A 56333-nucleotide genomic window follows, 5' to 3' on the forward strand; every position below is an offset into this window, starting at 1 on the left:
TGGAGATCGAGTGGGCCACGATGTCGTGCATCTCCCGGGCGATCCTGGCCCGCTCGGCGGCGGCCGCCTGCACCGCCGCCTGCTCCCGCAGGGCCTCCAGGCCGTCGGCCCGGACCTCCTCGATCTCCGTGCGGCTGCGCCGTACGTCGGACAGGAGCGCGGTGGCGAGCACCGCGCCCAGCAGGGCCGTGAAGAGGAGGAGGGCGTCGCCGCCGAGCGGGGAGTACCCGGAGAAGGGGGCGGGCAGGGAGGAGAGGGGGCCGAGGACCCCCACGGCGGCGAGCAGCCCGCCGACGCAGGCCGTGAGCGCCCACGCGGCAGGACGGCGGAGCACGCGGAGGACCGTGTAGAAGGAGAGCAGCCCCGACAGGCCGATCGAGATCGGGGGCGGGAACAGCGTCCCGGTGAGCGCCAGTCCCACGGCGCCGAAGAAGGTGAGGATGACGGCGAGCCACGGCTGGGAGCGGCGGATCGCCAGGGGGGCGGTGGCCAGCAGGGCGGCCCCGGTGGGCAGGATCCCCTCGCGTGCGACCTCCAGGAACGCGAGCAAGGCGAGGGCGCCGGCCGCGGCGAGATCGGCGAGCGGTGAGGCCAGGGCCCGCCTGACGTCGAAGGCGGCCACCCGTTCCTCCGCTCTGACCAGTTTGGCGGTGATGTCCATGGTGGGCGATTCTTCCGGCCGGCGTGCCGCGTGTCGTCAATCTCAGGAGCGACCTTGCAGCAGGCGCAGGGCCTTCTCCTTCTCGAAGTCCAGGGCCCGGCGCGGGGCCTGCAGCCGTCCGATCCGCAGCCCGAACTCCCGTACGGCCTGCGCCACGGCGGGCTCGGCCAGCACCCGCAGCGCGAAGGCCAGCTCGCCCGGGGAGACGTCGAACCGCTTCTCCAGCTCCACGCCCTGCGCCACGGCGGACAGCTCCTCCGGGCCGAAGCGCCGGTGCGCGCCCCGCTCCCTGACCGGCGGGAGCAGGCCCAGCGCCTCGCGGTAGCGGAGCATCCGGGGGGACATGCCCAGTCGCCGGGCGGCCTCGGTGATTCGCATCTTGACAATCTTATGTCAGTTTCGGGCCGGACGGTGTGCATCCGGTGAGCGGGCGCGTCTACACTCGCAGGCGTCGACTATCCGCAGAGGGGTAAACAGCACATGGACTTCAAGGTCGCCGACCTCTCCCTCGCCGCCTTCGGGCGCAGGGAGATCCAGCTCGCCGAGCACGAGATGCCCGGTCTGATGGCCGTCCGCAAGGAGTACGCCCAGAGCAAGCCGCTGGCCGGCGCCAAGATCATGGGCTCGCTGCACATGACCATCCAGACCGCCGTGCTCATCGAGACGCTGGTCGCGCTCGGCGCCGAGGTCCGCTGGGTCAGCTGCAACATCTTCTCCACCCAGGACCACGCCGCCGCGGCCGTCGTCGTCGGCCCCGACGGCACCGTCGACGACCCCAAGGGCGTTCCGGTCTTCGCCTGGAAGGGCGAGACCCTGGAGGAGTACTGGTGGTGCACCGAGCAGGCCCTCACCTGGCCCGGCGGCGACGGCCCCAACATGATCCTCGACGACGGCGGCGACGCCACCCTGCTCGTGCACAAGGGCGCCGAGTACGAGAAGGCGGGTGCCGTGCCCAGCGCCGCCGAGGACGACCCGGAGGAGTGGAAGATCATCCTTGATCTGCTCCGCCGCACCGTCTCCGACGAGAAGAAGTGGACCACGATCGCCTCGCGGATCAAGGGCGTCACCGAGGAGACGACCACCGGCGTCCACCGCCTCTACGAGATGTACAAGGCCGGCACGCTGCTCTTCCCGGCGATCAACGTCAACGACTCGGTGACCAAGTCGAAGTTCGACAACAAGTACGGCTGCCGCCACTCCGTCATCGACGGCCTCAACCGCGCCACCGACGTGCTGATCGGCGGCAAGGTCGCGGTCGTCTGCGGCTACGGCGACGTCGGCAAGGGCTGCGCCGACGCGCTGCGCGGCCAGGGCGCCCGCGTGATCGTCACCGAGATCGACCCGATCTGCGCGCTCCAGGCGGCCATGGACGGCTTCCAGGTCACCGTGCTGGAGGACGTCGTCGAGACCGCCGACATCTTCGTCACCACGACCGGCAACTTCAACATCATCACGGCCGAGCACATGGCCCGGATGAAGCACAACGCGATCGTCTCCAACATCGGCCACTTCGACAACGAGATCGACATGGCCGGGCTGGCGAAGATCCCCGGCATCGTGAAGCAGGAGGTCAAGCCGCAGGTCCACACCTGGACCTTCCCCGACGGCCACTCCATCATCGTGCTCGCCGAGGGCCGCCTGATGAACCTGGGCTGCGCCACCGGCCACCCCTCGTTCGTCATGTCCAACTCGTTCACCAACCAGGTGATCGCCCAGATCGAGCTCTTCACCAAGACCGAGGAGTACCCGATCGGCGTCTACGTGCTGCCCAAGCACCTCGACGAGAAGGTCGCCCGCCTCCACCTCGACGCCCTGGGCGTCAAGCTCACCCAGCTGACCAAGGCCCAGGCCGACTACATCGGCGTGCCGGTCGAGGGCCCCTACAAGCCCGACCACTACCGCTACTAGACCCCTCGCGGTCCGCGCCGCGGGCCACGAGGACGGCTCCATCCGGGCCCCCGCGACGGTCGCGGGGGCCCTCGGGCTACCAGGGGAGAGTGACGTGGACAGGGCGCTGGCGGAGGCCGGGGAGCGGCGGATCGGCTGGGCGGCGCGGGCGATGCCGGTGCTGACCGCGCTCGGGGAGCGCTTCGCGGCGGAGCGCCCGCTGGAGGGCTGGCGGATCGCCGCGTGCCTGCACGTCACCGCCGAGACCGCGGTGCTGGTGGGGGCGCTGCGGGCCGGCGGCGCCGAGATCGCGCTGGCCGCCTCCAACCCGCTGTCCACCCAGGACGACGTCGCGCAGGCGCTGGGCGAGTACGGCATCGCGGTCCACGCGCGGGCCGGGGTGGACCGGGAGACCTACTACCGGCACATCCACCGGGCGCTCGACATCGCCCCCGGGCTCGTCCTCGACGACGGCTGCGACCTGGTGAACACCCTGCACACCGAGCGGACCGAGCTGCTCGACGGGGTCCGCGGCGGCTGCGAGGAGACCACGACCGGGATCATCCGCCTGCGGCAGATGACCGCGGAGGCGGCTCTGCGCTTCCCGGTGGTCGCGGTCAACGACACCCGGACCAAGCGGATGTTCGACAACCGGTACGGCACCGGCCAGTCCACCGTCGACGGCATCATGCGGGCCACCAACACCCTGCTGGCGGGCAAGACCGTGGTGGTCGCCGGCTTCGGCTACTGCGGCCGGGGCGTGGCCGAGCGGGCCCGGGGCCTCGGCGCGCGGGTGGTGGTCACCGAGATCGACCCGGTCAAGGCGCTGGACGCCTCGCTGCAGGGCTACGAGGTGCGGCCGATGGCCGCCGCGGCGCGGGAGGGGGACGTGTTCGTCACGGTCACCGGGAACCGCGACGTGATCAGGGGCGAGCACCTGGCCGTGATGAAGGACGGCGCGATCCTGGCCAACGCGGGCCACTTCGACGTCGAGATCGACGTGCGGGCCCTGGACGAGCTGGCGCAGGCCGTACACCGGGGGGTGCGGGCGAACACCGACGAGTACGTCCTCGCCGACGGCCGCCGCCTGCTGCTGCTCGCCGAGGGCCGCCTGGTCAACCTCACGGCCGCGGAGGGGCATCCGGCGGCCGTCATGGACATGTCCTTCTCCGCGCAGGCGCTCGCGCTCGCCTGGCTGGTCCGGGAGCACGCGCTGCTGGCGCCCGGCGTCTACGACGTGCCCGAGGAGGTCGACGTGGAGGTCGCGCGGCTCAAGCTGGCCGCAGCGGGCATCGAGGTGGACGAGCTGACGGCCGAGCAGGAGCGGTACCTGCACTCCTGGCGGAGCGGCTCGTAGCCGTGCCCGCCGCGGGACCGGCCGGGGCGCGCGGGCCACGGCCCGGCAACGGGCGCGGCCAGGTCCCGGGAACGCGCGCGTGGGCCGTGCGGACAGGCGTGGGCCCGCCGGCCGGGGCGGGGGTGGCGCGGAGGGGCGGGCGCTCGTCCCGCCGGGGCCGTCACCCGGCCTGCAGCTCCCGCATGCGGCGGATCTCCGCGCTCTGGGTCGCGATCACGTCGGTGGCGAGCTCCTCGATCCTGATGTGCGACCCGCCGGTCAGCACCTGCTCGGACATCGTGAGCGCGCCCTGGTGGTGGGCGATCATGAGCTGGAGGAAGAGCCGGTCGAACTCCTCGCCGGAGGCGGCCTTCAGGGCCTCCAGCTGCTCCGGCGTGGCCATGCCCGGCATGCCGTCGTGGCGGGCGTGGTGGTCGGGGACCCGCTGCCCCTGCTGCTGGAGCCAGGAGGTCATGAACTGGATCTCCGGCTTCTGGGCGTCCTCGATGCGCGAGGCCAGGCCCTTCAGCGTGGCCGAGCGGGCGCGGGCCGGGGCCAGCGCCGCCATGTCGATCGCCTGCCGGTGGTGGACGATCATGTCCTGGACGTACGTCACGTCCGCGGCGTTGGCGGTCGGGGAGGGCACGAGCGTGGCGGCCTCGTCCGGGCCGACCGTCCGGGCGGCCTCGCCGGGTCTGCCGGGCACGATGACCGGGGCGGTCGGGCCGGCCGCGCGCGGCTCGGACGGCTCGTCGCCGCTGCAGGCGGTGAGGGAAAGGGTCAGGGCGGCCAGAAGGGCGAGCGCGGCGCGCACCCGTTCTCCTCTCGGAATGGGCTCGTGGCGGAAGACTCTAGTCGCGCTCCGGCTCACCAGTAAAGACGGCAAGTCGGAAATATCTACTGACACTGTGACACCTTGTACGGCCGACCGTTCGGGATGAACGATTCAGTCATTTATGCGCCCCTTATGGGGAGCGTGGCAAGGAGGTTCACGAGTGTTCACCCCCTACGGAAGACGCCTCACCCGGCGCCTCCTGATCGCGACCGGGGTCGCCGCGCTGACCGCGCTGTCCACGGTGCCCGCCCAGGCGGCCGACATCCCGGCGCCCGGCGAGATCGTCAAGAGCTCCAACATCGAGCACGTCCTCAACGTGCCGAAGCCGGCGGAGCTGACGGACATCCACACCGACATGGCCTTCCAGGGCGACTACGCCTACGTCGGCAACTACAGCGGCTTCTCCATCTACGACATCCGCAAGCCGAAGAAGGCGTCCCTGGTCAGCTCGGTCGTCTGCCCCGGCGGGCAGATGGACGTGTCGGTCTACGGGAACCTGCTCTTCGGCGCGGTCGACTCCTCCCGCAGCGACGACTCCTGCAACAGCACCGGCCAGCCGGCGTCGGTGAAGGAGTCCTGGGAGGGCATCCGGATCTTCGACATCAGCGACAAGCGGAACCCCAAGTACATCAAGGCGGTCGAGACCAACTGCGGCTCGCACACGCTGACCCTGGTGCCGGGCAAGGGCCGCGACCGGCGGAACGTCTACGTCTACGTCTCCTCCTACAGCCCCTCGGCCAGCTTCCCGGACTGCCAGCCGCCGCACGACCTGATCTCGATCATCAAGGTGCCGCTGCACAGGCCGGCCGAGGCCGCGGTCGTCGCCACGCCGAACCTCTTCCCCGACGGCGGCAACCCCGGTGAGAACCTGCCGTACCCGGAGCGCACGTCGGCCACCACCGGCTGCCACGACATCACGGCCTACCCGGAGAAGGACATCGCCGCCGGAGCCTGCATGGGCGAAGGCATCCTGATGGACATCTCCGACCCGGTGAACCCCAAGGTCACCCAGACGGTCCGCGACGACGAGAACTTCGCCTTCTGGCACTCGGCGACCTTCAACAACGCGGGCACCAAGGTCGTCTTCACCGACGAGCTCGGCGGCGGCACCCAGGCCACCTGCAACGAGGCCATCGGCCCCAACCGCGGCGCCAACGCCTACTTCGACCTCGTCCACGGCAAGCTCGTCTTCAAGAGCTACTTCAAGATCGCCCGCCACCAGGCCGACACCGAGAACTGCGTCGCCCACAACGGCTCGCTGATCCCGGTCAAGGGCAAGGACATCATGGTCCAGGCCTGGTACCAGGGCGGCATCTCGGTCGTGGACTTCACCGACTCGGCCAACCCCAGGGAGATCGCCTTCTTCGAGCGCGGCCCCGACGACACCGCTCCGGCGCTGAGCGGCGGCTTCTGGTCCGCCTACTACTACAACGGCCACATCTACGGCAGCGACTTCAACCTCGGCCTCGACATCCTGAAGATCAACGACCCGCGGACGAGGTCGGCCGAGGGCGTCAGGTCCGACATCCTGAACGCGCAGACCCAGCAGTCCTACCGCGACCGCGGGCACGGGCACCACTGACCACCGGCCGGTGAGCGGTTCACGGCCGCGGCCGTGACCGATCGCCCCTGACCGCCTCCCATCGCCTCCGAGGGGGCGGCGGACTCCCGCCGCCCCCTCGGTGCGCGTCCGGCAGACGTCAGGCCGGCGGGCGCGGGCCGCCCGCCGGCCCCGTGGACACGGCGGCGGGGTGCGGTCCTGCGGATGCGGGCCCGGGCACGGCGGGATGCGGCCCTGCGGGCGCTGCGGTGGAGGAAACGGCGGTGTACGGCGCGGCGGTGTGCACCGGCGCCAGGTGCGGCGCCGCGTACGGCGGGACCTGCTGGGCGGAGGCCCGCCGGGCCTCCGCCCGCCGCGTCAGCCGCTCCAGGTGCCGGCGGCGCCGCTCGGCCAGGACCGCCGAGAGGTAGGCGTACGGCGGCACGCCGGGCGGCGGAGGCGGGGAGACGAAGGCCGCGGTCTGCGCCGCGATGCGCGTGCCCATCTCCTGCTGGACGGCCGGGGACAGCTCGGGCAGGCGGGCGAGGTACTGCCGGGCGGTGTGGATCAGATCCTCGGGCAGCCGGGACAGCTCGATCCTCGCCGCCCACGCGGCCAGCAGGGGCGGCATCTCCGGAGGCGGCGCGGTGCGCCGCGGACCGCGCTCGGAGATCACCATCGTCCCGGCGAAGACGTCGCCGAGCCGCTTGCCCTTCGCCGACAGCAGCGAGCTGATGACGGCCGGGCCGCCGGTGAGCAGGTAGATCTCGACGAAGCCGGCCAGGGCGCGGAAGAGCGACTGGCGGAACATCACGGGGCCGCCGTCCTCGCTCACCACCCGCAGGCCGAGGGCGAGCTTGCCCAGGCTCCGCCCCCGGGTCAGCGTCTCCGCCAGCACGGGGTATCCCACGAAGACCAGCACGATGAACAGGATCGTGAGCGCCGTGGCCAGCGAGTCGTCCGTGACGGTGGCGGTGCGCGCGACCAGGAGCAGGACGCCGATCACCGTCGCGGCCTGCACGGCGAGGTCGACCAGGAGGGCGGCGGCCCGGATCGGGAGCTGTGCGGGCGAGACGTCCAGGACGACGGCGTCACCGGTTACCAGATCGGACACGACTCGACCCTACCGCCCGCGGTCCCGTGCGGCTCCGCCGCGTCGCGGCCCGCCTCCTGCGCCGAATAGGCTCCCGTCTGTGGACATCGACGCCTTCGTTACCGTGCACCAGCCGACCTGGGACCGCCTGGACGAGCTGGTGCGGCGGCGCCGGTCCCTCGACGGCGCGGAGGTCGACGAGCTGGTCGAGCTCTACGAGCGGGTCTCGACGCACCTGTCCATCGTGCGCTCGTCCTCGCGCGACGCGCTGCTGATCGGGCGGCTGTCGTCCCTGGTCGCCCGGGCCCGCTCGGCCGTCACCGGGGCGCACGCCCCGGCCTGGCGGGAGTTCGCCCGGTTCTGGACGGTCTCCTTCCCGGTCGTCGCCTACCGTGCCTGGCGCTGGTGGCTGGGGGCCGCGCTCGCCTCCACGGCGGTCGCCGTGGTCGTCGGCGCGTGGGTGGCGGGCAACCCCGAGGTGCAGGCGGCGATCGGGACCCCGGAGGAGATCCGGCAGCTCGTCGAGCACGACTTCGCCGACTACTACAGCGCGAACCCCGCGGGCTCATTCGCCGCGCACGTGTGGATCAACAACGCCTGGGTGGCGGCGCAGTGCATCGCGTTCTCGATCCTGCTGGGCGTGCCGATCCTGTACGTCCTGTGGCAGAACGCGCTCAACGTCGGGCTCACCGGCGGCCTCATGGCCGCGGCGGGCAAGAGCGACGTCTTCTTCGGCCTGATCACCCCGCACGGGCTGCTGGAGCTCACCGCGGTCTTCCTGGCGGCGGGGGCGGGCATGAAGCTGGGCTGGACCGCGATCGACCCCGGGCCGCGCCCGCGCGGGCAGGCGCTGGCCGAGCAGGGCCGCGCGATCGTGAGCGTCGCGCTGGGCCTGGTCGCCGTGCTGTTCCTGTCGGGCCTGATCGAGGCGCTGGTCACGCCCTCCCCGCTGCCCACGTGGGCGCGGATCGGCATCGGTGTGCTCGCCGAGGCGGCCTTCCTCGGCTACGTGGTGTACTTCGGCCGCCGGGCCGTACGGGAGGGCGAGAGCGGCGACGTCGAGCGGCCCCCGGACGTCGCCCCGGCGGCCTGACGCCCCGCGAGGAGGCCCGGTGGCAGCCTGACGTTCCTCCCGGGCCTGTCCGCCTCCCGCTTTCCCGACCTGTCCGCCGCCCGCGCCGGTCCGGCCTTTCCGCCCGCACCGCGATCAGCTCATGAACGCGACCGTCGTCTCCACGAACCGGCGGGGGTCGTCGAGCCAGGGGAAGTGCCCGGCGCCCGGCTGCACGGCCAGCTCGGACGCGGGGAACAGGCCGGCGTACTCGGCGGCGCGCTGCGGAGGGAGGGCGACGTCGTACTCGCCCGCGACGAGCAGGACCCGCGCCGGAAGCCGGGCGAGGGCGGCCCTGACGACGTGCGGATCGGGGGCACCGGCCGAGTAGTAGACGGCTGCCGCCTCCGCGTTCCGCTGATCCGTTCCGAGGGCGTGGTGGGCCTGGCCGGCGGCGTCCCACCGGCCGTAGGTGAACGGTGCGATCGCCTCCGCGTCGGCGGCCGTGGCGCGGCCCGCCCAGATCCGCTCGAACGCCGCGAAGGCGTCCGGGAACCAGGGCTCACCCCGCCGCAGTTCCGCGACCCGTCGGCGGTCCAGATCGGTGATCTCCAAGCCGACCACCCGCGGGCTGGGATTGATCAGCACGAGACGGCCGACGCGGTCGGGATGCCGGGCGGCGTACAGGAGGGCGACGGCCGCGCCGGCCGAGTGCCCGGCCAGGTCGAGGCGGTCCAGCCCGAGGTGCAGGCGGAGCGCCTCGACGTCCTCGACCTGCCGGTCGCACCGGTAGCCCGCCGGATCCACCGGGACGGCGGACCCTCCGGTCCCGCGCGGGTCCAGCAGGACCAGCGGGTGGCGCGCGGGCAGCCCGCCCAGGTCGCCGAGGTAGACCGAGGACTGCATGGGACCGCCGGGGAAGCAGATCAGCGGGTGTCCGTCGCCGGCTCGGCGGTACGCGAGCCGCGTGCCGTCCGCGCTCTCGAAGAGTGTCATTCGGGGATCATATGCGCGCAGATCGTCAGGACCCCGGGGACGAGACATCCGCCGTGGCGGCACCGCGCGAATCCGAGGTGCGCCTCCGATGAAGGGCCGGCCGTCTCCGTGAAGCGCGGGTGCCCCGCGTGCCGGGAGGCCGTCCGCCGGGAAGTCCTCGAATCCGGGTCGGTCTTCGTCGAAGATGGCGGCATGGAGGACACGCCGCCGGGGACCGGGCCGCTCGCGCCGGGGTTCGCCGGGATCGATCCGTCGTTGATGAACGGGTTCATCGCCGAGCTGGAACGGGCCGGGCAGGTGGTGGCCGAGCACGCCGAGCAGATCCGGCGGGAGCTGGCCGCGGTCGGGCTGTCCGCCCCGGACCTGGGCGCCGTGCGGGAGATCGGCGGCTGGGCCGAGGAGCAGATCCCCCGGCTCCGCCGGCGGGTGGAGACCATCACTGCTCCCGGATCCGAGATCCCCGGGATGGCCGGCACGGGCCTGCGGCCCTACCGGGAGGCGGCGCTGCTCGCCCCCGCCGAGGCGCAGCGCCGGGGTACCGACCTGGGGAAGCGGTTCGCCGCCATCGATCCCGACGAGTTCCGGTTCACCGGACCGTACGCCTCCGACGAGATCGCCGCGGTGCTCGGGGAGCTGAAGGCGCACCAGCACGACGCCGTCTTCACCGCCGCGTTCTTCGCCGCGCTCGGCCGGGCCGGGATCCGCCGGGTGAACGCCGCGCTGCGCCGGCTGCCCGACGACGGGCGGCCCGACGCGCTCCGCGTGGCCGGTACGGCCTTCGCCACCGCGGTCGGCGGCGGAGCGAGGGTGCCCGGATTCGCCGCGGTGATGAAGGCCGTGGAGAAGGCGATGACCGGGAACGCAGGGGACGCCGAGGACCTGGAGGCGGCCGCCGCTCTGCTGAGCCGCGGAGACTACCCGGATGTGTGGCTGGCCGGACTCGCCGCGCCCGCGCTGCGCTCCGGCAGCCGGATCGGCGGTTCGACCCTGGCGGGACTGCTCAATGCCCTGGGGAACAACCCCGCCGCGGCCCGCCTGGCGATCGGCTCGGCGGCCCGTTTCGGACCCGACCCCGCTCCGCCGAGCCTCACCCTGCCCTTCGGGCGGCTCCCGCAATCCCCCGAGAAGTGGGACGGCCGGCCGGAACTGGCCGCGTTCCTGAAGGAGCTCAACGAGCGGGCGGGAAGGGTGCCCGAGGTGGCGGACGCCTTCGGACGGCTCCTGGCCGCGGCTTCCGGCGCCTACGACGAGCAGGACGGCGAGCACAGCCGCCAGGCGGCGTTCTTCGCCTACACCGTGATGACCACGGCGGACGAGTGGCCGTTGAACGACGCGACCCGGCCGCACCTGGCGGAGATCGCGGGCTCCTACGCCACGGAGATCACCATGGGCGCCAACCTCAACGACGCCGACATGGCCGAGGACAGTGCCCTGCGGACCACTCCCGGCCTGTTCGAGTGGACCCCGCCTCCAGGGCTGCGCGGCGCCTTCCGGCTGAGTCCCGAGGACACCTTCCGCTTCATGACCACCTTCGCCGGTGACGCCGAAGCACGACTCCGCTTCGACGCGGGCATGGACGGATTCGTGCACAGGGTTCTTCCGCAGGCGGTGAACGCCGCGAAGCTCAGCGGAGACACCCCTCCGCTGGACAACCTGTTCACGGCCCTGGGCAACGTCCGGGGCACCGAACTGGCGGCCGCCGTGCGGGTGCTCAAGCCCGGAGACGAGGGGTCCGAGGACGCGGAGGACGCCGAGAGCTTCCTGGCGGGCGGTGTCATGGGGGTCGTCGGGCTGCTCTCCCCCTTCTCCGCCGTCCCCAGGACCTGGACCGCCCTGTCCACCGGTGTTTCCGGCTACTACACCTACGGCCGGGAACCGGAGGAGCAGGTGAAGGAACTCCTGGAGTCGGACGAGGCGAAGACGCTGGGGCGGCGTCACGAGACGGCGCGGCTCCTCATGGAGCAGGGGTTCACCCCGCAGGTGCCTCCGGCCGGCGCCATCGCCGACTCGGACGGCGACCTCCGCGCGTTCGAAGACATCGTCAAGCGGGGTGCCGCAGGGGTGAAGGCCCTCGACCGGTGGTTGGTCGACAATGGCATGGGGAAGGGTGATCCCCTCTCGCTCGGAGAGCTGGCCGCACAGCAGTCCAACACCTTTAACGGCACCAAGGGGGATGCTTATAGCCGAGGGATGAACTATGAGGGATCGAGTCTTATGACCGACTGAGGCACTGGGTCTCACCCCGTACGGAGTATCGGCCCTTCGCGGACTCCAGCACAATCACTGTCCTTGTGGACTCATGTGCCATGCGGATTATCGTTCCCGAGCTTTCAGCGATGTTGTAGTCGGCGATTTGATCCAGCACGCTCACCATGATGGCGTTCAGCGCGTAGGGCGCCCGTTCCCGGGAGGAATCCGGTGCCGTGGCGGCGAAGGTGCGTTTTGCCTTGCCGTCCCCGCAGGGGATGTCCTTGCCTCCGGGATCGGTGACCTGGGCGTCCTGAGCGCTCACTTCGTCCAGAAGCCTCAGGACGTGCGTCTTCAGCGTCTCACCGGCCTCGGCCGCGGTGGGCTCCTGTTCACCGCAGGCGGCCGCCAGCAGGGCGAGCGCCGAGAGCGCCCCGGCGAGCCGTACGGGGAGGCTGTGGCGAGAACGGGACATTGAATATCCTCCAAGTCCGACCGTCTGAGCGCACGATCTCACGTCGTCCGGGAGGCCGCGCAAGCCGTTCCGGAGAAGGAAGAGTGAGGCATTTGACCGCCGACGCGCATGACCTGGTGCCGAACCCCCGCAAAGAGGAACTCCTGCGAGCACTGGAGAGGGTGCGCATGCACGCGGCGCGGCTGGAGGCGGCGTTCGACCCGCCGCATGCGACCCTCACCGGGAAGGCGGTCTGGACGGGGCCGACGGCACGGGCGTTCGCGGAGGAGCTGACCGCCAGGAGAGCCCGCCTGCGGACGCTCACCCGGCGGATCGTCGAGGAACTGGAGGCCGAGTTCACGGCCACGCCCGAGAAGGCGGGGCGGTCGCCGGCCGCGCGGTGAGCCGGAGAGAGCAGCGAGCCCGAGAGAATGGACGGCTTGCCTTCCCGGCCCGCCTCAGGTTCCCGCTCTCCGTGAGCGGCCGGGGTGGAACGGGCGTGAATCGTATGGCCGGAAGCGGCGTTGGATTCTTCGGCCAGGTGGAGTGGCGGCGGAGCAGAGAGGCCGCTGGGCCAGAGGCTCACTGGTAGCGAGGCGCAAGGGATCGCCGACCGGCTGTGTGACGGAGACACGCTGACCGCAGCCCTCCGTGTCGTCCCGCAGGGACACCGCGCTTTCGCGGGTGTTCCGGCCGCAGTGGCAGTTCATCGCAAATCTGATCGCTCCGTGTTGCCGTTACGTCACAACGGGCGACATGCCATCTCCCCGACACGATGCGCTCATCCGGCTCTTCCGGGGCCGCCCCCAGTTGGCGGTGGAGATCCTGCGCGATCTCCTCGGACAGGACCTGCCCACCACCCCCCTGGTCCGGCTGGAGAGCACCACCTTCAACACTCGGCCCTCCGACGCCATCGAGGCCGATCTGGTCCTCGTCATGGGGCCGCCCGCCGACCCCGCGCACGCCGTCATCGTCGAGGTCCAGCAGGACAGGTCGAAGGACCCCCGCCAACTGGCCCGCTACGCCGCCGCGCTCTGGCTGCTGCTGGGCTGCGGGGTGACGGTCCTGGTCGTCTGTCCCGACGCCCGGACCGCCGCGCACTATGCGCGGCCGATCGACTCGGGCCTGCCCGGCTACCGGCTGCGGGCCTGCGTGCTGGGGCCGGACACCATCCCCGTGATCACTGATCCGCAGCAGGCCGCCGCCCAGCCCGAGCTGGCGGCCATGGCGGTCATGGTCCACGGCCGGGACCGCAAGGTGGTGGAGGCGTTCACCGCGGGTCTCACCGAACTGCCCAAAGGTGACGCTCCGCAGTACTATGAACACGCCTACAGCATGTCCGCACCCGAGGTGCGGTGCCTCTTGGAGGAGATCATGACGTCCACGGCCTGGCCCGTCTACAGCCCCTTCGCCCGCGAGCACTACGGCCGCGGCATGGCGGAAGGCGAGATCAAGGGCAGGGCGGAGGAGGCGGCCCGGCTGGTCCTGCTGGTGCTGGCCACCCGCGGCCTGGACGTGCCGGACGACATCCGTGATCGGATCACCGCCTGCACCGACCTCGCCCGGCTGGAGTCCTGGGCGGCCCGCGCGGTGACCGCCCGGACCGTGCACGACCTGTTCAGTGAGGCGGACGGCGAGGACAGCTGACGGGCGCCCGGTGCACGGGCACGGCTCCGGTGATGAGCGTCCGGTTCGCCCCAAGGAGAGAGTTCGCCCCAAGGAGAAAGCGGTCCCCTGATCACGGGTGCGAGCGGTCTCTCCACTCCTGGCGGGACATCCTGCGGTGAGTAACCATGAGCTCCTTCCAGACGGCATGGCCGCAAGGCGGCGGCGGCCCGCCCTGCAGCGGTCCCGCACGGATCGCTTCAGCGCCGGCGAGCACAGTGGGCGGCCCGGAAGAAAGCGACTACGGTCCGCATGGGTACGCACCCGCACAGGGCGCGGGGGCGGGCCGGTGCGCAGGCCGGCGTAAAAGGGCCCGCAACCCCGCGCGCCCGCCGGAGGCGAAGACCCACCAGAGAGCAACTGCGACGGCCGGCCGGAGCACCGGCCCGTCCCCGCGTCACGGTGACCAGCCCTCCTGTGCGCTCACGGTGACCAGCCCTCCTGCGGGAACGCGGGACCAGCCTCAAGAATCAGCGGAAAGCCACCAAGCGCCTCCCCCGAGAACCGCCGTGCATGACTCTGTCGTCCAGTGCGGTTCGACGTTGTTCGGCCCGCCGATGGCGTCGACCCTGGAGAGGCACCGATCGCTCAGAGCCGGCCGGCGGCCTTCAGCGCCAGGTAGGCGTCGGCGAGGGCGGGGGCGATCCGCTCGGGCACCGCGTCCACGACCTCGACGCCGTGCCGCCGCAGCCGCGCCGTCATCCGCCGCCGCGCGCTGCGCAGGTGCTCGGCGGCGGCGGCGTCGTAGACCTCCTCCACGGTGTCCCGCCCCCGGGCCATGGCGGCGACCCGCGGGTCGGAGACCGAGGCGAGCAGGACCAGGTGGCGGGAGGCCAGTTGGGGCAGGACCGGGAGCAGGCCCTCCTCCAGCGCCGCCGGGTTGAGGTCGGTCAGCAGCACCACCAGGCAGCGGTGCCGGGCCCGGGCGAGGACCGCCGCGACCATGCCCTCGGCGTCGGCCTCGACCAGCTCGGGCTCCAGCGGCGCCATGGCGTCCACGAGGGCGGGCAGCAGTTCGGTGCGCGAGGCTCCGGACACCCAGGCGCGGACGGTGCGGTCGTGGGCGAGGAGGTCCACCCGGTCCCCGGCCCGGGCGGCGAGCGCGGCCAGCAGCAGCGCGGCGTCCATCGACCAGTCGAGCCGGGGCCAGCCGGAGGGGTCGGCGGAGGTCGGGTCCACCCCGACCCGCCCGGCCGAGGTGCGGCTGGTGTCGAGCACGATCAGCACGCGCCGGTCCCGCTCCGGGCGCCAGGTCCGCACCACGACGTCGTGGCGCCGGGCGGTCGCCCGCCAGTCGATGGAGCGCACGTCGTCACCGGGGACGTACTCCCGCAGGGAGTCGAACTCGGTGCCCTGACCACGGATCATGACGGGGGTGCGGCCCTCGAGCTCCCGCAGCCGGGAGAGCTTGGCGGGCAGGTGGCGGCGGCTCAGGAAGGGCGGCAGCACCCGCACCGTTCCCGGCACGGCGTGCGACCCCTGCCGTGCCGCCAGGCCCAGCGGCCCGACGGACCGCACGGTGACCGCGGCCGAGGCGCGGTCGCCCCGCCGGACCGGGGTGAGCGTGGTGACCACCCGGCGGCGCTCCCCGGCCGGGACGTCCAGGCGCTGGTGCCGGGGCCGCGCCCCGGCGCTGGGCGGCCAGGCGTCCCTGATGAGGCCGCGCACCCGGCGCGGGCCGGGGTTGGTCACGGTCAGGGTGACCCGCGCGGACTCGCCGAGCCGTACCCGCTGCTCGCCCGAGCGCTCCAGCCGCAGGGCGCGCACGCTCCCGGCGAGCAGCAGGTCGACCACGACCAGCGCGGCCAGCACCAGCAGCAGCCCGAGCGCGGCGGCGTCCGGCCGGGGGGCGACCAGTACGGCGATCGCGCCGAGGGCGGCGAGCAGCCCCGTGCGTCCGGTGAGCGCCATCAGCGGGGGACGGGGACGGAGGCGAGGATGCCGTCGAGGACGCCGTCGGGGGTGGCGCCCTCCAGCTCGGCCTCCGGCCGCAGCTGGATCCGGTGCCGGAGCGCGGGCAGGGACAGCGCCTTGATGTCGTCCGGGGTGACGTAGGTGCGGCCGGAGAGCCAGGCCCACGCCCGGGCGGCGCCCAGCAGCGCGGTCGCGCCGCGGGGGGAGACGCCCATGCGCAGGGCCGGCGACTGCCGGGTGGCGCGGGCGATGTCCACGGCGTATCCCAGGACCTCCGGGCCCACGTGCACGCGGGCGACCGCCGCGCGGCCGACGGCCAGGTCCTCGGCCGAGGTCACGGCCTTGATGTGGGACAGGTCCCTGGGGTCGAAGCCGAGCGCGTGCCGCTCCAGCACCGCGATCTCCTGCTCGCGGCCCGGCAGCGGCACGGTGAGCTTCAGCAGGAACCGGTCGAGCTGGGCCTCGGGCAGCTGGTAGGTGCCCTCGTACTCGATGGGGTTCTGGGTGGCGGCCACGATGAACGGGTCGGGCAGTCGGCGGGCCTCGCCCTCGACGCTCACCTGCCGCTCCTCCATGGCCTCCAGCAGGGCGGCCTGGGTCTTGGGCGGGGTCCGGTTGATCTCGTCGGCGAGCAGCAGGTTGGTGAAGACCGGCCCCGCGCGGAACTCGAACTCCGAGGTCTTCGCGTCGTAGACCAGCGAGCCGGTCACGTCGCCCGGCATCAGGTCCGGGGTGAACTGCAGGCGCTTGAAGTCCAGGGAGAGCGCGGCGGACAGCGTCCGCACCAGCAGCGTCTTGGCGACGCCGGGCACGCCCTCCAACAGCACGTGACCCCGGCAGAGCAGGGCGATCACCAGTCCGCTGACCACGGCGTCCTGGCCGACGACGGCCTTGGCGACCTCGGCGCGGAGCAGGCCCAGCGCGGCGCGGGCGCGCTCGTCCTCCGGCCGCGGGGCCGGTCCGGGCCCACCCGGCTGCGGGCGGCCGCCGGGCGGCCCGGGCGGCGGCACGGGCACAGGAGGCCCGGAGGGCGGCGGCGCGGCCTGCTGCGGCGCGGGCGCCGGGGGCCAGACCTGCTGCGGGCCGGGCGGCGGCGCGTCGGACGGCTGCGGGCCGGGCTGCTGCGGGCCGGGCTGCTGCGGGCCGGGAGGCTGGGCACCGGGAGGCTGGGCACCGGACGGCGGGAAGGGGGGCTCGGGCGTGCTCACAGGGTCCCCTCCCCGGAGGTGCTGTGCTCGGTCACAGGTCTCTTACCTGCCTTTCCAGGGTGTCCAGGTGCCTGGCCAGGGCCATGAGGCCCGCGTCGTCGGCGGGCGGCGCGCCGTACAGCACCGCGCCCGCCTCTTGGGCATTCTGCCCGGTCCGCAGCGCGACGGCGGCCACGACCTCCGCCGGGGTGGCGTCGGCGGTCAGCCCGAGCCGGGGGACGAGGCGGTCCAGGGCCGCGGTGCGCAGGGCCGCCGCCGCCCGGTCGCGGGCCCGCCGGGCACGGTAGAGGCGCCCCCGCCCCTCCGCGGTCTCGGCGGCGCGCACGACGACCGGGAGCCGCTCGGCGACCACCGGGCCGAGCCGGCGGGCCCGCCAGAGCGCGACCAGCACACCGGCCACGAGGAGCTGCAGCACGGCCCAGCGCACGCCGGACGGGATCAGCTCGTCCAGCGTCGCCTGCCCCTCGGCGCCGGCCGCCTGGGGCAGCGTGGGCGCCAGCCAGGTCACCGACGGCCGGGTCCCGGCCAGGTTCATCGCGAGGGCGGCGTCGCCGTCCTCGACCAGCCGCTCGTTGGTCATGAACTCGCCGGAGCCGACCACGATGACGTTCCGGCCGCCGGAGGAGAAGCCGACCACGGTGCCGTCGTAGCAGCTGACCGCACCGGGGGGCGGGGCGTAGGAGACGCCGCCGGTCCTGGCGCTGCCGGCGCGCACCGCGGCGGACAGGCCGCAGCCGGGCTCGCGCGACTCCACGTCCACCAGCGCCCCGGCGCCGACGCCGGGGGCCAGGGCCTGGAGCACCTGCGTCACGGGCTCGACGAGCAGCCGGTCGCCGGGGAGCGCGGCGAGGTCGCGCAGGAGCGCCTCGTCGGCGAGGAAGTGGCTCTGCGTCACCAGCAGCAGCGAGTCGGGGCCGGTCAGCGCGCGGGCCTCGGCGACGGTGCGCGCGGGCCGGACGTCGACGCCCTGGTCGCGCAGGAGCCGGGCGAGGGCGTGCGCGCCGGACGGGGTGGTGGCCTCGGGGTCGAGGCGGCCGCCGGGGGTCGGGCGGGTGACCAGCACGGTGAGCGTGGCGAGCACGATCAGGACCGCCAGGACGGCCAGCGGGCCCCGCCAGCGCGACCACAGGTCCCGCAGGCGCGGGGAGGCGGACGTGCCGGGGGCCCCGGCGGCGGACGCGCCGGGAGGGGCGCCCGTCCGGGCGGGTGCGTCCATGCTCATGCGGGGCCTCCCGCCAGGGCCGGACGGGTTTCGCGGAGCCGGTCGTCGAGCTCGGCCATGCTCCGGTAGCCCTCGGGGCTGCCGGGCAGGCCGCCGTAGGTGACGTCGTCGAAGAGCCGGGCGGCCCGGGCCAGCTCGCCGGCGAGGCCGGGCAGCGCCCGGCCCGCCTCGGCGGCCAGCTCGTCCGCGGTGCGGCCGGGCGACTCCTCGACGACGGCGCGCTCCTCCAGGTCGCGGGCGATGGCCCGCAGTCGCTCCCGGATCGCCTCGGCCCACCGCTGCCCGGCCGCGTGCCGCTCGGCCTCGGCGCGGTGCTCGGCCGCCGAGCGGGCCACGGCCCCGAACAGCTCGCCGGTACGGCCGGCGCGGGTCCGGGTCGCCCGGCGCGCCACGGACAGCACGGGCAGGGCGACCAGGAGCAGGACGAGCACCACCAGCACGACGGAGAACCACCCGCCGGGCAGGCCGGAGACGGAGTCGAACAGGTCGGTCAGCCACTCCCGGACGGCGTCCGAGAGCCGGTCCCACCACGACTCCTTCGGATAGACCGGGCGGGCCAGCTCCCGGGCGGCCGCCTCCCGGGCCGCCTCCCGGGTGATGTCGACCGGGACGTCGGAGGTCACGGTCACCTGGGCCATGCTCCGGGGTCCTGGGGCGGCTGCCCGTAACCGGGGCCCTGCCCGCCGGGGTGCCCGCCGGGCCCGTACCCGGGGTCCTGGCCGGGCGGGCCGTAGGGCGGCTGGCCGTAGCCGTGGACAGAGCCGTAGGGGGAGTGGCCCGCGGCGTGGGACGGGTGCCACAGGTCCTCGGCCGCCGGGCCGGCGAGGCCGCGCTGGCGGTCCGCGGCGGCGGTCTGCAGCACCAGGTCGAACGCCTCGGCGCGCATCCGCCGGTCGGCGTAGAGCAGGGCGGTGACGCCGGCGGAGAAGGGGTTGGTGATGGTGCCGGCGACGATGCCGCCCAGCGCGCCGAGCACGAGGGAGAACGCGGACGCCGACTGGAGGCTCTCGAGGTCCTCGACCCCGCCGGTGAAGGTGGGCACCTCACCGATGATGGAGAACGGCACGCTCACGGCCGCGGCGACCAGCCCGGTGATGACCGCGGTGAGCAGCAGGATGCCGAACACCCGCCAGAAGTCGCCCTTGACCAGCCGGAAGGAGCGGCCGATGGAGGCGAACACCCCGGCGCGCTCCAGCACGATCACCGGCCCGGCCAGGCTGAGCTTGGTGTAGAGGAACACCGCGCCGACGACGCCGCCGACGAACAGCAGCACGCCGAGCAGGCCGACGACCGCGCCGTCCACCCCGGCCGCGGCGAGCACGGCGATCAGGAACACCGCGGCGATCATGAAGCCGAAGACCATGAGCACCTCGAGGACCGCCAGCCCGAGCAGCGGCAGCACCCGGCCGCCGGTGAGCCGCCAGGCATCCCCGATGGAGATGGACTCGCCGAACACCGAGCGGCCGAGCACGCTGGTCAGCATGCCGCTCAGCACCACGATGGCGAGCATCTGCAGCACGACCGTGAGCAGGGTGCCGAGGAAGAAGGGGACCATGGCGGACAGGAGCGCCGTGGGGTCGCCGGCCACCGCCCCGGTGGCGACGTCCTCCAGGAGCGTGTTCAGCGCGGCGACCTGGACGGCCACGGAGAGGACCTGGACCACCGCGGTCACCAGGGCGGACAGGCCGAGCGTGGCCTTGGGGTTGCTCCGGATGAACTGGACCGCGCCGTTGTAGATGTCGCCCAGGCCAAGGGGGCGCAGCGGGATGATGCCGGGCTTGAGCGCGGGCGGGGCGCCGTAGCCGTAGGGGCCGGGCGCGCCGTAGGGCTGCCCGCCGTACGGCGAGCCGCCGTAGGGCTGCCCGCCGTAGGGCTGCTGTCCTCCGTACGGTTGCCCCGCGTACGGCTGGCCCCCGTAGGGGGGCTGCTGGCCCGGGGGCGGTCCGTAGGGGCCGCCGGGGCCCTGCGGGGGCGGGCCGGCGGGGGGCGTGCCGCCGCCGGCGCCGGGGGCGGCCCACGGCGCCGGACCCTGACCGCCGTACGGGGGCGGCTGGTTGGACGCCCAGCCGGATGGCGTTTCGGAACTGGAGCCGTGACCGTCTGACATATCCCAATCCTGGCACGCCGGGCCGGTGGACGGGGCATTCGGGGAGCCTGTCACGGTTTCCGGCCCGGAGCCCGGTGCGAGGGGCCGGTGCGAGGGGCCGGGGCGGAGCCTTGCGGGCCTTCCGGGGAGGGAACGGCCGGAGGGGAGGGGGCCGGAGGGGAGGGGGAGGGCGGGACGGCCGGAGGGGAGGGGAGGCGGTGTGAGGGGCCGGAGGGATGGCGGGAGGCCGCCGCTTACCGCAGACTGTGAACACGACCACCTCCGCACCCGGTGCCCGCAGTCGCCGGGACGGGGAGGCGGTCGGCGGGGCGGGGGGGCGACGCCATGTGTTCCACATGGTGTACGCCTAAGATTCGGCATCCGGACGTCCGGCTGGTGGAGCGTGTCATCTGGTGGCCGGACAGGGGTAACCTTCAGTAATCGTGTGGTTTGCCTTGAAAACTCCCTGACTGCGTAAAACGAATGAGGAGCCATGAAAGGACGCGTGCTGGTCGTCGATGACGACGCCGCTCTCGCCGAGATGCTCGGCATCGTGCTGCGCGGGGAGGGGTTCGAACCTTCCTTCGTGTCCGACGGGGACAAGGCGCTCGACGCGTTCCGCGACACCCGGCCGGACCTCGTGCTGCTCGACCTGATGCTGCCCGGGGCGGACGGCATCGACGTGTGCCGCAGGATCCGGGCGGAGTCCGGCGTGCCCATCGTCATGCTGACGGCCAAGAGCGACACCATCGACGTGGTGCTCGGTCTGGAGTCCGGCGCCGACGACTACATCGTCAAGCCGTTCAAGCCCAAGGAGCTGGTGGCCCGGGTCCGCGCGCGGCTGCGCCGCACCGACGAGCCGACCCCGGAGATCCTGCAGATCGGCGACATCACCATCGACGTGGCCGGGCACTCGGTCAAGCGCGGCGAGGAGACCATCAACCTCACCCCGCTGGAGTTCGACCTGCTGGTCGCGCTCGCCCGCAAGCCGCGCCAGGTCTTCACCCGCGAGGTTCTGCTTGAGCAGGTCTGGGGCTACCGGCACGCGGCCGACACCCGCCTGGTCAACGTGCACGTCCAGCGGCTCCGCGCCAAGATCGAGAAGGACCCGGAGCACCCGGAGATCGTGGTGACGGTGCGCGGCGTCGGCTACAAGGCCGGACCGGCCTGAGTCCGCCGGACTCCTCCCCTCGACCTCCCCGGAACCCGACATGGCCACCCCGAAGAAGCGTCGCCGCACCCTGCGCCAGGTGGCGCGGGGAGTCCGGCGGCGCGCCAGGCGCGCCGCCGGCCGGCTGCGCCGCGTCTTCTGGCGGTCCCTGCAGCTGCGCGTGGTCACCAGCACGATGGTCATCTCCATCGTGGTGGTCGCCGTGCTGGGCGTCTTCCTCATGCAGCAGATCCAGCAGTCGGTCCTGGAGTCGCGGGTGCGGGCCGCGATCAGCGAGGCGCAGGCCGACCGGAACGCCGTCCTCAGCATCCTGACGCAGCCGGAGAGGGAGGCGTCCGAGCAGTCCGCCGACTCGGGGGAGGCGGCCCAGCGCACCGGGGACAGCCCGCTCAGCCAGGCGACCGAGGCGCTGGCCCAGCGGGCGGGCTCGGCGAGCCGCTACTCGGTGATCATCCGCAACGAGCGGCTGCCCGGGGAGTTCTTCGGCACCACGAACATCGAGCCCAAGAGCGTGCCGGACCGGGTGCGCGCGGAGGTGCTGAAGAACGAGGCGGGCAAGAACGCCTCGTGGTTCGTCCCGCTGCACTACGCGGACCGGGCCGAGCCGGTCCCCGGAGTGGTGATCGGCACCCGGCTGGACACCACCGGCGCGCCGCAGCTCGTCGGCGACTACGAGATCTACCACCTGGTCCCGCTGGACCGGGAGGAGAAGATGCTCGCCTCGCTCCAGCAGATGCTCATCGTGGTCGGCTCGGGGCTGGTGCTCCTGCTCGCCGCGATCGCCTCGCTGGTCACCCGGCAGGTGGTCATCCCGGTACGGCTGGCGCGGCAGGCCGCCGAGCGCCTGGCCGCGGGGAAGCTGGACGAGCGGCTCAAGGTGCGCGGCGAGGACGACCTCGCGCGGCTGGCCGCCTCCTTCAACGAGATGGCGGCCAACCTGGCGCTGAAGATCCACCAGCTGGAGGAGCTCTCGCAGGTCCAGCGGCAGTTCGTCTCCGACGTCTCCCACGAGCTGCGCACCCCGCTCACCACCGTGCGGATGGCCGCCGACCTGCTCTACGACGCCCGCGAGGACTTCGACCCGATGGTCGCCCGCTCGGCGGAGCTGATGCAGAACCAGCTGGAGCGCTTCGAGTCCATGCTCGCCGACCTGCTGGAGATCAGCCGCTACGACGCGGGCGCGGCGACGCTCGACGTCGACTCGGTGGACGTCCGGGACGTGGTGCTGCGCGCGGTCGCCGACTCCGAGGCGCTGGCCGAGCGCCACTCCACCCGCTTCGACCTGCGGCTGCCCGGTGAGCCGTGCATGGCCGAGATGGACAGCCGCCGGGTCGAGCGCATCCTGCGGAACCTGCTGTTCAACGCGATCGAGCACGGCGAGGGCAAGGACATCGTCGTCACGGTCGGCGCCGACCGCGACGCGGTGGCGGTGGCGGTGCGGGACCACGGGGTCGGGCTCAAGCCCGGCGAGGAGAACATGGTCTTCGACCGGTTCTGGCGGGCCGACCCGTCCCGGGCGCGGACGATCGGCGGCACCGGCCTGGGCCTGGCCATCTCCCGGGAGGACGCCATGCTGCACGGCGGCTGGCTCCAGGCGTGGGGCGCGCCGGGCGAGGGGTCGCAGTTCCGGCTCTCGCTGCCCCGCACGGCCGGGGCCGAGCTGCGGGGCTCGCCGCTGCCGCTGGTGCCGCCGGAGGTGGAGATGCGGCGGACGTGGCGGGGGCAGATGACGCCGGTGCTCTCGCCGGCGTCGGCGGACGGGGGGAGCGATGAGGACTGAGGCGACGGCCCGGCGGCGTGTGCGCGCGGCGGCCCTGGGCGTCGTGCTGTCCTGCGTGACGGCGGCCTGCTCGGTGGTCCCGACCGGCCGTTCCCCGGTGGTGGAGGACGCGGGCAAGGGCAACCCGCTCAACCCGCCGTACGCGCGGGTGATCGCCATGGAGCCGGACGCCGACTGGACGCCCGAGCAGATCGTCACGGGGTTCCGCGCCGCGATGGCGAGCATCGGCGACGGCAAGTACGAGGCCGCCCGCCGCTACCTCACCGACGACTTCGCCGCGCGCTGGAGGCCGGAGACCGGCGCGACGGTCTACCGGCCGGCCCCGTCGGTGACGTCGCCGCTGCCGGAGGGCGCCACGGCGGCGAGGGTCACGCTCAAGGGCACCGTGACGGCGGTCATCGACCGGGAGGGCCGCTACCGGCCGCGCGGCGGCACGCTGGCCGAGCTGTTCACCCTCGTCAAGGGGCCGGCGGGGTGGCGGATCAGCTCGGGCCCCGACGGGCTGCTGCTGACGGAGGCCGACGCCGACCGGGCCTACCGCCTGGTGGACCTGTACTTCCTGGGCCCCAAGGGGCAGGGGCTGGTGATCGACCAGGTCCAGATGCCGGTCGACCCCGCCTCGACCCTCGCCAAGACGACGGTCGAGCGGCTGCTGGCGGGACCGAGCGGCTCGCTGCGCGGTGCGGTGGAGACGGCCTTCGAGCCGGGCACCGAGCTCATCGACGTCACCACCGAGAACAACCGCGTCGTGGTGAACCTCACCAGGAAGGTGCCCGCCGAGCGGGTCTCCGCGATGTCCGCGCAGCTCGCCGGGACGCTCTCCAGGCTCGCGAGCGGTTCGAGCTTCGAGGTGCGGGTGAACGGCGAGCCGTACCACACCGACGCCTCGCTGCTGATCGACGCCCAGGAGTACGTGAAGTTCGACCGGTGGATGGCGCCGGCGGACGTCTCGCCGTACTACCTGCAGGACGGCGGCCTGCGCGTGCTGGGCCGGGAGAACGTCGGCGGCCCGGTGCCGGGCAAGGCCGGCACCGAGTACCCCGGCTCGCCCGCCACGCCCCCGGCGGTCAGCGGGTCCGGCCCGCTGCACGCGGCGGCGCTGTCCGAGGACGGCAAGCGCATCTCCGTCGCCGCGCTCACCCCGGACGGGCAGTGGGAGGATTGGATCAGCGGCAACGACCTCGTCCAGCCCTCCTGGGACCGCCACGACTCGCTGTGGACGGCGGACCGCACCGGCCTGCAGTCCTCGGTGGTGCTGCGGATGTACGCCGACGACCGGCGGCAGTACCGGGTGGCGGCGCCCGAGCTGGACACGGTCGAGGTCACCGCGCTCAAGGTCGCCCGCGACGGCGTGCACGTCGCGGTGGCCGTCAAGGACGGCACGGGCGAGCGGGTCCTGGTCGGCACGATCGTCGGGGAGCGGGCCGACAGCCGCATCGGCAACCTGCAGCCGGTGATGGACGGCGACGAGAAGCAGACCATCGAGGACATCGTCTGGAAGGACGGCACGACCCTCTACGTGCTCACCGGCAAGTCCGAGTTGTTCGAGGCCTCGCTCATCGCCGAGGCGCAGCAGACCATCCCCTCGCCCCCCGGGATCCGGAGCATCGCCGCGCTGAACTCCTCCCTGCTGGCCTGGGCCGTGGACGACGACGGCAACTCCCAGGTCATCAAGTGGAACGGCAAGCAGTGGGAGCCGCAGGTCAAGGACGACAACGGCTCGGTCGCCTACGTCCAGGACGGTCCCGCCCTGCCCGCCTTCCCCCTGGGGTGAGCCCGCACCCGGCCTGGCGGGGCCCGCGCACGCCCGGCCCGGCCGCCGGGCCCGGGCGGTGTGCACGCCGAGGCGCCCGGGCCCCCGCGCACGCCCGGCCCGGCCCATCGGCCCGATCCGGGACGGCGCCGCCGCCCCGCGGGGCCGGTCGTACCCGCGCCACCTGGGGCGACGCGGTTTTCTGTCGGTGGCGCCTGGCACGCTGGCGGTTGTGACGACCGCTCTGCTCGACCTGGTCCTGCCGCCGCGCTGCGCCGGATGCGACGCGCCCGGCGCGCTCGTGTGCGCCCGCTGCGCGGCCGAGCTGCGCGGCGAGCCCGCGCGCCGGACGCCCGACCCGGCCCCGCCCGGCCTGCCCGAGTGCTGGTCGGCCACGGTCTACTCCGGCCCCGCCCGCCGGGCGATCCTCGCCTACAAGGAGCGCGGCCGCACGGCCCTGGCCCACCCGCTGGCCGGGGCGCTGGCGCTGGCGACCGGCACCGCGGTGGGCGGGCGCCCGGTGGTCCTCGTCCCGGTGCCCAGCGCCCGCGCGGCCCTGCGGCGGCGCGGGCACGACCCGGTGGCCCGGCTGGCCGCGCTCGCCGCCGCCTACCTGCGTGCCGCGGGCTGGCCCGCGGAGGCGGCCGGGGTGCTCGCCCAGCGCCGCCGGATCGCCGACCAGGCGGGGCTGAGCTCGTCCCAGAGGGCCGCGAACCTCGCGGCGGCCTACCGCGTCACGCCCGGCGGGATCGGCCTTCTGGAGGGCTTCCAGCGGGAGGGGAGAGCGGTCGTGGTGGTCGACGACGTCGTCACCACCGGGGCGACGCTCGCGGAGGCCGCGCGGGCCCTGCGCGCGGCGGGGGCGCGGGTGCCGGTCGCCGTCGCGGTCGCCGCGACACGCCGACGGGAGAGTTCGCGCACCGATCACCCAGTGTGAGGGCCCGCCGGATATCGGCCGGGCCGCCCGGAGACGGCGGCGTGCCCCGATCGCGAGGCCACGGCGCCGCGAAGGACGTGAGCAGCGTTCATCTACGAGGCGTTCCACGGCCGGAAACCATCGCTTCTGTCCGGAATAACCCCTGAGAAATCACGGAAAGTGATCGTCTGCCCGGCCTCGATGCTGACATTCGTCCGCGATGCGGATAGCGTCGAGACATGGCACCCGTCCGGGTCCGTGGTTGCGCCGGATCGACCTCCGCCAGGGGGCCGGTCCGGTTAGCCGATGCCAGCCGCAGGCGAAACGGTCCACGTAAGGCGACTTTTTGTCGACCGATCACGGTGCGGCTTAGAGGTAAGTCCTGCCTTCCCGAGGAGCCAGATGTTCCTCGTCAGAAGAGAAGGGCAGTAGTGGCAAAGAGCTGCGAGACCCTCAGCAGGCGGATGTGGGGACGAAGACCAGGTCGGCCGGACGGGTGCCGCGGCAACACAGTCGAGAGCCGAAGGGGGGCTGTGCATGGACATCATCGTCAAGGGTCGGCACACCGGGGTGAGCGACCGGTTCCGCGACCATGTGACGACCAAGCTGGCCAAGATCGAGCGTCTGGACCAGAGAGTGATCCGCGTCGACGTGGAGGTGTCCAAGGAGCGCAACCCGCGCCTGGCGGATCAGCGTGAGCGGGTCGAGCTCACCATCCACTCCCGCGGCCCCGCGATCCGGGCGGAGGCCTCGGCCGAGGACCGCTTCGCCGCCCTCGACATCGCCCTCGGCAAGCTGGGCGGGAGGCTCCGGCGCCTGGCCGACCGGCGCAAGGTGCACTACGGCAACCAGAGCCCGATGTCGGTGGCCGAGATGACCGCCGCGGCCATCGCGGCCCCTCCGCCGCCGATCCGGCTGGAGGCCGAGGAAGAGGAGGAGGCCGAGGCCCCGCGGGAGGAGGGCACCGTCCCGATCGAGATGGAGGGCGAAGGCCCCCTGGTGGTCAGGGAGAAGTTCCACAAGGCCGAGCCGATGACCATCGACCAGGCGCTCCTGGAGATGGAGCTGGTCGGGCACGACTTCTACCTCTTCCGCGACAAGGAGAGCGGCCTGCCCAGCGTGGTGTACCTGCGCAAGGGTTACGACTACGGCGTTCTGCGGCTCGTCGAGCCCTGACCGCCGCGTTCGAAGATCCTCTCCGACCAACCCGCGGACCCCGAACCCGTGTAATCATGGCGGTCCAACGGCTCTGGCCCCCCGAGGAGGAGGCGTGACGGAACCCGACGAGGCGGCCCGCCCTGCCGGGCGCGGCGATCCGATCCGCGTGCTGGTCGTCGACGACCACGCGCTGATCCGCCGCAGCCTGGAGATGGCGCTGGCCGCGGAGGCGGACATCGAAGTGGTCGGCGAGGCGAGCGACGGTCAGGAAGCGGTCGAGCTCGCCGACCGCCTCACACCGGATGTCGTGCTGATGGACGTCCGGATGCCCCGGCGGAGCGGGATCGAGGCCACCCGCGAGATCAAGGCCTCGGCGCCGAGCATCCGGATCATCATGCTGACGGTGAGCGACGAGGAGGAGGACCTCTTCGAGGCGATCAAGGCGGGCGCCACCGGCTACCTGCTGAAGAACGTCCAGCTCGACGAGCTTCCCGAGGTCGTCCGCGGTGTGCACGAGGGGCAGTCGCTCATCAACCCGGCGATGGCCACGAAGCTCATCAACGAGTTCGCGACCATGAGCCGGAAGGAGGCCGAGCGGCCTCCGCAGCTTCCCGTGCCCAGGCTGACCGACCGGGAGATGGAGGTCCTGCGCCTGGTCGCCAAGGGGATGAACAACCGCGAGATCGCCAAGCAGCTGTTCATCTCCGAGAACACCGTGAAGAACCACGTCCGCAACATCCTGGACAAGCTGCAGCTGCACTCCCGGATGGAGGCGGTGGTCTACGCGGTCCGCGAGCGGATGCTCGAGATCACCTGACCCGTGGTCCCTCCCGGTGCCGCCGGGAGGGACCACGGCCGTCACGGGATCAGGGCGCTCAGGGCCTGCAGGAGGAGCGGATCGGCGCGTTCGACGCGGACGGCGTCGCAGCCGACCCAGTCCGCCGCCTCGCGGAGGGCCTCGGCCAGCGGTCCGGCGGCCCGCTCCGGCGTGACGCCGGGCTCGAGGCCGATCTGGCGGGCCACCAGGGTGGAGCCCTCGCGGGCCGGGTCGACCCGGCCGATCAGCCGGCCCCCGGTCAGGACGGGCATCGTGAAGTAGCCGTGGACGCGCTTGTCCTTGGGGACGTAGGCCTCCAGCCGGTGGTCGAAACCGAAGACCCGCGCGGTGCGGGGACGGTCCCAGACGAGGGAGTCGAACGGGGACAGCAGCGTGGTGCGGTGGCGGCCCCGGGGCGCGGTCTCCAGCGCCGCCGGATCGGCCCACGCCTGCGCCGCGCGGCCGGTCCAGCCCTCGACCCGGACGGGGACGAGCCCGGCGGAGCCGTCCAGCAGCGCCGCGTCCAGCAGCGCGGAGTGCGGGCCCTTGAGCCGGAGGAAGTCGACGAGGTCCGCGCGGGTGGCGACGCCGAGGGCCCGGCCGGCCGTGCGGGCGAGGCGGGTGACGCACTCGGCGTCGGAGAGGTCCTGCGCCAGCAGCTGGGCGGGGACGGCCCGCTCGGCCAGGTCGTAGACGCGGCGCCAGCCGACCCGGCGGGTGCAGACGACCTCGCCGGTGTCCAGCAGCCACTCGACGGCGATCTTGGACTCGGACCAGTCCCACCAGGCGCCGCCGTTCTTGGCGCCGCCGAGGTCGGCGGTCGTGACGGGGCCGATCTCGCGGACCTGCTCCAGCACCTTGTCCACGATCGGCGGCACCTCGTGCCAGCGGTACTTCCGCTCCCGGTAGGCGCGGCGCCGGAAGGCGTACAGCGGCCAGTCGTCCAGCGGCAGGATGCAGGCGGCGTGGCACCAGTATTCGAAGGCGCGGGGCGGGACGTCCCAGTAGGCCCGCTCGACCTTCCGCCGGTCGACCGCGCCGAGGCGCGCGTAGGCGACGAGCTCGTGGGAGCGGGCCAGGACGGAGATCGTGTCGAGCTGGACGGCGCCCAGTCTGCGCAGGGTCGCGGGCGCGCCGCCGCGGCGGGCGTCGGCGCCCAGGAAGCCCTGGGCGCGCAGGATGATCCGGCGGGCCTCGTCGGCGGAGAGCGTGACCGTCATGACCGGCCCCGGGGGAAGCAGCGCATCAGCATGGGGCGAGAGTAGCGCCTCACACCGACGAAATCGCTATGCCGGTGTCGCGGGCCCGGTCCCGCGGGCTCAGCCCAGGATGCCCTCGTGGTGGTCGGCGCGGGTGCGGGGGGCGTCGAGGACGACGTCGGCGAAGGCACCGAAGGCCATCAGGAGGATCCCGCCCAGCGCGCAGACGATCACACCCAGCCAGAAGACGAACCAGTCGGGGCCGCCGGTCAGCCCGACGCCCCCGATGGCGAAGCCCAGCACGCTCACGGTCACCGCCAGCCAGGAGGAGGCGCGCCCCCCGTGGGCCGCGAGGTCCGCGGGCCGCCCGGGCGGCCCGCCCCCGGCGGCTCCGGCCCCGGAGGGCTGAGGGGGTCCCGGGCTGCGGTCCGCGTGGTCTGCGGGGCCGTCCGCCCCGCCGGTGCCGGGCGCGCTCCCCGGTGCGGTCTCGGCCATGGTCCCGTGTCCCCTCGGTGTCCACTCGGTGTCCCCTGCAGGTGTCCCGCGGCGTGTGACGGCGCGTCCTGCGGTCTTTTCCTGCGAGCCGTACTGGCGGGGGACATACCCCTCCACGCTGGGCCGTACTCCCCGAAACGGAGGTCCGGGGAACACCACGGAGATCAAGACCGTCATTCATGGTGGATGTGTCCGGTGGTGGAAGCGCCTACGATGGCAGCGGAGAACCATGTCTCGTCCTCATCCGGGCCGCTCCGGCCGCGGAAGACCTGCGAGGAGCCTTACCTACAGTGCCAGCCTTTCTCGACAAGATTCTTCGCGCAGGCGAAGGCAAGACTCTGCGTAAGCTCAAGCGGATCGCCGACCAGGTCAACTCCATCGAGGACGACTTCACGAACCTGACCGACGCCGAGCTGCGCGCGCTCACCGAGGAGTACAAGCAGCGGCACGCCGACGGCGAGTCACTCGACGATCTGCTTCCCGAAGCCTTCGCCACCGTCCGCGAGGCCGCCCGGCGCGTGCTGGGCAAGCGCCACTTCGACGTGCAGATCATGGGCGGGGCCAACCTGCACATGGGCAACATCTCCGAGATGCGCACCGGTGAGGGCAAGACCCTGACCTCGACGCTGCCGGCCTACCTCAACGCCCTGTCGGGCAAGGGCGTGCACGTCGTCACGGTCAACGACTACCTCGCCAAGCGCGACGCCGAGGAGATGGGCCGCGTCCACCGCTTCCTCGGCCTCCAGGTCGGCGTGATCCTGGCCAACATGTCGCCGGACGAGCGCCGCAAGGCCTACAACGCCGACATCACCTACGGCACGAACAACGAGTTCGGCTTCGACTACCTGCGCGACAACATGGCCTGGTCGCTGGAGGAGTGCGTCCAGCGCGGCCACAACTTCGCCATCGTGGACGAGGTCGACTCGATCCTCATCGACGAGGCCCGGACCCCGCTGATCATCTCCGGGCCCGGCGAGCAGTCCGGCAAGTGGTACGCCGAGTTCGCCAAGATCGTCCCCCGGCTCCGCAGGGGCACCGAGGGCAAGGACGGCCAGGAGAGCACCGGGGACTACGTCGTCGACGAGAAGAAGCGCACGGTCGGCATCCTGGAAGCGGGCGTGGAGAAGGTCGAGGACTGGCTCGGCATCGACAACCTCTACAAGCCCGAGCACACCCACCTCGTGGGCTTCCTCAACAACGCGCTGAAGGCCAAGGAGCTCTACAAGAAGGACAAGGACTACATCGTCGTCGACGGCGAGGTCCTGATCGTCGACGAGTTCACCGGCCGCGTCCTGCACGGCCGCCGCTACAACGAGGGCATGCACCAGGCCATCGAGGCGAAGGAAGGCGTCAAGATCAAGGACGAGAACCAGACGCTCGCCACGATCACGCTGCAGAACTACTTCCGCCTCTACACCAAGCTCTCCGGCATGACCGGCACGGCGGCGACCGAGGCCAACGAGTTCCACCAGACCTACAAGCTCGGCGTCGTCCCGATCCCGACCAACAAGCCGATGATCCGCAAGGACCAGCCGGACGTGGTCTACAAGACCGAGGACGCCAAGTTCCTGGCGGTCGTCGACGACATCGCCGAGCGCTACGAGAAGGGCCAGCCGGTCCTGGTCGGCACCACGAGCGTGGAGAAGTCCGAGCGGCTGTCCAGGGAGCTCAAGCGCCGGGGCGTCAAGCACGAGGTCCTCAACGCCAAGAACCACGCGCGTGAGGCGGCGATCGTCGCCGAGGCGGGCCGCAAGCACGCCGTCACCGTCGCCACCAACATGGCCGGTCGCGGCACCGACATCATGCTCGGCGGCAACCCCGACTTCCGCGCCGACGCCGAGCTGCGCAGCCGCGGCCTGGACCCGGTCGAGACGCCGGACGAGTACGAGAAGGCCTGGCCCGAGGCGCTGGAGAAGGCCAGGGAGGCCGTCAAGGCCGAGCACGAGGAGGTCACCGAGCTCGGCGGCCTGTACGTGCTCGGCACCGAGCGGCACGAGTCGCGCCGCATCGACAACCAGCTCCGCGGCCGCTCCGGCCGCCAGGGCGACCCCGGCGAGTCGCGGTTCTACCTCTCGCTCGAGGACGACCTGATGCGCCTGTTCAACTCGGCCCGGGTCGAGATGATCATGACGCGGCTGAACATCCCGGACGACGTGCCGATCGAGTCCGGCATGGTCTCCAAGGCCATCGCCTCCGCCCAGCACCAGGTCGAGCAGCAGAACTTCGAGATCCGCAAGAACGTTCTGAAGTACGACGAGGTCATGAACCGGCAGCGCAAGGTGATCTACGCCGAGCGCCGCCGGGTGTTGGAGGGCGCCGACCTGCACGAGCAGATCCGCGACTTCATCGGCGACGTCGTCGACGAGTACGTCGCCGGCGCCACCGCCGAGGGCTTCGCCGAGGACTGGGACCTCGACAAGCTCTGGAAGGCCCTGGGCCAGCTCTACCCGATCACCCTCACGGTCGACGGGCTCGTCGAGGAGGCCGGCAGCCGCGAGGAGCTGTCCGCCGCGTTCCTCGCCGAGAAGATCAAGGCGGACGCCCTGGCGGCCTACGACCGCCGCGAGGAGGAGCTCGGCCCGGAGGCCATGCGGGAGCTGGAGCGCAGGGTCATCCTCTCGGTCCTGGACCGCAAGTGGCGCGAGCACCTCTACGAGATGGACTACCTCCAGGAGGGCATCGGCCTGCGCGCGATGGCGCAGCGCGACCCGCTGATCGAGTACCAGCGGGAGGGCTTCGAGATGTTCTCCGCGATGCTCGACGGCATCAAGGAGGAGTCGGTCGGCTACCTGTTCAACCTCGAGGTCGAGGTGCAGACCAGCCCGATCGTCGAGGAGGCGGCCGACGAGGACGAGGCGGTCTCGGAGGCCCGGTCGATCATCGCCCGCGGCCTGCGCGGCCCGCAGCGCCCCAGCCAGCTGCAGTACACCGCGCCCGGTGAGATGGGCGGGGTGGAGCACACGAGCATCAGCACGAAGGAGGAGCGCGACGCCTACGGCAACGTCGAGCGCAACGCCCCGTGCCCCTGCGGCTCCGGCAAGAAGTACAAGCGCTGCCACGGCGACCCGAAGCACACCGAGGCCTGACATGGCCTGACGGGGCCGGGCCGGGTGGTCCCGGCCGGACCCCGTGAGCAGCCGGGGGAGGGGCCCGCACCGCACGGTGCGGGCCCCTCCGCGTGTCCGGGGCCTCCGCGTGTCCGGGGCCTCCGCGTGTCCGGGGCCTCCGCGTGTCCGGGGCCTGACGGGGCCGGGCCCGCCCGCCGCGGGCCCCGCCGCGTGCCCGGGGCCGCACCCCGCCCTCGGCCGGTCCCGCGTCAGGGCGTGGTCTCCACGTCGGTGCACAGCCACTGCACGCCCCGGCGCTCCAGCCGCAGGGCCAGCACCCGGGAGCGCTCGCCGCAGTGCACGAGCACGCACATCTCCACCGCCCCGTCCCGGGGCTGGGAGACGTGCGGCGTGCCGACCAGCGGCGGCCGCGTGCAGGAGAAGACCTTCCCGGCGCGGATCAGTTCCGCGTGGGCCCGGCGCGTCAGGTGGCGGGAGACGGTGGCGGGCGGGCGCCGGCCGGCGAGGACCTCCGCGACGGCCTGCCCCAGCGCCCGCAGGCGCCGCTCGTCGGGGACGGCTCCGGGCGGTCCCCACACCAGCGGCCGCCGGTACGGCGGGGCGGCGGGCTCCGGGTCCGCGGCGAGGGCGAGCGCGCCCTGCACGTACGGCCCCTGCCGGTACGGCACCGCGGCCGCCGCGGCGGCGCGGCCGGGGCGCTCCTCGTCGTAGGGCGGCTCCACCGCCGGCGAGGGCGCGATCCGGGGCAGCGGCGCGGGCCGGGGAGCGAGGGGCGAGGGGGACGGAGAGGGAGACACGGCGACTCCGGTTCGAAGGGTCTGGACCGAACTGACACCATGGGGAGTTTCCGGTCCCCCCACCAGATACATCGCCCGCCAACTTTCCGGGGAGCCCCCGGTGCTTCACCCGTTACGCGGAGAAGGTCGCGCCGAGCTGGAGTGGTGGCCGCGGGTGGCGGGCCGGGTTTCGGAACCGTCCGCGCCCGTGCGGGAGCGGCCGAAAACCGGGTGGGCGGCCGGGAGCGGGCGGTGTTCGAAGATCCGGGCTCCGGCGGCCCGTGCCGGGCCCGGCGATGCGTGCCGGGTCCGGTGGCGGGGACCGGTGGCGGGGACCGGCGGGGTCCGGCGGCGGGTGGTCAGGCGTCGGGGCCGGGCCGCGCTCCGCCGGAGTCCACGTCCGGCTCGGGCTCGCGGCCGGGCGTCATGATGTCCAGGCGCCTGATCAGGAAGCCGAACACGGCGTAGTAGACCACCGCGTAGACCAGGCCCATCACGATGAGGAGCGGCACCCCCCGGGCGTTGGGGGCGGTGCCGTACAGGCCGAGGTCGATCAGGCCGGAGGAGAAGCTGAAGGCCAGCTTGACGTCCAGTGCCGAGGCGACGGCCAGGGAGACGCCGGTCAGCACGATGTGCGCCACGAACAGGACCGGCGCCACGAAGATGAAGGCGAACTCGATCGGCTCGGTGATGCCGGTGAGGAACGCGGTGAGCGCGGCGGAGACCATGATCGAGCCGACCGCGGTGCGCCGGTGCGGCGGCGCGGCCCGCCAGATGGCGATCGCCGCCGCCGGCAGGCCGAACATCAGCACCGGGTAGAAGCCGGCCTCGAAGCCGCCGTAGCCCTGCACGCCGTTGTTGAAGCAGACGAGGTCGCCCGCGAGCTGCTTGCCGGTGTCCGTCACGCACGTGGGGACCTGGGTCCAGACGATGTTGTTGACGATGTGGTGCAGGCCCAGCGGGAGCAGGGCGCGGTTGACCATGCCGTAGACGCCCGCGCCCAGAGTGCTGTTCTCGGCGAGCCAGACGCCGAAGGCGCGGACCCAGCCGCCCAGGACCGGCCAGACGAAGCCGACCGCGACCCCGAGCACGAGCCCGGCGAAGGCGGTCAGGATCGGCACCAGGCGGCGGCCGCTGAAGAACGCCAGGGCGGTGGGGAGCCTCGTGCGGTGGAAGCGCTGCCAGAGCAGCGCGGAGCCCAGCCCCATGAGGATGCCGCCGAGCACGCCGGTGGGGTTCTGCGCGCCGAGGTCGAGCACCGGCTTCGGCAGGCCGGGGGCGGCCGGGTCGAAGACCAGCGTGGTGATCGACTTCTTCAGCGTCTCGTCGAACAGCGTGAAGAACATGTTCATGCTGACGGCGTGGAAGACCAGGTAGCCGACGAGCCCGGCCAGCGCGGTCGAGCCGTCGGCCTTGCGGGCGAACCCGATGGCCACCCCGATCGCGAACAGGATCGGCAGGTTGTCGAAGAGCGTGCCGCCCGCGGTGCCGAGCACGTGCGCCACGTCGTCGGCGAGGGCGTCGTCCGTACGGCCGAGCAGGTCGTCCTGGCCGAGGCGGAGCAGCAGCCCGGCGGCGGGCAGGACCGCGATGGGGAGCATGAGCGAGCGGCCCAGCCGCTGGAGCACGCCCATCACGGCGGGGCCGGGACCGGGGCCGGAGGGAGCCGCGTCCGACGGGGTGGAGCTCATCCGACAGTCCTCCTGGGGGTGGGGAAGAGGAGGTCAGGAGCGGCGCGCCGGTGTCTCCAGGACCGTGCGGAGCTGGTAGCGGTCGGCGCGGTAGGTGGACACGCCGAGCTCGGCGCAGACGCCGCCGGAGAACGAGCGCTGCTGGAGCAGCAGGACGGCCCCGCCGCGCGGCAGCTTCAGCAGGTCCGCGTCGCCGGGGTCGGCGATGCCGGCGTCGATGGTCAGCTCGCCCGCGTCCATGATCAGGCCGTAGCGGGTCTCCAGCACGGAGTAGAGGGAGCGGTCCGACAGCTCGTGGGCGTCCAGGTCGGGCGCGAGGGCGACGGGGACGTGCGCCCGCTCGATGCACATGGGCTCGCCGTCCGCGGTGCGCAGCCGCTCGACGAAGTGCACCTCGTCGCCCGCCTGGATGCCCAGCTCCCGGGCGAGGTGCGCGCTGGCCCGGACCACCCGGCGGTCCAGGTCGATCGAGCCGGGCTCCATGCCCCGGGAGCGCATCTCCTCGGTGAACGAGATCAGCCGGAGCGGCATCTCGATCTTGGGGCGGGCCACGAAGGTGCCCTTGCCCGGGACGCGCTGCAGCCTGCCCTCGGAGACCAGGTGGTCGACGGCCTGCCGTACGGTCATCCGGGACAGGCCGAAGCGCTGGCAGAGCTCGCGCTCCGACGGGATCGCCGCGCCGATGGCCAGCTCGTGGTTGTCGATGAGGTCGAGCAGGATCTCGCGGAGCTGGAAGTACTTCGGAATCGGGCTGTCCGGATCGATTTGCGCCATGTGATCCGCCCCCTCTCGAACTGTGCTGATTGATGGGTTATGGTTCGTACTGGTCTAGTCCGGACTAGACCACAGGCCGGAAAAGGGTGTCAACGTACGGACCGGCGACGGATCGATAACGGCCCGATCGCGCCTGTCCGAGCCGAAGGATGAGCGCGACATGACGACCAAGATGCGCGGTGAGATCGCCGAGCAGCCCGCTGCGCTGCAGGCCACGCTGGACGCCCTTCTCCCCAGGGTGGGGGAGGTGGAGCGGCTGGCGCGGCAGACCAGGCAGCTGCTGTTCATCGCCCGAGGCACCTCCGACAACGCCGCAGTCTACGGCCGCTACCTGGTCGAGGCGCACGCGGGCCGCCTGTCCACGCTCGCCGCGCCGTCGATCGCCACCACCTACCGGCGCCGGCTCGACCTGGACGGCGTGCTGGCGGTCGGCCTGTCCCAGTCCGGCCGGACCGAGGAGATCGTCGAGACGCTGGCCTGGGCCGGCGAGTGCGGCGCGAAGACCGTCGCGATCACCAACGGCGGCGAGGACAGCCCGCTGGCGCAGGCCGCCGACCTGGCCCTGTGCACCGTGGCGGGCGAGGAGGAGGCCGTCCCGGCGACCAAGACCTACACCACCCAGCTCGCCGCGCTGGCCGTGCTCGCCCTGGGCCTGGGCGCCGACGTGGACCCCGGCGACCTGCGGCGGGTCCCCGAGGCGGTGGAGAAGCTGGTCGGCGACCCCGGTGACCTGGAGACCGTCGTCGAGGGGCTGGCCGACAAGCAGGGCGTCGTGGTCTCCGGCCGCGGCCTGGCCTTCTCCACCGCGCTGGAGACGGCGCTCAAGCTGAAGGAGGCCTGCTACCTGCACGCCATGGGCCTGTCCTACGCCGACCTGCTGCACGGCCCGATCGCGGTCGTGGACGCCGACACCCCGGCGATCCTGGTCGCGGCCGGCGAGGGGCCGACCCTGGACGGCACCGTGGCGCTCGCCGAGCGGGTCACCGGCGCCGGCGCCGCGGCCTTCACCGTCGGCGGCGGCACCCGGCTCGCGGCGGCCGGGACGGCCGCGCTGAACGGCCCCGACCTGCCCGAGTGGGTCGCCCCGATCGGCCTGATCGTCCCCGGCCAGCTGCTCACCGAGGCCCTCGCGCGCCGGCTGGGGGTCGACCCCGACGCGCCGCGCGGCCTCAACAAGGTGACCCAGACGGACTGAGGACCCCGCCGCCCCGGCCCTCCGCCCCGGCCCTCCGGCCCGTGCCGCCGGGGCCCGTCCGCGGCGGGCCGGGAGCCGCCCCGGCAGGACCTAGGCTGGGCGGCACCGTCAAGGCAGGAGGGCGACATGTCGGCAGACGTCGGAGCGATCATCGCGGGTCTCGGTGGCGCGGAGAACATCGTCGAGATCGAGCCGTGCATCACCCGGCTCCGGACCGAGGTCCGCGACGCCTCGAAGGTCGACCAGGCGGCCCTGCGGGCGGCCGGCGTCCACGGGGTGATGGCGGCGGGCAACATCATCCAGGTGGTGGTGGGCCCCGAGGCCGACACGATCGCCGCAGACATCGAGGACATCATCGGCTGAGCGGGCCTCGGCCGGTGGACGCGGGGCCCGTCCCCGCCGGCGCGGGCGCGCACGGCCCGAGGGGGTGTGATGACCACCGCAGTTCTGGCCCCGGTCGCGGGGACGGCCGTCGGGCTCGCGGCGGTTCCCGACCCCGTGTTCTCGGCGGGGCTGGTCGGCCCGGGGGCGGCGATCGACCCGGCGCGCCGGCCCGGCCGGGTGGTCGCCCCCATCGCGGGCCGGATCCGCAAGCTGCACCCGCACGCCTTCGTGGTGGTGGGGGACGACGGCCGGGGTGTCCTGGTCCACCTGGGCATCGACACCGTGCAGCTGCGGGGGGAGGGGTTCGAGCTGCTGGTCGCCGAGGGCGACCGGGTGGGCGCCGGGCAGCCCGTGCTGTCCTGGAACCCGGCCGGGGTCGAGGCCAGCGGGCGCTCCCCGGTCTGCTCGGTGGTGGCGCTGGACGCCTTCGCCGAGGCCGTCACCGGGATCGCCGCCGGGGCGGTGGCCGCCGGGGACGAGCTGTTCCGGTGGGCGTGAGGGCCCGGCACCCGGATGTGGATCTTCGGGAAGAATAGGACGTGAGTGCAAGTCGCTCCACCGGGGGGAATGAGGCCCTGTGGCCGGGGCCGCCGAGGGGGCGGACCCGGTGACGACGGGCGGGACCCGCCGGGCGGACCCCGTGTCCGCCCCGGGGCCACGACCCGGCGAGGCCGACCGGCCTCCCCGGCCACGCAGGAGCCGGGCGGTCTAGACCGCCCGGCCGTACATTGAGGAGAAGCCCGTGCCCGAGCGTCACGTCATCGTCAAGGCCGAGGTGGGCCTGCACGCCCGTCCCGCCGCGACGTTCGTGCAGACCGCGGCCAAGGCCGCCGGCCTGGACGTCAGCGTCGCCAAGCCCGGCGGCAAGCCGGTCAACGCCAAGAGCATCCTCGGCGTCCTCTCGCTCGACGTCCGCCAGGGCGAGACCGTGGTGATCAAGGCGGAGGGCGAGGGGGCCGAAGAGGTCCTCGACCAGCTGGCGGAGATCGCGTCGGCGCCATGAGCCGGACGCTCACGGGGGTGGGCGTGAGCCCCGGCATCGGTTACGGGCCCGCCCACGTGGTCGAGGACGCCGTCCCCGCCCCGCCGCCCGGCGACCGGCACGACGGGGACGCCGAGGCGGAGACCCACCGGGCGCTGCGGGCGCTGGAGCAGGTCGCCGCGGACCTCCAGGAGCGGGGGGAGCGGGCCGGCGGTGAGGGCCGCGCCGTGCTGGAAGCCCAGGCCATGATGGCGCGCGACCCGGAGCTGGCGGCCGAGGTCGCCCGGCTGGTCGGGTCGGGGGTGAGCGCCGCCCGGGCGGTCCACGAGGGGTTCGGCGGCTACCGGGAGGCGCTCGCCGCGGCCGGGGGGTATCTCGGGGCCCGGGTCGCCGACCTGGACGACGTGCGCGACCGGGCGATCGCGGTCCTCGCCGGCCGGCCGGTGTCGCGCGTGCCCGCCGCCGCCGCGGAGCCGTACGTGCTCGTCGCCCGCGACCTGGCCCCGGCCGACACCGTGCTGCTCTCGCCGGACACGGTGGCCGCGTTCGTCACCGAGGAGGGCGGGCCGACCAGCCACACCGCGATCATCGCGCGGGCGATGGGCGTGCCGGCCGTCGTGGCCTGCCCGGGGGCGGCCTCCGTCGCCCCGGGGGCGCCGGTGCTCGTCGACGGGACCTCCGGCCGGGTACGGCTGGACCCGCCCGGCGAGGAGGTCGGGGCCGCCCGCGAGGCCGAGGCCGCCCGCCGGAGCCTGCTCGCGCGGGCCACGGGGCCCGGGGCGACCGCCGACGGGCACGCCGTGCCGCTGCTCGCCAACGTCGGCGGTCCCGGCGACCTGGAGAGCGCGCTGGCCTGCGGCGCGGAGGGCGTCGGGCTCTACCGGACCGAGCTGCTCTTCCTGGACCGGCCGCGGGCGCCCTCGGTGGAGGAGCAGGAGGAGGCGTACGCGCAGGTGCTGGAGGCGTTCCCCGGGCGGCCGGTGGTCGTGCGCGTGCTCGACGCCGGCGCGGACAAGCCGCTGGCCTTCCTCCCGCCGCCGGGCGAGGAGCCCAACCCGGCGCTGGGCGAGCGCGGCGCGCGGCTGCTGCGGGCCCGGCCCGAGGTGCTGGCGGCGCAGCTGACCGCCCTGGCGCGGGCCGCCGCGCGCGGCGGCGCGCGTCTGTCGGTGATGGCCCCCATGGTGGCCACCGCCGAGGAGGCGGCCTGGTTCGCCGCCGCCTGCCGCGCGGCGGGGCTGCCGTCCGCGGGGGTCATGATCGAGGTCCCGTCGGCCGCGCTGCGCGCCGCGGACCTGGCCGCCGAGGTCGACTTCTTCTCGGTCGGCACCAACGACCTGGCGCAGTACGCCTTCGCCGCCGACCGTCAGGTGGGCGCGCTGGCCGCGCTCCACGACGCCTGGCAGCCCGCCCTGCTGGACCTGGTCGGCGCGGCCGCGTCCGGGGCCGCCGCGCACGGCCGGCCGTGCGGGGTCTGCGGGGAGGCCGCGGGCGACCCGGCCCTGGCCTGCGTGCTGGTCGGGCTCGGCGTCACCTCCCTGTCGATGAGCGCGCCCGCGCTGCCGGCCGTACGGGCGGCTCTGGCGCGGCACACCCGGGAGCAGTGCGTGCTCGCGGCGCGGGCGGCGCGGGCGGCCTCCTGCCCGGCGGGAGCGCGGCGGGCGGCCCGGGCGCACCTGCCGGGCCTGGCGGGCCTGACCGGGGCGGGCCCGGACGATCCGGAGCCGGTCGAGCCGGGCGTGTCCGGGTCGTCCGGTCGCTCGCGCGGATAGCGTGGTGGCCATGCTTCGGTACGTGCGTGCGACGGCTCTTGCAGTGATCGCGACGGTGGCGACCGGGTGCGCCGGTTCGGGGGCGGCCGTGCGGCCCCCGGCGCAGACGCCCTCGGCGGCCTCCCCGGCCGGGACGGGCGAGACCGCGCCGCCGGAGCGCCGGACGCCCGCCCCGTCCGAGGGGCCCGCCGGGACCGGCGAGCCCGGCTCCCCGGTGGAGGCCGTGCTCGCGGAGATGAGCACCGAGGAGAAGGTCGGCCAGCTGTTCATGCCCGTCGTGTACGGCGCGGCGGCCGACGCCGTCTCCGGGGAGAACCGGGCGCGCTACGGCGCGGGCACCCCGGCCCAGGTGATCGCCAAGTACCGGCCCGGCGGGGTGATCCTGTTCCCCTGGGCGGGGAACGTCAAGAGCGTCCGGCAGCTCGTCGCCCTCACCAACGGCCTGCAGAAGGCCTCGCCGGAGATCCCGCTGCTCATCGGGACCGACCAGGAGAACGGCCTGGTCTCCCCGCTGGCGTCGCTGGTCACCGAGCTGCCCGGGGCGAAGGTGATCGGCTCCACCGGCGACCCGCGGCAGGCCCGCCGGGCCGCGGAGGTGACCGGGACCGAGCTGCGGGCGCTCGGCGTCAATCTGGACTTCGCCCCCGTCGCCGACGTGAACGTCAACCCCCGCAACCCGGTGATCGGCCCGCGCGCCTACGGCTCGGACCCCGAGAAGGTCGCGCCGATGGTCGCGGCCGCCGTCCGCGGCCTGCACGACGCCGGGGTGGCCGCCACGGCCAAGCACTTCCCCGGCCACGGCGACACGAGCGTGGACAGCCACACCGGTCTGCCGGTGATCGGGCACTCCCGCTCCCAGTGGTCGAAGCTGGACGCGCCGCCGTTCGCCGCCGCCATCGAGGAGGGCGTGGACGCGATCATGAGCGCGCACGTCGTCATGCCGGAACTCGACCCCTCGGGGGACCCGGCCACGCTCTCCAAGCCGATCCTGACCGGGCTGCTCCGCGAGGAGCTCGGCTTCGACGGGGTCGTCTCCACCGACGCGCTCAACATGGCGGGCGTGCGCGAGAAGTACGGCGACGCGGAGGTGGCCGTGCGGGCCGTCCTGGCCGGGGCGGACCTGCTGCTGATGCCGCCGGACTACGAGAAGGCGTACGAGGCGGTGCTGAAGGCGGTGCGCTCCGGCCGGATCCCCGCCGCACGGCTCGACGAGTCCGTGCGGCGGCTGCTGACGCTCAAGGCCGACCGGGGCTTTCTGGAGGAGGCCCCGGTGGCCGATCCGCAGAAGGCGGAGCGGGTGCTGCGCTCGGCCGCGCACCGCAAGGTCGCCGCGCAGATCACCGCCAGGGCCCGCTGAGGTCCGCCGGGATCCCCGCGGTCCCGGGGCCGGTCCGCGGGTCCGCCGAGCGGTGGGTCCGGCCGGTCCGCGGGTCCGCCGAGCGGTGGGTCCGGCCGACCCGCGGGTCCGCCGGTCGCCGGGGCCGGTCCGCGGGTCCGCCGACCGGTGGGTCCGGTCGGCCGGTGGCGGGTGGTCTCAGGCCGGTCGGTGGCGCCGGTAGTGGCGGGCGACGCGGACGCGGTTGCCGCAGCGGGCCGCCGAGCACCAGCGGCGGCGCGGGTGGGAGGGCAGGAACAGCAGCACGCAGTCGTCGGCCTCGCACCGGCGGATCCTGGTGACCGCGGGGTCGGCCGGCAGCTCGGCGGCGGCCTCGGCCAGCCACGCCGCCAGCCGGTCGCCGGGCGGCCCGGTGCGGCGGCGGGGCGCGGTGAGCGCCGCGCCGTCCCAGGTGAGGGCGGCGACGGCCGGCGCGGCGCGCTGGGCCCGGTTGAGGGCGTCCAGGTCGCCGTCCGCAGGGCGCTCGCCGCGGCGGACGTGGTCGAGCACGCGGGCGGTGCGGTCGCGGACGTCCCGGACGGCGCTCAGGTCGGCGGCGGTCAGGTCGGCGGCGGCGAGCTCCGCCGCCTCGCCGAACCGGTCGGCCTGAAGCCGCAGCCAGGCGTGCAGGTCGGCGGGGACGGCCAGCAGGTCACCGGCCGCCGTGCGGGTGTTGACCAGGTCCAGGGCCAGCGGCTCCCCGGTGAGGGGGACGGTGTCGTTCACATGTCTAACGATACCCAAGGGAGTTGACGCATTAGGATGATGATCGCTATATCTAATGCATCTACAACGATGAAAGGCATTAGATATGACGGTCGCCCCCATCGCCCGGACCGCCCACCGCCACCTCGACGTCGACGGCGTGCGGGTCTTCTACCGCGAGTCGCTGCCGGAGCGGGCCGACGCGCCGGTGCTGCTGCTCCTGCACGGGTTCCCCTCCGCCTCGCACCAGTTCCGCCGGCTCATCGACGCGCTCGGATCGCGCTACCGGCTCATCGCCCCCGACTACCCCGGATTCGGGCACACCCGGGCGCCGGACGGCTTCACCTACTCCTTCGACCGGCTCGCCGACGTCACCGAGGGCCTCGTGCGCGGACTCGGGCTGACCCGGTTCGTGATGTACGTGTTCGACTTCGGCGCGCCCGTCGGCTTCCGGATCGCCGAACGCCACCCCGAGTGGATCGCGGGCCTGGTGGTGCAGAACGGCAACGCCTACGAGGACGGGCTGTCGGACGGCGCCCGCGACTTCATCGCGCTGCGCCCGGAGACGCCGGGCGCCGAGGAGACCGTCCGGGACCTGCTCACCCTGCGGGGGACGCGCAGCCAGTACGAGACCGGCGTGCCCGACCCCGCGCTGGTCGCGCCGGACGGCTGGACGCTCGACCAGCACTTCCTCGACCTCCCCGGCCGCAAGGAGGCGCAGGTGGCGCTGGCGTTCGACTACCGCTCCAACGTCGAGCGCTACGACCGCTGGCAGGCGTGGCTGCGCACCCACGCCCCGGCCACGCTGATCACCTGGGGGGTCGGCGACCCGTTCTTCCCCGAGCCCGGCGCCCGCGCCTACCTGCGCGACCTCCCCGGCGCCGAGCTGCACCTGTTCGACACCGGCCACTTCGCCCTGGAGACCCACCTGCCGGAGATCGCGCCGCTGATCGCCGACTTCCTCGACCGCACCTGGGACCGGCGCCCCTCGGACACCGGCGGAGCGTAAGGGCCCTGTCACGCGCTCCTGCGCCGACGAGCCCGGCACCCTGCGCCCCGCCGCCCGCGGCCGTGTCCTGCCGCACCTCCCCGGTTCCCACCCCCGTGACCGCCGTGTACGCCATCCGCCTCGGCACGGCCGGCGGGGCCCGCGGCCTGCTGAAGCCCGCCGGACGGCCTGCCCGCGTCCGTGGCGGATTCCAGGCGGATCACGCCGGTCTCCGGGCTCGGGTCCATCACCGCCGGGCGGCGCGCGCTCGCCGATGCCCTGCCCGTCCGGGGGCGGCCAGGCGGTGGGCGTCATGACCGGGGCACCGGCCGTCCCGGGTCGCCGCAGCAGGCGTCATGCCGCGGTAGGGATCACCCTCGGCTCTCAAGTGCCTCCGGCCCGGTGGCGCGGTGTCTCCACGGTCCGGGAGTGATCGCCAGCGCGATGCCGATCGGCACCGTCGTCCAGGCCGCCAACACCGCGAACGCCGCTCCCGCCGGCATGTAGTCCTGTGGGGACTGATCGAGAAGCTGCATCCCGGCGACCAGCGGCAGGAACCTGCCGACGTCCGATCCACCGGGAATACCCATGAGGATCACCGGCAGCACGAACACGATCGCGATCAGCACCGCGGTCGCAACCGCTCCGCTGCGCAGCAGGGCGCCGAGCGCCAGGCCGGCGAGAGCGGTCATCAGCATCATGAGCGCCGCCGCGCCGATCGGCTGCCAGGCGCCCGCGGGCAGGAACGACGGATGGGACGGGGCGGCCACCAGCCTGCCGTACACGTAGCCGACGGCCCCGATGAGCAAGAATGCGGTCAGGGCCGCACCGGTCAGCACCACCGCCTTGGCCAGGAGGACGCCCCTGCGTGACGGCATGGCGGTGTAGGTCAGGTTGATCATCCCCGACGCGTGCTCGCCCGTCATCGTGATCACGCCGAGCGCGCCGATCAGCAGTGCCGAGAGCGTCACCCCGACGAAGACCACCGCCCACACCCGCAGCCCGGCCTGGTCGGCGGAGTGGCCGGCGTCGAGATCCGAAAGGCTCGTCACCCCCGTGGACGCGGTGAGGACCAGCGCGCAGCCGATGCTCGCCGCGAGGGCCCACAGGGTCGAGCGCAGCGTCCGGAATTTCAGCCATTCCGCAGCCAGCACGTTCATGACATGCCTCCCACGGCCTCGAGGTAGACGTCCTCCAGCGACATGCCGGGCCGGACGAACTCGGCCGTGGGCACGTCGGCCACCAGTCGCCCGCGGGCGATGACGATCAGATGGTCGGCGGTGATCGCCATCTCGGACATCAGGTGACTCGACACCAGGACCGTGCGGCCCTCGGCGGCCAGTGACCTGAGCAGGTCCCGCGTCCACTTGACGCCCTCGGCGTCGAGCCCGTTGACGGGCTCGTCCAGGATCAGCACGGGAGGGTCGCCCAGCAGCGCCGCCGCGATCCCGAGCCGCTGCTTCATGCCGAGGGAGTAGACCCCGATCCGCTTGCGTACCCCGCCCAGCCCCACCCGCTCGAGCAGGGGTGCGATCCGGTCGCGCGACAGGCCGTTGGAGGCGGCCAGCCACCGCAGGTGCTGGTCGGCGCGGCGACCGCCGTGCACGGCGGCCGCGTCGAGCAACGCACCGACTCTGGTGAGGGGCTTATCGATCTTCTGGTACGGCAGGCCGTCGACCAGGGCACGCCCCGCTGTGGGGCGTTCGAGGCCGACGATCAGCCGCATCGTGGTCGTCTTCCCCGCCCCGTTGGGCCCGAGGAAGCCGGTGACCCGGCCCGGATGTACCTCGAAGGAGAGGTCGTCCACGGCCCGGTCGCGTCCGAAGCGTTTGGTGAGACCGGCAATTTCGATCATGCCTTCGATGATTCTCTGCGCGGTGCGGTTTCCGCTTCTGCCACAGGTCCGATGCGGTATCGGACTCCGGTCCGATGCGCGGACCCGGGCCGCCGGTCTACCGTCGGGATGTGCCTGCGACCGAGATCCGCCCGCCGCTGCTCAGCCGGGTGCCCTGCCGGGCCTGGGTGCTGCTCGACGGCCTGTGGGCGCTGGGGGTGGGGCTTTCCTATGTGGCGTTGGTGACGTACCACGGCACGGGATGGGTGGGTGTCGTCTCGGCGCTGGCCATGACGTTGCCGCTGGCCGTGCGGAGGATCTGGCCGCGCAGCGTGTTCTGCCTGGTCGCCGCTTGCGCACTGTGGATGCAGGCACTGATTCCGACCGGGGCGGAGCTCCTGGCCCAGCCCGTGGCCCTCTACATGGTCGGGCGGTCGGTGGGCGGCCGGTGGGCGGGCGGCGCGCTGGCGACGGCGCTTGCGGTGGCGGGGATCGCGCTGCTCCGGCCTCCGGTGGACCGCACGATGGTCATGCAGGCCCTGCTGGCGGGCGGGGTGCTGGTGGCGTTCTGGGCAGCCGGGCTGATGATGCGCGAGCGCGGAATCTACATCGAGCGGCTGGCCGCGCACGCCGAGGAGCGTGTCAGGACGGGGATGGCCGAGGAACGTCTGCGCATCGCCAGGGAACTGCACGACATCGTGGGGCACAGCCTCAGCACGATCGCCGTGCAGGCGGGGGTCGCCGCACACGTGGGCAGGCCGGAGGTGATGTCCGGGGCGCTGTGCTCCATCGGCGAGACCACCAGGTCGGCGCTGCAGGAAACCCGGCGCGTACTGGGCGTCCTGCGTGAGGACGGCGAGGCCTCGCTCGCGCCCGCTCCCACCCTGTCCGACCTCCCCGAGCTGGTCGAGCGGACGCGGGCGGCGGGGATCCAGGTGACGCTGTCCGTCACCGGTGACGTACCGCACGCGCTGGGACTGACCGTGTACCGAATCGTCCAGGAGGCGCTGACCAACGTGATCAAACATGCCGGGGCAGGCCACTCCTGCGTGACGGTGGCGCAGGAGGCGGACGGCACACGGGTGGAGGTGGTCGACGACGGGCCGGGAGGTACGCCGGGGGCGTCCGGCCACGGGCTGGCCGGGTTGCGGGAGCGGGTGCGCATGTTCGGCGGCGTCTTCGAGGCGGGGCCCCGGCCGCTCCATGGCTTCCGCGTGTACGCCTTGCTTCCGCCACAGGACGCGACCGGGCGCCCGGACCGGACGGGGAGCCGGATGACGCCGGGACACGCGGCGCCGGCGGAGCGGCGATGACCACGCGGGTGGTGGTGGCCGATGACGAGGCGCTGGTCCGAGGGGGTTTCCGGCTGCTCGTCGACAGCGCGCCGGGTCTGTCCGTGGTCGGGGAGGCGGCCACCGGCAAGGAGGCGGTGGAGGTCACCCGCCGCGAGCGGCCCGACGTGGTGCTCATGGACGTGCGCATGCCTGTCATGGACGGTATCGAGGCGACCCGCCAGATCTGCTCCGCGCAGCCGGGGGTCCGGGTTCTCATCGTGACCACATTCGACCTGGACGAGTACGTCTACGGCGCGTTGCGCTCCGGCGCCGCGGGCTTCGTGCTCAAGGACACCTTGCCGCCGGACCTGCTCCAGGCCATCCACGTGATCGCCGGAGGGGAGTCGCTGCTCGCGCCCACCGTCACCCGGCGGCTCATCGAACGCCACGTGGCCCGTGTGCCCCCACCCCGGCATCTGCAGATCACCGACCGCGAGCGAGAGGTGCTCGTCCTGATCGCCAAAGGCCTGTCCAACCAGGAGATCGGCGCTGAGCTCTGCCTCAGCCACGGTACGGTGAAAACACACGTCGGCCACCTGCTGGCCAAGCTCGGCGCGCGCAGCCGGGTGCACCTGGTGATCACCGCCTACGAAGCGGGATTGGTGCCCTGACCTGCCCTCAGGCCAGGTACGGCCTCAGCTCCCGGCGGGCGACGGTCCGGACGTGGACCTCGTCCGGGCCGTCGAAGATGCGCATCGCGCGGGCCTGGGCGTACATCAGCGCCAGCGGGACGTCGTCGCTGACGCCCATGCCGCCGTGCACCTGGATCGCGCGGTCGATGACCTCGCAGGCCATCCGGGGGGCGACCACCTTGATGGCGGCGATCTCGGTGGCGGCGGCCTTCGCGCCCACGGTGTCGATCATCCAGGCGGCCTTCAGGGTGAGCAGCCGGGCCTGCTCGACGGCCAGCCGGGACTCGGCGATCTGCTGCTGGACGACGCCCTGCTCGGCCAGCGTCCGGCCGAAGGCCACGCGGCTCGCGGCGCGGGCGCACATCAGCTCCAGCGCGCGCTCGGCCATGCCGACGGCGCGCATGCAGTGGTGGATGCGGCCGGGCCCGAGCCGGGCCTGGGCGATGCGGAAGCCGTCGCCCTCGGAGCCGATCAGGTTCTCCGCGGGCACCCGCACGTCGGTGAAGACGATCTCGGAGTGGCCGTGCTGCTCCTGGTAGCCGAAGAGCGGCAGGTGGCGGACGACCTCGACACCCGGGGTGTCCATCGGGACCAGGACCATCGACTGCTGCCGGTGGGCCGGGGCCTGCGGATCGGTCTTGCCCATCACGATCATGATCTCGCAGCGGGGGTCGGCCGCGCCGGTGATGAACCACTTGCGGCCGTTGACCACGTACTCGGAGCCGTCGCGGGTGATCGAGGTGGCGATGTTGGTGGCGTCGCTGGAGGCCACCGCGGGCTCGGTCATCGCGAACGCCGAGCGGATCTCGCCGTCGAGCAGGGGCCGGAGCCAGCGCTCCCGCTGCCCGGGCGAGCCGAACATGTGCAGGACCTCCATGTTCCCGGTGTCGGGAGCGGCGCAGTTCAGCGCCTCGGGGGCCAGGTCGACGGAGCGGCCGGTGACCTCGGCCAGCGTGGCGTAGTCGAGCACGGACAGGCCGGACTCGGCGGGCAGGAACAGGTTCCACAGGCCCCGCGAGCGGGCCTCCGCCTTGAGCTCCTCCACCACCGGGGGCAGGGTGTGGTCGTCGTGCCCGCGGGCCGCCCGCCACGCGTGGTAGACCGGTTCCGCCGGATAGACGTGGGACGCCATGAAATCGTTGAGGTCGGCGAGATACTTCTCCGCCTTCGAGCTGAGCGCGAAGTCCATGGCCGCCAGTCTGACACCGCCCGTTTTCCCCGGCTCCGTCGGCTGCGCCTAACCTGTAACAGGTTCTGTGCACGAGGAGGCGGGATGTTCAAGGGCGTGCTGATCGACTGGGGCGGGGTGCTCACCACGGGGCTGCGCGAGGCGATCGACGTGTGGATCGCCGCCGAGCGCATCGACCCCGGCCGCTACCGCGACGTGATGCGCGAGCTGGTCGTGCAGGCCTACGAGGCGGGCCCGGACGGCGAGAACCTCATCCACGCCCTGGAGCGCGGCGAGATCTCCGCGCTGGACTTCGAGCGCGACCTGGCGCGCAGGCTGCTCACGCTGGACGGCGTGCCGCCGGTCGCCGAGGGGCTGCTGACCCGGATGTTCGCCGGCTTCCAGCCGGTCCAGCCGATGTACGACATGCTGGCCGCCGCCCGCGCCGCCGGGCTGAAGACCTGCCTGCTCTCCAACTCCTGGGCCAACGACTACCCCCGCGACTCCTGGGACGGCCTCTTCGACCAGGTGGTCATCTCCGGGGAGGTCGGCATGCGCAAGCCGGAGCCGAGGATCTTCGAGTACGCCCTGGACCTCGTCGGGCTCTCCGGGCCCGAGTGCGTGTTCATCGACGACATCGAGGCCAACGTCACGGCGGCCCGCGCGCTGGGCATCACCGGCGTGCACCACCGGGAGCCCGCGGAGACCATCGCCCACCTGGAGGGGCTGTTCGGCGTCCGGCTGCGCTGACGCGCCGCGCCGTGCCTCGCGGGCCGGTCGCGCGGGCTGGCAGACTCGGGTGGGATCCGGCGCCGGACCGCCGCGCCGTGCAAGCCGCCGTACAAGCCGTGGTACGGGCCGCGCCAGCGGCCCGCCGAACAGATCGAGGAACGGATGCGCGTCTACCTGCCGTGCACGCTTCCCGCGCTGGCCCGCGTGGCCGCCGCCGGGGAGCTCGGACCGGCTCCGCTGACCGGGTACGCGGTGACCCCCGCGCTGGTCGAGTGGTACGCCTCGGGGGACACCGAGGAACTGGAGTACGTCGCCCTGACCGACGCGGCGCGGTCGTCCCTGCGGATGCTGGCCGCCGACCGCGCGGACGGGGTGAAGGCCGCGGCCCGCCGGGTGGTCGTCGCGGCCGAGGTGCCGGACGGGATCGTGGAGGCGGGCGCCGACCTCGAGGAGCGCTCCCGGGTCCGGCTCACGCGGGCGGTCACGATGAAGGAGATCGCCGCCGTCCACGTGGACGACCCCTCGGCCTCCGGTGACGTGGAGGCCGCCCTCGCCGCGCTGCCCGCGGCCGACGCCGGCGACGACGACGCGCGGTTCACCGTGGACGGCGCCGAGGCCCACGAGCTCATGTGGTACGCCACCCAGGAGATCCCCGACCTGGTCGGGTGAGGTTTTTATCCCGGTGCGGGGCGCTCGGGGCGCTGGATAGTCTTGAGGGCGATATGAGACACATCGTTTGGGACTGGAACGGCACCCTCTTCGACGACATCGACGCCGTGGTGCGGGCGACGAACGCGGTCTTCGAGCCCTACGGCGTCGGCGCCTACGACGCCGAGGGCTTCCGCGCGGTCTACACCCGCCCGATCTGGACGGCCTACGAGCGCATGCTCGGCCGCCCGCTGGCCGACGGCGAGTGGGAGCGCATGGACGCGGGCTTCCACGACCACTACCACCGGCTGATGCTGGAGTGCGGTCTCGCGGCCGACGCGCTCTCCACCCTCCAGGCGTGGGAGCGGGAGGGCGGCCGGCAGTCGCTGCTGTCCATGTGGTGGCACGAGCGGCTGACCGCCAAGGTCGCCGAGTACGGCATCGACCGGCACTTCACCCGGGTCGACGGGCTGCTGCACACGGTCCCCGGCGGGCACAAGGCCGAATCCATGGTCAGCCACCTGGCCGCCCTCGGCGTGGACCCGGCCGACGTGCTGGTGATCGGCGACAGCATCGACGACGCGCACGCCGCGCAGCACGTCGGGGCCCGCGCGGTGCTCTACACCGGCGGCATGACCAGCCGCGCCGAGCTGAAGGCGACGGGCCTGCCCGTCGTGGACACCCTCACGGACGCCCTGGACTACGCCTGACGGCCGCGCCCTGACCGGTCCGCCGGGCGCTCTCCGCCCGGCGGCCCGGTCCCGTCCGGCGGCCCGGTCCCGTCCGGCGGCCCGGTCCCGTCCGGCGGCCCGGTCCCGCGCGGGCCTTCCCGCCCGGCGGAGCGGACGTTTCGGGCATGGGAGGCGGACAGGGCGCGGCGCCGGCCGTACCCTGGCATCCCCTCTCATCTCCGGAGGTCACGATCAACCGCCTCGTTCTCTGGAACGTCGATCTGACCCTGGTCGACGTGGCCATCGTCACCCGCGACGCCTACGCGGACGCCTTCCGCCAGGTCACCGGCCGGCCGCTGGTGAAGCTCACCCAGCACAACGGCCGCCCGGACTCCGAGATCGTCTTCGAGACCCTGGCCATCAACGGGGTCGCCGCCACCGACGAGGACCTGCCGCGCTTCCTGGACGCGCTGGCCGCCTCCTTCGCCGCCCGCCGCAAGCGGCTGGCCGAGGAGGGCAGGGCGCTGCCCGGCGCGAAGGACGCGCTCAAGGCGGTGTCCCGGCTCGGCGGCACGGTGCAGTCGGTGCTCACCGGCACCATCCGGAGCAACGCGGTGCACAAGCTGGCCGCCTTCGGCCTGGACGAGTACGTCGATGTGGAGGTCGGCGGCTACGGCGAGGAGGTCTACCCCAAGGCCACCCTGCTCCAGGTCGCGCAGGGCAGGGCGGCGCGCAAGCACGGCGCGGCCTTCGACGGGCGCAACACCGTGCTGATCGGCGACTCGGCCCGGGACGTGCAGGCGGCGAAGATCGCCGGGGCCGCGATGATCGCCGTCGCCACCGGCCGGACCCTCGCGAGCGAGCTGCGCGAGGAGGGCGCGGACGTGGTCCTGCCCGACCTGTCCGATCCGGCCCGGCTCGTCGAGGCCGTGACCCGCCTCACCTCGCCCGCCCGGACCGGCTGAGCCGGCCCGGGCGCCCGGGCCGGCTCAGCCGGTCTGCGAGGGCCAGGCGGAGCCGCTTCACCCCACGGCCAGGGGCGTCCGCGCGCTGTGCCGGACGAAGCCGGTGAGCTGCAGTGCGAAGATGAGCACGGCGCCGACGGCCATCGCCGTCCACAGGCCGGTCAGTCCCCAGGCGGCCGTCGCGGGGAGCGCCGCCAGGGCGAGCAGGCCGTAGCCGGCCACGGCCGCGAGCAGGCCCCAGGACGGGCGCTTGAGCCCGACCAGGCAGGCGCTCATCACGATCCCGCAGCCGTTGGCCACGGCGTAGACGACCATCGGCGGGAGCAGGTCGGCGACCAGCGAGGCCACCTCCGCGTCCGTGGTGAACAGCCCGGTCACGGCGCTCCCGGAGCAGAGCAGCACGAGCGCGCCGCAGGCCGCCCCGGCTCCCGCCAGCGACAGGGCGGCGCGGCCGACCCGGCGGACCTCGGCGGAGGACCCGGCGGGGCAGGAGCCGGGAGACGCGGCCCGGGTGATCTCCGGCGCCGTCGCCTGGCCGACGGAGAAGGCGGCCAGCGCCAGGAGCTCGGCCAGCGACCGGAGGACCGCATGGGCCGCCGCGCCCTGTGCGCCCGTGCGCGCGGCGACGTAGGTCGCGCCCCCCAGGACGGCGAACTTGACGATCAGAGCGGTGGACATCGGGACGCCCACCCGCGCCATGCGTGCGATCTCGCGGGGACGGGGACGTACCGGCCACAGCGACCATGCCGGGGACCGCCACCGGGACGGCCGCGCCGCCGGCCCGGCCAGTCCGGGCACCCGCAGCAGGCAGATGTTGGACACCGTCACGGACACGGCCGTGGAGGCCACCAGCGCGAGGCCGATGCCGTCGACGCCCAAGCCGGGCGTGAGCAGGAGGATCAGACCGACCTGGACGGCCGTGCCCGACAGGCTCGACCAGAGCACCTGGCGGCTGCGGCCCAGCGCGACCAGCACCGTGTTGGCGCCGCCGCCCGCGGCGAACAGCAGCACCTCCAGCGCGAGCAACGGCGGCAGGGCACCGAGCCCGTCGACCACCTCGCCGGGCGCACCCGCGGCCCGTGCGAGCGGCGGGACGCAGAGCACGACACCCGCACCCGCGGTCCCGAACGCCAGGGACAGCCAGCGCGCGTCCCGCAGGACCGGCAGGGCACGGGCCGGGTCGTCGCGGTGGGGCGCCACGAACGGAGCCAGGCCGCGCAGCCCGGCGGCGACGGCGGCGGTGACAGGGGAGAGCACGGCACTCGCGAGGGCGAAGGCGGCCAACGCGGCGGTCTCCCGCCGCCCGAGGGCGACGGTGCCGACCAACTGCGCGACGACTGACACGGACATGGACAGCAGGAGCGGGACGGCGGCGCCGAGGATCGCGCGGTGGGGTGTGCGCGCGGGAACGGGGGAGGCGGGGCCGGGGGGAACGGAGGGAGAGGTCATGAAAAGCAGAATCCCGGGAGGGGTGGCCGCCCGGGATGCATGATCATTATATCAGTGGTCGACGCGGTCCGATACCGATCAGCCATCCGCGCCGGACGGCGCGGCTGCGGTCAGGACTCCGCCAGAGCGGTCAGGAACCGGGCGGCGATGGGGGCGGCCGTCTCCGAGCCCGAGCCGCCGCCCTCCACGATCACCGAGAAGGCCAGGTCGCCCCGGTAGCCGATGAACCAGGCGTGCGAGGGCGGCTCGGCGCCGGAGCCGTACTCGGCGGTGCCGGTCTTGCCCGCCGTACCGGGCGGGAAGGACACCGCGCTGGCGGTGCCCTCCACCACGACCGCGGGCATCAGCGTGCGCAGGGCCCGCACCACCTCGGGTTCGAGCGTGCGCGGCTCGGCGGGGGGAAGCAGCCCGGCGTCCACCAGCCGGGGCGGGCGCCAGGAGCCGTCGGCGACGGCCGCGGCGACGGCGGCCATGTTCAGCGGGCTGGCCAGCACGCGGCCCTGGCCGATCGAGGCCGAGGCGAGGTCGGTGTCGTCCTTCGGGGCGGGGAACCGCGCCCGTACGGCGGGCACGCCCGGCTGGACCGGGGCGCCGAAGCCGAAGCCCGCGGCGACCTCGGCCAGCCGCTCCCCGCCGAGCCGCTCGACGCTCAGCCGCCCGAACGTGGTGTTGCACGAGTGGGCGAACGCCTCGCGCAGCGAGGGCGTGCCGTAGTCCTTGAATCCGGCGTTGTGGAACGGGAAGCCGCCGATGTTCTGCTCGGCCGGGCAGGCGGTGCGCTCCTCTGCGGTCATGCCGCCGGCCACCAGTGCCGAGGCGGTGACGACCTTGAACGTCGAGCCCGGCGGGTAGTGGCCGAGCAGGGCCCGGTTGAACCCGCCCGGCTTGTTGGCCGCCGCCAGGATCTCCCCGGTGGAGGGGCGGATCGCCACCAGCGAGGCGGGCTTGCCGGTGGCGGCGAGCGCGTCGGCGGCGGCGCGGTGGACCCGCAGGTCGATCGTGGTCCGCAGCTCCCGGCCGGGCCTGGCCTCGGCGGTGGCGAGGGTGGCGACCTTCGTCCTGCCCCGGACCAGGTCCACCCGGGCGGAGGAGGAGCCGGTGAGGCGGTCGCGGTAGGTCTCGCTGAGCCCCTCGACGAGCTGCTGCACCGAGCCCGGGGCGGAGGCGGTGTCGATGCGGGTGCCGTCGGCGGCCAGGACCGGGGCCCGCTCGGCCTCGACCGTCACGGCCTTGATCCGCAGGCCGGGCCCGAGCCGGGGGTGGACGGCGGCCGGGCTCCATCTCACCCGCCACGCCCGTCCGTGCTCGACCAGCGCCAGCGAGCCGTCGTAGGTCCAGTCCACCGCGCCCGTCAGCCGGGCGCGGAAGCGCACGGTCGCGCCGTCGGCGGTGTCATCGGCGGTGCCGGTGGCCTCGAAGCGGGCTCCCGTCAGCCTCAGGTCGGTGTGGAACCGCCGGTACCAGCGGTCGAAGTCGGCGGGCGCGCCGACGGTGAGCGCCCGCATCGCCGGGTGGTCCCGCCGCTCCCAGGCGGCGAGGAAGTCCCGGGCCGTCTGCCCGGGCGAGCCCTGGGTGCGCAGGGCCCACACGGCTCCGGCGGCCGTGACGGCCGCGACGAGTACGGCGGCCGCGGCGATGACGCGGTTTCCCGGCCTCATGGGCGTTCCTCCTCTCCTCGTCGGCAGAGGAGACCAGAGGAACCATTCGTGTGTCCAATACTGATATATGTCGCGAAGTAATAATGAAAGAGATATCATCCCTGCTCATGGACCTGGTGAAGCACCTGTACTACTTCACCGTCGTCGCGGAGGAACTGCACTTCGGCAACGCCGCCGTCCGGCTCGGCATGGCGCAGCCGCCGCTCAGCCAGCGCATCCGCCGACTGGAGGAGGAACTGGGCGTGCGGCTGTTCGACAGGTCCAGCCGCCAGGTGCGGCTGACCCCGGCCGGGCAGGCGCTCCTGCCCGAGGCCCGGGAGATCGTCGCCCGGGTCGAGCGGCTGCGCGCCCTCGCGGAGCGGGGCGAGGGCCAGGTCCTGCGGGTCGGGGTCCCCCCGGACCTGGGCTCGTCGGTGATCGCCGCACTGATCGACGGGTTCCGGGAGGCGGACCGCGGGGTACGGCTCGCGCCCGCCGAGATGTGGAGCACCGACCAGGTGGCCGGACTCGCCGCCGGCACCCTCGACGTGGGCGTGGTCCGGCATCCGGTCACCGCCCCCGGCCTGAGCTTCGGCCCGGTGCTCGTCCAGCGCCCGGGGGTGGTGCTGGCCGAGTCGGACCCGCTCGCGGCCGTGTCGTCGGTGCACCTGGCCGACCTGGCCGGGCGCCGGCTCGTGCTCTTCCCCGGGGAGCCGGGCCTGCGGGAGGAGACGCTCACCGAGTGCCGCCGCCACGGGTTCGTCCCGGAGGAGGTGCACGAGGCGCAGACCCTCGGCCTGGTGATGGCCGGTACGGCCATCGCCTTCGGGCCGCGCGTGGAACTGCCCGGGCTGCGCTGGCGCCCGCTCCTGGGCGACCCCCTGAACTGGCGGATCTCCACCGCCTGGCGGGGGGAGGCGGGGCCGGCGGCCGGGGTCTTCGCTGCGGTGGCCGTACGGGTGCTGAAGGAGGAAGCCGGGATGACGGACGACGGCGCGGCGCCGGTGCGGCGGGTGCGGACCCGCCCGGCCACGGGGTTCCTGGCATGACCGGCGCGGTGGCCCGGGGGACGGGCCGGGCACGGAGGACACCCGGGACGCCCGGGAGGTCGCAGGCACGGAGGATGCGGGCGTGACGGACTTCGACGGGCTGTTCCGCGCGGCGGGCGTCACCGGGTTCCTGCACGCCGTGGACCTGGACACCGGGGCGGAGGTCGGGCACGGCGCGGACGAGCCCGTGGTCCTGGCCTCGGTGTTCAAGCTGGCGCTGCTGGTGGAGTTCTTCCGGCAGGTGGACCGGGGGGAGCTGGACGCGGCCGAGCGGGTCACGGTCATGGCGGACCGCCACACCCCCGGGCCCACCGGGGTGTCGGCGATGGCCGACGACGTGACGATCTCCCTGCGCGACCTGGCCTACCTGATGATCGCGGTGAGTGACAACACCGCCGCCGACGCCCTGATCGGCCGGGTCGGACTGGCGGCGGTCAACACCATGCTCGCCTCCTTCGGCCTGACCCGGACGTGGGTGGAGCACGACTGCGCCGGGCTGCTGGCGAGCATCGTGGAGGACACCGGGCAGGAGGACATGTCGACCGAGCCCGCGGTGGTCGCCCGCCTGCGGGTCCTCGACCCGGCCCGCACCAACCGGAGCACCCCCCGCGAGACGACGCGGCTGCTCGGCATGATCTGGCGGGACGAGGCGGCCTCGCCGGAGTCCTGCGCGTGGATGCGCCGCCTGCTGGGCCTGCAGGTCTGGCCGCACCGGCTGGCCTCGGGCTTCCCCTACGACGACGTGGCGGTCAGCGGCAAGACCGGCACGCTGCCGACGCTCCGCAACGAGGCCGGCGTGGTGGAGTACCCCGACGGGGGGCGCTACGCGGTGGCGGTCTTCACCCGCTCGTACGGCACCGCGCAGAACCAGCCGCGGGCCGACGCGGTGATCGGCACCGCGGCGCGGATCGCCGTGGAGCGGCTGCGCTCCTGATCCCGGGCGCGCCCGGAGGCAGGAGCCGGCGCGCCGCGCGGCCCGACTCCGGAACGCCCCCCGGCCCGCGCACCGCCGGGTCCGCCCCGGGGGCGGAGACCCGCGTCACGTGGCCGGCCCACATGCCGGACGGCGCCGGTGTGTGGGGA

50 protein-coding genes and 1 pseudogene (1 of these 51 running past the window's edge) are annotated in these 56333 nt (G+C 73.7%); 29 read left to right on the forward strand and 22 right to left on the reverse strand.

What is annotated here, in order from left to right:
- Positions 1-661: the 5' portion of a sensor histidine kinase gene (locus tag ABD823_RS02620; RefSeq protein ID WP_344855469.1), read on the reverse strand. It extends 539 nt beyond the left edge of the window; 661 of the gene's 1200 nt are visible here — the first part of the coding sequence; the start codon lies at positions 659-661; the stop codon falls past the left edge of the window.
- A gap of 42 nt (positions 662-703) precedes the next feature.
- Positions 704-1039 (reverse strand): MerR family DNA-binding transcriptional regulator, encoded by a 336-nt coding sequence (locus tag ABD823_RS02625; RefSeq protein WP_344855471.1) that lies wholly within the window; start codon positions 1037-1039, stop codon positions 704-706.
- A gap of 102 nt (positions 1040-1141) precedes the next feature.
- On the opposite strand from ABD823_RS02625, the gene ahcY reads away from it, so the two are divergent.
- Positions 1142-2569: an adenosylhomocysteinase gene (gene ahcY, locus ABD823_RS02630; protein WP_344855473.1), complete on the forward strand. Its 1428-nt coding sequence runs from the start codon at positions 1142-1144 to the stop codon at positions 2567-2569.
- A 94-nt stretch (positions 2570-2663) separates the two neighbouring features.
- Positions 2664-3905, forward strand: a complete 1242-nt coding sequence (locus ABD823_RS02635; protein WP_344855475.1) for an adenosylhomocysteinase — start codon at positions 2664-2666, stop codon at positions 3903-3905.
- 160 nt (positions 3906-4065) lie between these two features.
- Here ABD823_RS02635 and ABD823_RS02640 read toward each other — a convergent pair whose 3' ends face one another.
- On the reverse strand, positions 4066-4698 hold the full coding sequence (locus ABD823_RS02640) for a DUF305 domain-containing protein (RefSeq protein ID WP_344855477.1): 633 nt from the start codon (positions 4696-4698) through the stop codon (positions 4066-4068).
- A 181-nt stretch (positions 4699-4879) separates the two neighbouring features.
- Between ABD823_RS02640 and ABD823_RS02645 the strand changes: the two genes are divergently transcribed.
- Positions 4880-6301 (forward strand): LVIVD repeat-containing protein, encoded by a 1422-nt coding sequence (locus ABD823_RS02645; RefSeq protein WP_344855479.1) that lies wholly within the window; start codon positions 4880-4882, stop codon positions 6299-6301.
- A gap of 118 nt (positions 6302-6419) precedes the next feature.
- On the opposite strand, the gene ABD823_RS02650 is transcribed toward ABD823_RS02645, so the two are convergent.
- The gene (locus ABD823_RS02650) at positions 6420-7373 is read right to left on the reverse strand and encodes an RDD family protein (RefSeq protein ID WP_344855480.1); all 954 of its coding nucleotides are present in this window, start codon (positions 7371-7373) and stop codon (positions 6420-6422) included.
- Positions 7374-7452: 79 nt separating this feature from the next.
- Here ABD823_RS02650 and ABD823_RS02655 point away from each other — a divergent pair, with 79 nt between their 5' ends.
- Positions 7453-8445 (forward strand): stage II sporulation protein M, encoded by a 993-nt coding sequence (locus ABD823_RS02655; protein ID WP_344855482.1) that lies wholly within the window; start codon positions 7453-7455, stop codon positions 8443-8445.
- 114 nt (positions 8446-8559) lie between these two features.
- On the opposite strand, the gene ABD823_RS02660 is transcribed toward ABD823_RS02655, so the two are convergent.
- The gene (locus ABD823_RS02660; RefSeq protein ID WP_344855484.1) at positions 8560-9399 is read right to left on the reverse strand and encodes an alpha/beta fold hydrolase; all 840 of its coding nucleotides are present in this window, start codon (positions 9397-9399) and stop codon (positions 8560-8562) included.
- 192 nt (positions 9400-9591) lie between these two features.
- On the opposite strand from ABD823_RS02660, the gene ABD823_RS02665 reads away from it, so the two are divergent.
- Positions 9592-11625: a hypothetical protein gene (locus ABD823_RS02665; RefSeq protein ID WP_344855486.1), complete on the forward strand. Its 2034-nt coding sequence runs from the start codon at positions 9592-9594 to the stop codon at positions 11623-11625.
- Here the strand turns inward: ABD823_RS02665 and ABD823_RS02670 are convergent.
- On the reverse strand, positions 11612-12061 hold the full coding sequence (locus ABD823_RS02670) for a hypothetical protein (RefSeq protein ID WP_344855488.1): 450 nt from the start codon (positions 12059-12061) through the stop codon (positions 11612-11614). The genes ABD823_RS02665 and ABD823_RS02670 overlap by 14 nt on opposite strands.
- Before the next feature lie 83 nt (positions 12062-12144).
- On the opposite strand from ABD823_RS02670, the gene ABD823_RS02675 reads away from it, so the two are divergent.
- Entirely contained in the window at positions 12145-12444 is a 300-nt protein-coding gene (locus ABD823_RS02675) for a hypothetical protein (protein WP_344855490.1), read from the forward strand.
- A gap of 352 nt (positions 12445-12796) precedes the next feature.
- A complete protein-coding gene (locus ABD823_RS02680; RefSeq protein ID WP_344855493.1) occupies positions 12797-13687 on the forward strand; it encodes a hypothetical protein in 891 nt (296 codons plus the stop codon).
- A gap of 606 nt (positions 13688-14293) precedes the next feature.
- Here ABD823_RS02680 and ABD823_RS02685 read toward each other — a convergent pair.
- From ABD823_RS02685 to ABD823_RS02705, 5 genes are all read right to left on the reverse strand, one after another.
- Positions 14294-15616 carry a DUF58 domain-containing protein gene (locus ABD823_RS02685; protein WP_344855495.1) on the reverse strand — a complete coding sequence of 441 codons (1323 nt, stop codon included), beginning with the start codon at positions 15614-15616 and terminating at the stop codon, positions 14294-14296.
- Positions 15616-16539: an AAA family ATPase gene (locus ABD823_RS02690; RefSeq protein ID WP_344855625.1), complete on the reverse strand. Its 924-nt coding sequence runs from the start codon at positions 16537-16539 to the stop codon at positions 15616-15618. The genes ABD823_RS02685 and ABD823_RS02690 overlap by 1 nt, the downstream gene beginning before the upstream one ends.
- A 319-nt stretch (positions 16540-16858) precedes the next feature.
- Positions 16859-18049: a DUF4350 domain-containing protein gene (locus ABD823_RS02695; protein WP_344855497.1), complete on the reverse strand. Its 1191-nt coding sequence runs from the start codon at positions 18047-18049 to the stop codon at positions 16859-16861.
- Entirely contained in the window at positions 18046-18687 is a 642-nt protein-coding gene (locus ABD823_RS02700) for a DUF4129 domain-containing protein (protein WP_344855499.1), read from the reverse strand. Before ABD823_RS02700 ends, ABD823_RS02695 begins: the two co-directional genes overlap by 4 nt.
- The gene (locus tag ABD823_RS02705) at positions 18675-20156 is read right to left on the reverse strand and encodes a DUF7847 domain-containing protein (RefSeq protein WP_344855501.1); all 1482 of its coding nucleotides are present in this window, start codon (positions 20154-20156) and stop codon (positions 18675-18677) included. Before ABD823_RS02705 ends, ABD823_RS02700 begins: the two co-directional genes overlap by 13 nt.
- A 472-nt stretch (positions 20157-20628) precedes the next feature.
- Between ABD823_RS02705 and mtrA the strand changes: the two genes are divergently transcribed.
- From mtrA to ABD823_RS02735, 6 genes are all read left to right on the forward strand, one after another.
- Entirely contained in the window at positions 20629-21306 is a 678-nt protein-coding gene (gene mtrA / locus ABD823_RS02710; RefSeq protein ID WP_030509347.1) for an MtrAB system response regulator MtrA, read from the forward strand.
- A gap of 40 nt (positions 21307-21346) precedes the next feature.
- Entirely contained in the window at positions 21347-23086 is a 1740-nt protein-coding gene (gene mtrB / locus ABD823_RS02715) for an MtrAB system histidine kinase MtrB (protein WP_344855508.1), read from the forward strand.
- The gene (locus ABD823_RS02720) at positions 23076-24860 is read left to right on the forward strand and encodes an LpqB family beta-propeller domain-containing protein (RefSeq protein ID WP_344855510.1); all 1785 of its coding nucleotides are present in this window, start codon (positions 23076-23078) and stop codon (positions 24858-24860) included. The genes mtrB and ABD823_RS02720 overlap by 11 nt, the downstream gene beginning before the upstream one ends.
- Positions 24861-25071: 211 nt before the next feature.
- Complete coding sequence (locus ABD823_RS02725; RefSeq protein WP_344855512.1) at positions 25072-25776, forward strand: ComF family protein; 705 nt, start codon at positions 25072-25074, stop codon at positions 25774-25776.
- 516 nt (positions 25777-26292) lie between these two features.
- Positions 26293-26931 carry a ribosome hibernation-promoting factor, HPF/YfiA family gene (gene hpf, locus ABD823_RS02730; RefSeq protein WP_344855514.1) on the forward strand — a complete coding sequence of 213 codons (639 nt, stop codon included), beginning with the start codon at positions 26293-26295 and terminating at the stop codon, positions 26929-26931.
- Between the two features lie 94 nt (positions 26932-27025).
- A complete protein-coding gene (locus tag ABD823_RS02735) occupies positions 27026-27730 on the forward strand; it encodes a response regulator (protein ID WP_344855516.1) in 705 nt (234 codons plus the stop codon).
- A 41-nt stretch (positions 27731-27771) separates the two neighbouring features.
- Here ABD823_RS02735 and ABD823_RS02740 read toward each other — a convergent pair whose 3' ends face one another.
- Both ABD823_RS02740 and ABD823_RS02745 read right to left on the reverse strand, forming a co-directional pair.
- Positions 27772-28950, reverse strand: a complete 1179-nt coding sequence (locus ABD823_RS02740) for a winged helix-turn-helix domain-containing protein (RefSeq protein ID WP_344855518.1) — start codon at positions 28948-28950, stop codon at positions 27772-27774.
- A 99-nt stretch (positions 28951-29049) separates the two neighbouring features.
- Complete coding sequence (locus tag ABD823_RS02745) at positions 29050-29424, reverse strand: HGxxPAAW family protein (protein WP_344855520.1); 375 nt, start codon at positions 29422-29424, stop codon at positions 29050-29052.
- A 290-nt stretch (positions 29425-29714) separates the two neighbouring features.
- Between ABD823_RS02745 and secA the strand changes: the two genes are divergently transcribed.
- Complete coding sequence (gene secA / locus ABD823_RS02750) at positions 29715-32510, forward strand: preprotein translocase subunit SecA (RefSeq protein WP_344855522.1); 2796 nt, start codon at positions 29715-29717, stop codon at positions 32508-32510.
- 230 nt (positions 32511-32740) lie between these two features.
- Here the strand turns inward: secA and ABD823_RS02755 are convergent, their stop codons facing one another.
- From ABD823_RS02755 to ABD823_RS02765, 3 genes are all read right to left on the reverse strand, one after another.
- Entirely contained in the window at positions 32741-33289 is a 549-nt protein-coding gene (locus ABD823_RS02755; protein WP_344855524.1) for an Rv3235 family protein, read from the reverse strand.
- Positions 33290-33627: 338 nt separating this feature from the next.
- A complete protein-coding gene (locus tag ABD823_RS02760; RefSeq protein ID WP_344855526.1) occupies positions 33628-34959 on the reverse strand; it encodes a PTS transporter subunit EIIC in 1332 nt (443 codons plus the stop codon).
- 33 nt (positions 34960-34992) lie between these two features.
- Positions 34993-35733, reverse strand: coding sequence for a GntR family transcriptional regulator (locus tag ABD823_RS02765; protein WP_344855528.1), 741 nt, complete (start codon positions 35731-35733; stop codon positions 34993-34995).
- A gap of 160 nt (positions 35734-35893) precedes the next feature.
- On the opposite strand from ABD823_RS02765, the gene ABD823_RS02770 reads away from it, so the two are divergent.
- The 6 genes from ABD823_RS02770 to ABD823_RS02795 all read left to right on the forward strand — a co-directional run bounded on the left by ABD823_RS02770 (position 35894) and on the right by ABD823_RS02795 (position 41420).
- Positions 35894-36928: an SIS domain-containing protein gene (locus tag ABD823_RS02770; RefSeq protein ID WP_344855530.1), complete on the forward strand. Its 1035-nt coding sequence runs from the start codon at positions 35894-35896 to the stop codon at positions 36926-36928.
- Positions 36929-37054: 126 nt separating this feature from the next.
- On the forward strand, positions 37055-37291 hold the full coding sequence (locus ABD823_RS02775) for a PTS sugar transporter subunit IIB (RefSeq protein ID WP_344855532.1): 237 nt from the start codon (positions 37055-37057) through the stop codon (positions 37289-37291).
- Between the two features lie 69 nt (positions 37292-37360).
- Entirely contained in the window at positions 37361-37810 is a 450-nt protein-coding gene (locus tag ABD823_RS02780) for a PTS sugar transporter subunit IIA (RefSeq protein WP_344855534.1), read from the forward strand.
- Positions 37811-38054: 244 nt separating this feature from the next.
- A complete protein-coding gene (locus tag ABD823_RS02785; RefSeq protein ID WP_344855536.1) occupies positions 38055-38315 on the forward strand; it encodes an HPr family phosphocarrier protein in 261 nt (86 codons plus the stop codon).
- Complete coding sequence (ptsP, locus tag ABD823_RS02790; RefSeq protein ID WP_344855539.1) at positions 38312-40063, forward strand: phosphoenolpyruvate--protein phosphotransferase; 1752 nt, start codon at positions 38312-38314, stop codon at positions 40061-40063. Before ABD823_RS02785 ends, ptsP begins: the two co-directional genes overlap by 4 nt.
- Before the next feature lie 10 nt (positions 40064-40073).
- Positions 40074-41420: a glycoside hydrolase family 3 protein gene (locus ABD823_RS02795; protein WP_344855541.1), complete on the forward strand. Its 1347-nt coding sequence runs from the start codon at positions 40074-40076 to the stop codon at positions 41418-41420.
- Positions 41421-41597: 177 nt separating this feature from the next.
- Here the strand turns inward: ABD823_RS02795 and ABD823_RS02800 are convergent, their stop codons facing one another.
- The gene (locus ABD823_RS02800) at positions 41598-42164 is read right to left on the reverse strand and encodes a CGNR zinc finger domain-containing protein (RefSeq protein WP_344855543.1); all 567 of its coding nucleotides are present in this window, start codon (positions 42162-42164) and stop codon (positions 41598-41600) included.
- Positions 42165-42249: 85 nt separating this feature from the next.
- Between ABD823_RS02800 and ABD823_RS02805 the strand changes: the two genes are divergently transcribed.
- Positions 42250-43152 carry an alpha/beta fold hydrolase gene (locus ABD823_RS02805; protein WP_344855544.1) on the forward strand — a complete coding sequence of 301 codons (903 nt, stop codon included), beginning with the start codon at positions 42250-42252 and terminating at the stop codon, positions 43150-43152.
- Positions 43153-43502: 350 nt separating this feature from the next.
- On the opposite strand, the gene ABD823_RS02810 is transcribed toward ABD823_RS02805, so the two are convergent.
- Both ABD823_RS02810 and ABD823_RS02815 read right to left on the reverse strand, forming a co-directional pair.
- On the reverse strand, positions 43503-44291 hold the full coding sequence (locus ABD823_RS02810; protein WP_344855546.1) for a hypothetical protein: 789 nt from the start codon (positions 44289-44291) through the stop codon (positions 43503-43505).
- Between the two features lie 59 nt (positions 44292-44350).
- Positions 44351-44986 (reverse strand): annotated as a pseudogene (locus ABD823_RS02815) (ABC transporter ATP-binding protein); the annotation flags it as partial.
- Positions 44987-45096: 110 nt separating this feature from the next.
- On the opposite strand from ABD823_RS02815, the gene ABD823_RS02820 reads away from it, so the two are divergent.
- Together ABD823_RS02820 and ABD823_RS02825 are read left to right on the forward strand one after the other, a co-directional pair.
- Positions 45097-46278 (forward strand): sensor histidine kinase, encoded by a 1182-nt coding sequence (locus tag ABD823_RS02820; RefSeq protein WP_344855548.1) that lies wholly within the window; start codon positions 45097-45099, stop codon positions 46276-46278.
- Entirely contained in the window at positions 46275-46910 is a 636-nt protein-coding gene (locus ABD823_RS02825) for a response regulator (protein ID WP_344855550.1), read from the forward strand. The genes ABD823_RS02820 and ABD823_RS02825 overlap by 4 nt, the downstream gene beginning before the upstream one ends.
- Positions 46911-46917: 7 nt before the next feature.
- On the opposite strand, the gene ABD823_RS02830 is transcribed toward ABD823_RS02825, so the two are convergent.
- Entirely contained in the window at positions 46918-48120 is a 1203-nt protein-coding gene (locus tag ABD823_RS02830; RefSeq protein WP_344855552.1) for an acyl-CoA dehydrogenase family protein, read from the reverse strand.
- An 84-nt stretch (positions 48121-48204) separates the two neighbouring features.
- Here ABD823_RS02830 and ABD823_RS02835 point away from each other — a divergent pair, with 84 nt between their 5' ends.
- The 4 genes from ABD823_RS02835 (at position 48205) to ABD823_RS02850 (ending at position 51115) form a co-directional block, all read left to right on the forward strand.
- Positions 48205-48849: an HAD family hydrolase gene (locus tag ABD823_RS02835; protein ID WP_344855554.1), complete on the forward strand. Its 645-nt coding sequence runs from the start codon at positions 48205-48207 to the stop codon at positions 48847-48849.
- Between the two features lie 144 nt (positions 48850-48993).
- Positions 48994-49500, forward strand: a complete 507-nt coding sequence (locus tag ABD823_RS02840) for a DUF6912 family protein (RefSeq protein WP_344855555.1) — start codon at positions 48994-48996, stop codon at positions 49498-49500.
- A 53-nt stretch (positions 49501-49553) separates the two neighbouring features.
- On the forward strand, positions 49554-50189 hold the full coding sequence (locus ABD823_RS02845; protein WP_344855557.1) for an HAD family hydrolase: 636 nt from the start codon (positions 49554-49556) through the stop codon (positions 50187-50189).
- A 146-nt stretch (positions 50190-50335) separates the two neighbouring features.
- Positions 50336-51115: an HAD family hydrolase gene (locus ABD823_RS02850; RefSeq protein WP_344855558.1), complete on the forward strand. Its 780-nt coding sequence runs from the start codon at positions 50336-50338 to the stop codon at positions 51113-51115.
- A 57-nt stretch (positions 51116-51172) separates the two neighbouring features.
- On the opposite strand, the gene ABD823_RS02855 is transcribed toward ABD823_RS02850, so the two are convergent.
- Both ABD823_RS02855 and ABD823_RS02860 read right to left on the reverse strand, forming a co-directional pair.
- Positions 51173-52564, reverse strand: a complete 1392-nt coding sequence (locus ABD823_RS02855) for an MATE family efflux transporter (RefSeq protein WP_344855559.1) — start codon at positions 52562-52564, stop codon at positions 51173-51175.
- Positions 52565-52674: 110 nt separating this feature from the next.
- Positions 52675-54222, reverse strand: coding sequence for a penicillin-binding transpeptidase domain-containing protein (locus ABD823_RS02860; RefSeq protein ID WP_344855561.1), 1548 nt, complete (start codon positions 54220-54222; stop codon positions 52675-52677).
- Positions 54223-54329: 107 nt separating this feature from the next.
- Between ABD823_RS02860 and ABD823_RS02865 the strand changes: the two genes are divergently transcribed.
- Complete coding sequence (locus tag ABD823_RS02865; protein ID WP_344855562.1) at positions 54330-55250, forward strand: LysR family transcriptional regulator; 921 nt, start codon at positions 54330-54332, stop codon at positions 55248-55250.
- Positions 55251-55332: 82 nt separating this feature from the next.
- Positions 55333-56184, forward strand: coding sequence for a serine hydrolase (locus tag ABD823_RS02870; RefSeq protein WP_344855564.1), 852 nt, complete (start codon positions 55333-55335; stop codon positions 56182-56184).
- The last annotated feature ends 149 nt before the right edge of the window (positions 56185-56333 follow it).

It is taken from the genome of Planomonospora alba, assembly GCF_039534085.1.
Lineage (GTDB): Bacteria > Actinomycetota > Actinomycetes > Streptosporangiales > Streptosporangiaceae > Planomonospora_B > Planomonospora_B alba.

Coding starts and splice junctions, on each gene's coding strand:
- ABD823_RS02840 (WP_344855555.1), top strand. CDS start 48,994: ATGCGCGTCTACCTGCCGTGCACGCTTCCCGCGCTGGCCCGCGTGGCC.
- ABD823_RS02700 (WP_344855499.1), bottom strand. CDS start 18,687: ATGGCCCAGGTGACCGTGACCTCCGACGTCCCGGTCGACATCACCCGG.
- ABD823_RS02780 (WP_344855534.1), top strand. CDS start 37,361: ATGACCACCGCAGTTCTGGCCCCGGTCGCGGGGACGGCCGTCGGGCTC.
- hpf (WP_344855514.1), top strand. CDS start 26,293: ATGGACATCATCGTCAAGGGTCGGCACACCGGGGTGAGCGACCGGTTC.
- ABD823_RS02795 (WP_344855541.1), top strand. CDS start 40,074: ATGCTTCGGTACGTGCGTGCGACGGCTCTTGCAGTGATCGCGACGGTG.
- ABD823_RS02660 (WP_344855484.1), bottom strand. CDS start 9,399: ATGACACTCTTCGAGAGCGCGGACGGCACGCGGCTCGCGTACCGCCGA.
- ABD823_RS02865 (WP_344855562.1), top strand. CDS start 54,330: ATGGACCTGGTGAAGCACCTGTACTACTTCACCGTCGTCGCGGAGGAA.
- ABD823_RS02665 (WP_344855486.1), top strand. CDS start 9,592: ATGGAGGACACGCCGCCGGGGACCGGGCCGCTCGCGCCGGGGTTCGCC.
- ABD823_RS02720 (WP_344855510.1), top strand. CDS start 23,076: ATGAGGACTGAGGCGACGGCCCGGCGGCGTGTGCGCGCGGCGGCCCTG.
- ABD823_RS02685 (WP_344855495.1), bottom strand. CDS start 15,616: ATGGCGCTCACCGGACGCACGGGGCTGCTCGCCGCCCTCGGCGCGATC.
- ptsP (WP_344855539.1), top strand. CDS start 38,312: ATGAGCCGGACGCTCACGGGGGTGGGCGTGAGCCCCGGCATCGGTTAC.
- ABD823_RS02695 (WP_344855497.1), bottom strand. CDS start 18,049: ATGAGCATGGACGCACCCGCCCGGACGGGCGCCCCTCCCGGCGCGTCC.
- ABD823_RS02765 (WP_344855528.1), bottom strand. CDS start 35,733: ATGGCGCAAATCGATCCGGACAGCCCGATTCCGAAGTACTTCCAGCTC.
- ABD823_RS02625 (WP_344855471.1), bottom strand. CDS start 1,039: ATGCGAATCACCGAGGCCGCCCGGCGACTGGGCATGTCCCCCCGGATG.
- ABD823_RS02810 (WP_344855546.1), bottom strand. CDS start 44,291: ATGAACGTGCTGGCTGCGGAATGGCTGAAATTCCGGACGCTGCGCTCG.
- ABD823_RS02745 (WP_344855520.1), bottom strand. CDS start 29,424: ATGGCCGAGACCGCACCGGGGAGCGCGCCCGGCACCGGCGGGGCGGAC.
- ABD823_RS02850 (WP_344855558.1), top strand. CDS start 50,336: ATGGGAGGCGGACAGGGCGCGGCGCCGGCCGTACCCTGGCATCCCCTC.
- ABD823_RS02825 (WP_344855550.1), top strand. CDS start 46,275: ATGACCACGCGGGTGGTGGTGGCCGATGACGAGGCGCTGGTCCGAGGG.
- ABD823_RS02770 (WP_344855530.1), top strand. CDS start 35,894: ATGACGACCAAGATGCGCGGTGAGATCGCCGAGCAGCCCGCTGCGCTG.
- ABD823_RS02760 (WP_344855526.1), bottom strand. CDS start 34,959: ATGAGCTCCACCCCGTCGGACGCGGCTCCCTCCGGCCCCGGTCCCGGC.
- ABD823_RS02855 (WP_344855559.1), bottom strand. CDS start 52,564: ATGACCTCTCCCTCCGTTCCCCCCGGCCCCGCCTCCCCCGTTCCCGCG.
- ABD823_RS02845 (WP_344855557.1), top strand. CDS start 49,554: ATGAGACACATCGTTTGGGACTGGAACGGCACCCTCTTCGACGACATC.
- ABD823_RS02775 (WP_344855532.1), top strand. CDS start 37,055: ATGTCGGCAGACGTCGGAGCGATCATCGCGGGTCTCGGTGGCGCGGAG.
- ABD823_RS02835 (WP_344855554.1), top strand. CDS start 48,205: ATGTTCAAGGGCGTGCTGATCGACTGGGGCGGGGTGCTCACCACGGGG.
- ABD823_RS02805 (WP_344855544.1), top strand. CDS start 42,250: ATGACGGTCGCCCCCATCGCCCGGACCGCCCACCGCCACCTCGACGTC.
- ABD823_RS02740 (WP_344855518.1), bottom strand. CDS start 28,950: ATGACGGTCACGCTCTCCGCCGACGAGGCCCGCCGGATCATCCTGCGC.
- ABD823_RS02680 (WP_344855493.1), top strand. CDS start 12,797: ATGCCATCTCCCCGACACGATGCGCTCATCCGGCTCTTCCGGGGCCGC.
- ABD823_RS02860 (WP_344855561.1), bottom strand. CDS start 54,222: ATGAGGCCGGGAAACCGCGTCATCGCCGCGGCCGCCGTACTCGTCGCG.
- ABD823_RS02670 (WP_344855488.1), bottom strand. CDS start 12,061: ATGTCCCGTTCTCGCCACAGCCTCCCCGTACGGCTCGCCGGGGCGCTC.
- mtrB (WP_344855508.1), top strand. CDS start 21,347: ATGGCCACCCCGAAGAAGCGTCGCCGCACCCTGCGCCAGGTGGCGCGG.
- ABD823_RS02705 (WP_344855501.1), bottom strand. CDS start 20,156: ATGTCAGACGGTCACGGCTCCAGTTCCGAAACGCCATCCGGCTGGGCG.
- ABD823_RS02830 (WP_344855552.1), bottom strand. CDS start 48,120: ATGGACTTCGCGCTCAGCTCGAAGGCGGAGAAGTATCTCGCCGACCTC.
- ahcY (WP_344855473.1), top strand. CDS start 1,142: ATGGACTTCAAGGTCGCCGACCTCTCCCTCGCCGCCTTCGGGCGCAGG.
- mtrA (WP_030509347.1), top strand. CDS start 20,629: ATGAAAGGACGCGTGCTGGTCGTCGATGACGACGCCGCTCTCGCCGAG.